Source organism: Klebsiella planticola (genome assembly GCF_000783935.2).
In the GTDB taxonomy this organism is placed as follows: Bacteria; Pseudomonadota; Gammaproteobacteria; order Enterobacterales; family Enterobacteriaceae; genus Klebsiella; species Klebsiella planticola.
Genome location: NZ_CP026049.1, coordinates 57672 through 114151 on the forward strand (window position 1 = coordinate 57672; position 56480 = coordinate 114151).

Consider the following 56480-nt stretch of genomic DNA (forward strand, 5'->3'; position numbering starts at 1 on the left):
TCAAGATTCTCGGAGGTGATGTTTTTAATGGCATTGCTGACATTACGAAGGGGCAGGTGCCCCTGACGGACAGCGATTCGAATGATCAGAACAATCAACAGGCTTATCACGACGGCAATCGCAATCAGGTTCTTTTTCAGCGCATCGAGGTAATGGAGATGGAAATTAATGGATAGGCCAGTCAGCATGACATAGTTCTGCTGTTTGCCCTGAAATATCGCCTGACCAGAGGAGGCGATAATCCTGTATGTTTCCATCTTCATTTCGGACCCGGTATCCATCGGTCCCGCAGGATCCTCCACCGTCCAGAGAAAGACATCCCGTGCGCGGCTGTGCTCGCTAAAATCTGCTGAATTCACTGCCGGGCGTAGTGCCGCCCCCTGAGTTGAGCTAAAGAGCACTTCACCCCTGGGATTGAGGAGCAAAAGGGCAACGTTGCGGTAGCTGGCAATTGATTCCTTTATTTTGCTTATTTTTTTATCATCCGGATCCACCGGGGACTGCAGTATACGGTTCAGTGTGGTGCTGATTTGTTGAAGATCGCTGACATCCTGCTCGGCAAAATGATTTTCAACAGAATGCAGCATAAACCAGGTGAAGGCGATAAAAGCCAGTATCGTGGACAGGCTGATAAAAAAGGTCAGCCGCAGAGCGAGTGAGAAAGGGCGTCTGGAAGGTTTGCTATGCATCCGGGACCTCCAGCATGTAGCCCACGCCCCGGACTGTCTGGATCAGCTTTGTCTCGTAATCGTTGTCTATTTTAGCGCGGAGTCGCTTTACTGCGACATCGATCGCATTAGTGTCGCTGTCAAAATTCATGTCCCAGACCTGAGAGGCAATCAGGGAGCGGGGAAGAACCTCTCCCTGATGGCGAATGAAGAATTCCAGCAGGCTGAACTCTTTACTGGTGAGCACAATGCGGTTTCCGGCGCGACTGACTTTTCTGGATACGAGATCAATCGAGAGGTCAGCCACCTTAAACTGGCTTTCCGTGATCATCGTGTTTCCCCGCCTCAGAAGGGTTCTCACCCGGGCGAGCAGTTCGGCAAACGCAAAGGGTTTAACCAGATAATCGTCCGCACCCAGTTCCAGTCCTTTGACCCTATGTTCGATCGTGCCGAGGGCTGTCAGCAGTAAGACCGGCATACCCTTTCCGGCAGTGCGCAGCATGCGGATGATATCCCAGCCGTTCACATCAGGTAGCATGATATCCAGAATGACTAAATCATACTCGGCTGTCATGGCGAGATGATATCCGGTAAGACCATTATCAGCGTGATCCACTATGAACCCTGCCTCTGTAAGCCCTTTGCTGAGATATTCACCTGTTTTAATTTCGTCTTCGACGATCAATATTTTCATCTTGCTCCCCGGCTGGCTGCTAATGTCATTCTATTGCGCCCACGATCGTTATCAACGGATTACAGCAAAAATGACAACATTGTCATTATCCTGTCACCCGGCAAACAGAGAGCGTTAGGTAAAGTACCCCTATCAATACTCTGGACTTCATTTGAACCATTTACCAGGTCTGCCTGGACGAGAAGCGTTATGTTCAAATTAAAATTACTCAGCATTAGCACGATATTCATCCTGGCAGGCTGCGTGTCGCTTGCGCCTGAATATCAGCGGCCCGCAGCACCGGTACCCCAGCAGTTTTCACTGTCCCATAACAGCCTGACGCCAGCGGTAAATGGCTATCAGGATACGGGCTGGCGTAACTTTTTTGTCGATCCCCAGGTTACCCGGTTGATCGGTGAAGCTCTGACTAATAACCGTGATTTGAGAATGGCTGCCCTGAAGGTTGAAGAGGCCCGAGCCCAGTTCAACGTCACGGATGCAGATCGTTATCCCCAGCTGAATGCCTCATCCGGGATAACATACAGCGGTGGTCTGAAAGGTGACAAGCCGACCACACAGGAGTACGACGCGAGACTGGAGCTCAGCTATGAGCTCGATTTTTTCGGCAAACTTAAGAACATGAGTGATGCTGACCGCCAGAACTACTTTGCCAGCGAAGAAGCCCGTCGGGCCGTACACATCCTGCTGGTCTCCAACGTTTCACAGAGCTATTTCAGCCAGCAACTGGCGTACGAACAACTCCGTATTGCGCGGGAAACGCTGAAAAATTATGAACAGTCCTATGCTTTCGTTGAGCAACAGCTCGTGACCGGGAGTACGAACGTTCTGGCACTTGAACAGGCGAGAGGACAAATCGAAAGTACCCGCGCCGAAATAGCCAAACGAGAAGGCGATCTGGCTCAGGCAAACAATGCCCTGCAACTGGTGCTGGGAACGTACCGCGCACTTCCGTCAGAAAAAGGGATGAAAGGCGGGGAGATCGCACCAGTAAAATTGCCACCAAATCTATCTTCACAAATTTTGCTGCAGCGACCGGATATTATGGAAGCGGAATATCAGCTGAAAGCGGCTGATGCCAATATTGGCGCAGCGCGAGCGGCCTTTTTCCCCTCCATTACCCTGACCAGTGGTCTTTCCGCAAGCAGTACGGAGCTGTCAAGCCTGTTTACGTCAGGAAGTGGAATGTGGAATTTTATCCCTAAAATTGAAATTCCTATTTTTAATGCTGGCAGGAATAAAGCCAATCTGAAGCTGGCTGAAATTCGCCAGCAACAATCGGTGGTTAATTACGAACAAAAAATTCAGTCAGCCTTTAAGGATGTTTCCGACACGCTTGCGCTGCGCGACAGCCTTAGCCAGCAACTTGAGTCACAGCAGCGTTATCTTGATTCACTTCAGATAACTCTCCAGCGTGCCAGAGGATTATATGCAAGTGGTGCTGTCAGTTACATCGAAGTGCTGGATGCAGAACGTTCCCTCTTCGCTACGCAGCAAACCATTCTCGATCTTACCTATTCCCGACAGGTTAACGAAATTAATCTGTTTACCGCGCTGGGTGGCGGTTGGGTAGAGTAAATTTATTTAATTAATCAGGAAATTAAAAATGCGTAATTCACTTAAAGCCGTTTTATTTGGTGCCTTCTCTGTCATGTTTTCTGCCGGTCTTCATGCTGAAACACATCAGCATGGCGATATGAATGCTGCCAGTGATGCTTCGGTACAGCAGGTTATCAAGGGCACCGGTGTCGTTAAAGACATTGATATGAATAGTAAAAAGATTACCATTTCGCACGAAGCAATCCCTGCTGTGGGCTGGCCTGCAATGACCATGCGCTTCACTTTTGTTAATGCAGACGACGCTATCAATGCCCTGAAAACCGGCAACCATGTCGATTTCTCGTTTATTCAGCAGGGCAATATCTCCTTACTCAAAAGCATTAACGTTACGCAATCCTGATTATCAGTCCGGAGCGAATACATCCAGTGCGCCTGAACATTCATTAAGGGATTACTGTGAATGAATGATCGGGCGCATATGCCAGGTGTTTTGATTTTTCAGCGAGAAATTGTATGGCTTCTTTAAAGATAAAATATGCTGCAATAATTATCAGCAGCCTCATAGCAGGAGGGCTGATATCGGTTACTGCCTGGCAGTATGTAAACTCATCACAAAAAACAGTACAAACCGAACAAAAGGCACCGGAGCGAAAGGTACTTTTCTGGTATGACCCGATGAAACCGGATACCAAATTTGATAAACCCGGAAAATCTCCCTTTATGGATATGGACCTGGTGCCAAAATATGCTGATGAAAGCGGCGATAAAAGCAGTGGCGGGATCCGTATCGATCCAACGCAGGTTCAGAATCTGGGATTAAAAACGCAAAAAGTCACGCGAGGAATGCTGAATTATTCTCAGACAATCCCGGCTAATGTCAGTTACAACGAGTATCAGTTTGTCATTGTGCAGGCGCGCTCTGACGGTTTCGTCGAAAAAGTGTATCCCCTGACGATTGGCGATCATGTGAAGAAAGGCACTCCGCTTATCGATATCACCATTCCTGAATGGGTTGAGGCACAAAGTGAGTTCCTGCTGTTATCCGGTACAGGCGGTACGTCAACCCAGATAAAAGGGGTTCTGGAGCGACTTCGTCTGGCTGGTATGCCGGAAGAGGATATTCAAAGGCTGCGTTCAACCCGCACAATCCAGACCCGTTTTACCATTAAAGCACCTATTGATGGTGTCATTACTGCGTTTGACCTGCGCACCGGAATGAATATTTCGAAAGATAAAGTAGTGGCTCAGATTCAGGGGATGGACCCGGTCTGGATCAGCGCTGCAGTGCCAGAATCTATCGCATATCTGCTGAAAGATACGTCGCAGTTTGAAATTTCGGTACCGGCTTATCCGGATAAAACATTCCATGTCGAAAAATGGAACATTCTTCCCAGCGTGGATCAGACAACCCGTACGCTTCAGGTCCGTCTCCAGGTTTCTAATAAGGATGAGTTTCTCAAGCCGGGCATGAATGCCTATCTGAAACTGAATACCAAGAGCCAGGAGATGCTGCTGATACCAAGCCAGGCCGTTATCGATACCGGCAAAGAACAGCGCGTGATTACTGTTGATGATGAAGGCAAGTTTGTGCCGAAACAGATCCACGTTCTGCATGAATCACAGCAACAGTCCGGCATTGGCTCCGGCCTGAATGAAGGCGATACCGTGGTGGTCAGTGGCCTGTTCCTCATTGACTCCGAAGCCAATATTACGGGCGCGCTGGAACGTATGCGCCACCCTGAAAAAACAGAAAACAGTATGCCAGCAATGTCTGAGCAGCCTGTAAATATGCATTCAGGGCACTGAGGAGACGACGATGATTGAATGGATTATCCGGCGCTCTGTCGCCAACCGTTTCCTGGTCATGATGGGCGCACTGTTTCTCAGCATCTGGGGCACATGGACGATAATTAACACGCCGGTCGATGCGCTGCCTGACCTGTCAGATGTGCAGGTCATTATTAAAACCAGCTATCCCGGACAGGCCCCGCAGATTGTAGAAAACCAGGTCACCTATCCGCTTACCACCACCATGCTGTCCGTACCTGGCGCAAAAACCGTGCGTGGCTTTTCACAGTTCGGTGATTCGTATGTGTATGTCATTTTTGAAGACGGCACCGATCTGTACTGGGCCCGTTCGCGCGTGCTGGAATACCTGAATCAGGTTCAGGGCAAACTGCCTGCGGGTGTGAGCTCTGAAATCGGCCCGGACGCCACGGGAGTGGGCTGGATATTTGAATATGCCCTTGTCGATCGCAACGGAAAACACGACCTTTCAGAACTGCGCTCTCTGCAGGACTGGTTCCTGAAATTTGAGCTGAAAACCATCCCGAACGTGGCTGAGGTCGCTTCGGTTGGCGGCGTGGTGAAACAGTACCAGATTCAGGTCAATCCGGTAAAACTGTCCCAGTACGGTATCAGCCTGCCCGAAGTGAAACAGGCACTTGAATCGTCTAACCAGGAGGCCGGTGGCTCATCCGTTGAAATGGCCGAAGCGGAGTATATGGTCCGTGCCAGCGGTTATCTTCAGAGCATTGATGATTTTAATAACATCGTCCTGAAAACAGGTGAGAACGGCGTGCCGGTTTATCTGCGGGATGTTGCCCGCGTGCAGACCGGGCCCGAAATGAGGCGTGGTATTGCCGAGCTGAACGGCCAGGGAGAAGTCGCTGGCGGCGTGGTGATCCTGCGGTCGGGTAAAAATGCGCGCGACGTTATCACGGCAGTGAGGGATAAACTGGAGACGCTGAAGGCCAGCCTGCCGGAAGGCGTTGAAATCGTGACCACCTACGATCGCAGCCAGTTAATCGACCGGGCGATTGATAACCTCAGTTCCAAACTTCTGGAAGAGTTTATCGTGGTGGCCATCGTCTGTGCTCTGTTCCTGTGGCACGTACGTTCTGCCCTGGTGGCGATTATCTCTCTGCCGCTTGGCCTGTGTATCGCCTTTATCGTCATGCACTTCCAGGGACTGAACGCCAATATCATGTCGCTGGGAGGGATAGCGATTGCCGTCGGTGCGATGGTGGATGCCGCCATTGTGATGATTGAAAATGCGCACAAACGGCTTGAGGAGTGGGATCATCAGCATCCGGGTGAGCAGATTGACAACGCCACCCGCTGGAAGGTGATTACCGACGCCTCCGTGGAAGTGGGACCCGCGTTGTTCATTAGCCTGCTGATCATCACCCTGTCCTTTATTCCTATCTTTACCCTGGAAGGGCAGGAAGGTCGTCTGTTTGGCCCGCTGGCATTCACGAAAACGTACTCCATGGCGGGAGCGGCCGCACTGGCCATCATCGTCATTCCTATTCTGATGGGATTCTGGATCCGGGGGAAAATTCCTGCCGAGACAAGTAACCCCCTGAACCGGGTGCTGATCAAAGCGTATCATCCTTTGCTGCTGCGGGTCCTCCACTGGCCAAAAACAACCCTGCTGGTTGCGGCCTTGTCCATTTTCACGGTTATCTGGCCACTGAGTCAGGTGGGCGGTGAATTTCTGCCGAAGATTAACGAGGGCGATCTGCTGTATATGCCGTCGACCTTGCCTGGCGTCTCTCCGGCAGAAGCTGCAGCGCTCCTGCAGACAACAGACAAGTTAATCAAAAGCGTTCCTGAAGTGGCTTCTGTATTTGGCAAGACCGGTAAAGCAGAGACCGCAACGGATTCCGCGCCGCTCGAAATGGTGGAAACCACGATCCAGCTCAAACCTGAGGATCAGTGGCGTCCCGGCATGACAATTGACAAGATTATTGATGAACTCGACAGGACAGTCCGTTTACCGGGTCTGGCAAACCTCTGGGTGCCGCCTATCCGTAACCGTATTGATATGCTCTCAACCGGGATCAAAAGCCCGATAGGTATCAAAGTGTCCGGGACTGTTCTGTCCGATATCGACGCGACGGCGCAGAGTATCGAGGCGGTAGCCAAAACCGTGCCTGGCGTGGTGTCTGTCCTGGCTGAGCGACTTGAGGGCGGGCGCTACATCGATATCGATATCAACCGGGAGAAAGCCTCCCGCTACGGGATGACGGTAGGTGATGTCCAGCTGTTCGTCTCTTCAGCAATCGGAGGAGCTATGGTGGGTGAGACGGTTGAAGGGGTGGCCCGGTACCCTATTAACATTCGCTACCCGCAGGATTACCGGAACAGTCCGCAGGCGCTGAAACAGATGCCGATCCTGACCCCGATGAAGCAGCAGATCACGCTGGGCGATGTCGCGGATATTAACGTCGTTTCTGGACCAACCATGCTGAAAACCGAAAATGCCCGGCCAGCCAGCTGGATTTATGTTGATGCCCGCGGCAGGGACATGGTGTCGGTGGTTAACGACATTAAGACGGCCATCAGCGAGAAAGTGAAACTGAGACCGGGAACCAGTGTGGCATTCTCCGGACAGTTTGAACTGCTTGAGCATGCCAACAAGAAACTGAAGCTGATGGTGCCGATGACGGTGATGATCATTTTCATCCTGTTGTATCTGGCATTCCGCCGGGTTGACGAAGCCCTGCTGATCCTGATGAGCCTGCCGTTCGCCCTGGTTGGCGGAATATGGTTCCTGTACTGGCAGGGCTTCCATATGTCAGTGGCGACCGGAACCGGGTTTATCGCCCTGGCCGGGGTGGCAGCAGAGTTTGGCGTGGTCATGCTGATGTATCTGCGTCATGCCATTGAAGCGCACCCGGAATTGTCCCGTAAAGAGACGTTCACACCGGAAGGTCTTGATGAAGCCCTCTATCATGGTGCCGTACTGCGTGTCCGGCCGAAAGCCATGACCGTGGCGGTGATCATTGCGGGTCTGCTGCCAATACTCTGGGGAACCGGCGCAGGTTCAGAAGTCATGAGCCGTATTGCTGCGCCAATGATTGGTGGGATGATCACGGCTCCGCTGCTGTCCCTGTTCATTATTCCTGCCGCCTACAAATTAATCTGGCTGCGCAGACATAAAAAAAGCGTGTCATAACCCTGAAAGGGCGCCCCCAGTGGGCGTCCTTCTGCACTGATTCACCCTGACGTCAGGGTTTATATCGATAATATACAGAGGTGAGTATGAAAAAAGTGGTTCTAATGGCCCTGGCTCTCGGCCTGTCACTGCCTGCAATGGCGAGTGAAAAAGTCATTGATATGTACAAATCTGAAAACTGTGGCTGTTGTTCCCTGTGGGGCAAAGCGATGGAAAAAGACGGGTTCGAAGTGCGAACTCACGTCATGAATGATCAGGCGCTGTCAGCCCTGAAAGAAAAGCATGCTGTTCCTGCTGGACTACGAAGTTGTCATACCGCGGTTGTAGGTAATTTGATCATTGAAGGCCATGTGCCTGCGGCAACGATACATAAGGCCATGCAGTCTGGTTCGGGTATATACGGTCTCGCCACCCCCGGTATGCCAGCAGGAAGTCCGGGAATGGAGATGGGGGCCCGAAAAGAGGCTTACGATGTTATCGCATTCTCACCGGAGGGCAGTAAAAAAGTCTTCCAGCGAATCGAATAGTCAGCGGAACGGCTGATAACGGGACGCCGGCAGCAGGCACTCTTATGCCGGCGGCATTCGTGGTAATCGCATCCATGACATATCCTGAAGACAGAAAATGCTTCAGATATGCATAAGGAGAGTTACTGTGAAAAATGACAATGCAGTGGAACATAACAACCAGACTGCTTCTGAGCAGACATCATCCCCGGACGAGAGTCACGCATTGCATAAGGTGAGAGATCCCGTGTGCGGGATGGTCATCCTGCCTGACAAGGCGCACAGCAGCATTCGATACCAGGACCATCAGCTTTATTTCTGCTCCGCCAGCTGTGAGAGCAAATTTAAAGCCCATCCCGATCATTATTTTACCGAAGATGCCAGTGAACATCACCATCACCACGACCACCATGAAGTCAGCCCTGATAAGATAAAACAGTCTCACCGCCAGGCGGAGAAAGAGATTTCTGAAGGTGTGTGGACATGTCCGATGCATCCGGAGATACGCCGTAGTGGTCCCGGAAGCTGTCCTGTCTGTGGAATGGCACTGGAGCCGCTCGTAGCTACGGCATCCACGGGGACGAGTGATGAACTTCGCGACATGACAAGACGCTTCTGGCTGGGGTTGTTGCTGGCGTTTCCGGTTCTGATACTCGAAATGGGTTCTCATCTGTTTCCCGCTTTGAGGAATACAGTACCGCCACAGTACAACACATGGCTGCAGTTACTTCTGGCCTCTCCTGTCGTTTTGTGGTGTGGCTGGCCATTCTTCGCCCGGGCCGGAATGTCGTTACGTAACCGCTCCCTGAATATGTTTACCCTTGTTGCAATGGGGACCGGCGTAGCCTGGGTTTACAGCGTCATTGCAACCGTCTTCCCCTCCTGGTTTCCTGCATCGTTCAGAAACATGGATGGCCTGGTGGCCATTTATTTTGAAGCCGCAGCTGTTATTACGGTGCTTGTTCTGCTGGGACAGGTCCTTGAATTGCGGGCAAGGGAACAAACCTCAGGTGCCATTACTGCACTTCTGAACCTTGCCCCCAAAACCGCCAGGCGGCTGGATCATGACGGTCATGAAACGGATATTAATGCGGAAGATGTCCTGCCTGGCGATAAGCTCCGCATCAGACCTGGAGAGAGTATTCCGGTCGACGGTATCGTGGTCGAAGGCAAAACAACCGTGGATGAATCGATGGTGACCGGGGAGTCTATGCCGGTTACCAAAACGGAGGGTGAACCCGTCATTGGGGGGACGATTAATCAGACAGGTAGTCTTATCATCCGTGCAGAGAAAGTCGGTGATGAAACGATGCTCTCACGAATTGTTCAGATGGTCGCTGATGCACAGCGTTCGCGGGCCCCCATCCAGAGAATGGCTGACAGCGTTTCAGGCTGGTTTGTTCCTCTGGTGATACTTATCGCGGTTGTTGCTTTCATGATCTGGTCTGTCTGGGGGCCCGAGCCCAGGATGGCGCACGGTCTCATTGCGGCTGTGTCGGTCCTGATTATTGCCTGTCCCTGCGCGCTGGGGCTGGCCACGCCGATGTCGATAATGGTGGGGGTGGGCAAAGGAGCCCAGGCCGGGGTGTTAATTAAGAATGCCGAAGCCCTTGAGCGTCTTGAAAAAGTGGACACGCTGGTTGTCGACAAAACAGGCACGCTCACGGAAGGTTCGCCGACGGTGACAGGGATTATCAGTCTCAATCCGGGTGGGGAAACATCTCTTTTGCGTGTAACGGCCGCAGTGGAAAAAGGCTCGCAGCATCCGCTGGGTATGGCAGTAGTTAAAGCAGCACAGGAAAAGGGGATCGCAATACCCGCAGTCACTCATTTCAATGCGCCGTCGGGTAAAGGTGTCTCAGGCGATGTCGAAGGTCAACGGGTTGTTATTGGTAATGAACTGGCTATGCAGGAAAACAGTATCGTTATTGATAATCAAAAGGCCGTTGCGGATACGTTGCGGATGGAAGGTGCTACCGTTATCTATGTGGCCACAGACGGGCACCTTGCAGGCCTGATAGCTATCTCGGATCCCGTGAAAGCAACCACGCCGGATGCGCTTAAAGCTTTGCGTCAGGCGGGGATCCGCATCGTTATGCTCACCGGGGATAACCAGCTTACCGCTGAAGCAGTCGCACGGAAACTGGGAATAGATGAGGTTGAAGCCGGGATTCTGCCGGATGGCAAAAAAGCAGTGATAACCCGACTGAAAGCGTCTGGCCATGTGGTTGCGATGGCCGGAGACGGTGTGAATGATGCCCCGGCGCTGGCAGCGGCTGACGTGGGTATAGCCATGGGAACGGGTACAGATGTGGCAATTGAAAGTGCCGGAGTCACCCTTCTCAAAGGCGACTTGATGATACTGAACAGGGCCCGTCATCTGTCAGAAATCACCATGAAAAATATCCGACAGAATCTGTTTTTTGCATTTATCTACAACGCACTTGGCGTGCCTGTGGCTGCAGGTCTGCTTTATCCTGTGTATGGAATACTGCTGTCGCCAGTTATTGCGGCGGCGGCCATGGCTCTTTCCTCCGTCAGCGTCATTGTGAATGCGTTGCGTCTGAAAAGTGTCAGGCTCGGGAAATAACACTGAGTGAAGGGGCTGTTACGAACAGAAGGAGTCCAGTATGAAAAGTACCACCTATGCGCTTATTGCTGTCGCCGCGATCGCGGCATTTGCCCTCCTGCGCGAACACTGGTCACATGTGGCAGGTTACTGGCCATATCTGTTATTGCTGGTCTGCCCGCTCATGCATCTTTTCCACGGCCACGGAGGGCATGGAGATCATCAACATCAAGGAAGTGAAAACGATAAAAAAAATTAATCCGGCAGACGGGGCCGCGTCGCGGCCCCGTTATCAGTCCAGGTATCGTTCGTAGTCTCTGGCATGCGCAAAGGCATGCTGTTCAAGTTTGTTATCAGCGGGTGCCGCTGCCCGGAACGCCAGTGAGTTAACAGGATTGTTATTGATGACCAGCTCGTAATGCAGATGAGGACCGGATGAACGTCCGCTGTTACCGGATAACGCAATAGCGTCTCCCCGGGTAACCCTGGCCCCTTTAGTAACGAGTATTTTATTGAGGTGGAGATAGCGAGTTTTAACACCGGCTTTTCCCGTTACTTCAACAAAATATCCCATGGTACTGTTGTATTCGGCCCGGGTGATTTTTCCGTCGATGACGCTGACTATTTTCGTGTTCATGGGCATGGAATAATCAATGCCATTATGGGGACTCACTTTTCCCGATACCGGGTTAAGTCTTGCAGGATTGAAAGGCGAACTGAGTCTTGCTGTGGCCGGTAACGGATAATCGAGACTGCCTTTCCCGGAAGTATCGGAAAGGTTATAGAACTTTTTATCTGATATACGATACGCCGTGTAATTAAATGAACCGGACGTAAATTTATAGGCCACGACACGTGATTTTCCCGCTTTCTTTTGCAGTACGAGTTTTAATGATTCATTTTTTTTCAAATGCCGCAGATTAAACCGGGAAGGCAAGGAGCGCTGAAGAGTAGCGATCTCGTTCGATTCCAGCCCCGAGCGGGTGGCTGAAAGGTAGGCATTTTCTTTTACGACATCGGTAGAATACATTTACTGGAATTCGCCGTTAGCATGAACACTGCGGCGTATGCTAGGGGTTTTCAGGAGGCGTGTCATCTGTCAGTTAATCGGGAGCACCGTTGATGGTCGTCATTTTTGTAACATATCTTGTTTCCCGTTTGCTCCTGAAGCTCTGGGAACTGTATGACCAGCCCGACGGTGATGATTAACGGGACTGAAACAGGTTACGGCAGAGCAATATGGGGCTCATGTCCTGCTACGTAACCCGTCAGTAAAGCCCTGCTGCGCACCTGACGCTAAGCACTAACCCGCCTGCAGTTACCTGGTCGAATACAGCCCGCGAAGCTTTCTTGCCTGCGTCTGATGTGCTTCCGCACCGGCATTATTGACCTGCTCATGCACGAGAGCGGCTTTTTCTCCGGCATTCAGTTCGTTAAAAGAAGAAGACGAGGTCTTTGAATTTGCATCACTGCCGGACAGCATTTTTTTATGTTCCTCAATCATTTTCTGATGCGCATAGGACGCGCTGTTGTTCATAAATGAATGCGCAACAATGGCCCTTTCATGTTCATTCATTTCAGAGAATGAGGGCGTGTTGTTTTTATTAACCCTGTCCGGTAAGTTTTCATGCGTCGAGGAGTTCACATGACTGACGGCTGAGGCATTATTAACAAATCGATGTGCTTCATGGGCAATATCACTGGACTGAGCAAAAGCTGCCCCACAAAATAAAGCTGTAAACGCAGTGGTCGTGATTAATATATTCATGTGTAATTACCTTCTGAGGTACATAAAAGATGTCCTTATGATCATATATAAAAATAATCAACCTGTGGGGAAGATGACGTAAATGTAATACAGCTATGTACATTACACGATTGTAATTAATTTGTTTCTTAAGGTGTGCTAGATTCATTTCATTGTAAGTGGATGAACCAGTAATTTAATTTAAATCGGTTCTCGAACTCTGTCAGTAACCATACTTTAAATAAGGGAATGCGCATGCTGTTGAAAACGTCTCGACGAACTTTCCTGAAGGGGTTAACCCTCTCTGGCGTAGCCGGAAGTCTTGGCGTATGGAGTTTCAATGCGCGTTCCAGTCTGAGCCTGCCAGTTGCCGCATCCCTGCAGGGTACTCAGTTTGACCTGACCATTGGTGAAACGGCCGTCAATATCACGGGCAGTGAGCGTCAGGCCAAAACAATCAATGGAGGCCTGCCGGGGCCCGTTCTTCGCTGGAAAGAAGGTGACACCATTACCCTGAAGGTCAAAAACCGTCTTAATGAACAGACGTCCATTCACTGGCACGGCATTATTCTTCCGGCCAATATGGATGGTGTTCCGGGGCTGAGTTTTATGGGCATCGAGCCTGATGATACCTACGTTTACACCTTTAAGGTTAAGCAGAACGGGACTTACTGGTACCACAGCCATTCCGGTCTGCAGGAACAGGAGGGGGTATACGGTGCCATTATCATCGATGCCAGGGAGCCAGAACCGTTTGCTTACGATCGTGAGCATGTGGTCATGTTGTCTGACTGGACCGATGAAAATCCTCACAGCCTGCTGAAAAAATTAAAAAAACAGTCGGATTACTACAATTTCAATAAACCAACCGTTGGCTCTTTTTTCCGCGACGTGAATACCAGGGGGCTGTCAGCCACCATTGCCGATCGGAAAATGTGGGCTGAAATGAAAATGAATCCGACTGACCTCGCGGATGTCAGTGGCTACACCTACACCTATCTCATGAACGGGCAGGCCCCGCTGAAAAACTGGACCGGACTGTTCCGTCCCGGTGAAAAGATACGCTTACGGTTTATCAACGGCTCGGCAATGACCTATTTCGATATCCGTATCCCCGGGCTGAAAATGACGGTCGTGGCTGCAGATGGCCAGTATGTAAACCCGGTTACCGTTGACGAATTCAGGATTGCCGTTGCCGAAACCTATGATGTCATTGTGGAGCCTCAGGGTGAGGCCTATACCATCTTCGCACAATCCATGGACAGGACCGGTTACGCTCGAGGGACACTGGCCACGAGAGAGGGGTTAAGTGCTGCCGTTCCCCCCCTCGATCCCCGTCCTCTGTTGACCATGGAAGATATGGGTATGGGGGGAATGGGACATGATATGGCAGGAATGGACCACAGCCAGATGGGAGGCATGGATAACAGCGGAGAGATGATGTCTATGGACGGTGCTGACCTTCCGGATAGCGGGACATCCTCCGCGCCCATGGATCACAGCAGCATGGCCGGTATGGATCATTCCCGGATGGCCGGAATGCCGGGTATGCAAAGTCATCCTGCGTCAGAAACGGATAACCCACTGGTTGATATGCAGGCGATGAGCGTCTCTCCGAAATTAAATGATCCGGGTATTGGTCTTCGAAATAACGGAAGAAAGGTTCTCACGTACGCGGATTTGAAAAGCCGCTTTGAGGATCCTGACGGACGTGAACCTGGCCGTACCATAGAACTGCATTTAACCGGCCACATGGAAAAGTTTGCCTGGTCATTTAACGGAATCAAGTTTTCAGATGCCGCACCGGTGCTGCTGAAATACGGTGAGCGGCTCAGGATCACGCTGATCAACGATACCATGATGACTCACCCCATTCACCTGCATGGTATGTGGAGCGATCTGGAAGATGAAAACGGTAATTTCATGGTTCGTAAACACACAATAGATGTTCCCCCTGGTACAAAACGCAGTTACAGAGTGACAGCAGATGCGCTTGGCCGCTGGGCGTATCACTGCCATTTGCTCTATCACATGGAAATGGGAATGTTTCGTGAAGTCCGGGTGGAGGAATGATGCGAATGAAGAGAAATTTGAAGGCCATACCTGTTCTGGTCGCCGGTTTGTTTACCTCACAGCTTTCTATTGCGGCGGGCTCCGTCTCTGCAGATCCCCACGCCGGGCACGACATGTCTGCCATGCAGATGCCAGCAGATGAGAATTTCACTGAGATGACGTCAATGGAGCCCATTGTAACTGAGAGCAGAACGCCAATTCCGCCTGTTACCGATGCCGACCGGAAGGCTGCATTCGGCAATTTACAGGGGCATGCGATTCACGACAGTGCGATTAATTATCTGGTTCTGCTGGATCAACTGGAATGGCAACGGTCGGATAACACCAACAATTTCAGCTGGAGTGTTAACAGCTGGATTGGAGGCGACACAGATCGGATTTGGCTAAAGAGTGAAGGTGAACGAAGCAATGGGGAAACGGAGGCGGCTGAAGCGCAGTTACTCTGGGGACATGCGGTTGGCCCATGGTGGGATTTGGTTGCGGGTGTCAGGCAGGATTTCAGACCTGCTTCTGCCCGGACCTGGGCTGCTGTCGGTTTTCAGGGGCTGGCACTCTATAATTTTGAGTCTGAAATTACGGGTTTTGTCAGTAATGGCGGAAAAGCAGCCCTTCGTCTGGGAGGAGAATACGACGTTTTACTGACTAACCGGCTCATACTCCAGCCATCCTATGAGGTGAATTTCTACAGTCAGGATGATGAATCGCGGGGTCGCGGCAGGGGACTGACTGACACAGAGCTGGGGCTCCGGCTGCGCTATGAAATACGCCGTGAGTTTGCACCCTATATAGGCGTTTCCTGGAATCAACTTTACGGGAAAACATCCGATATGGCGAAAAGAGAAGGTGAGAAAGACCATCAGGTAGTATTCCTGGCGGGAGCCAGAATCTGGTTTTAACGCACTGATATAAAACACTCAACTAAACAGGTAAATAAAATGTCGATTTTAAATAAAGCCATTCTTACAGGTGGCCTCGTTATGGGCGTTGCTTTCTCTGCTATGGCCCATCCGGAATTAAAAAGCTCTGTGCCACAGGCTGATTCAGCCGTAGCGGCCCCGGAAAAGATTCAGCTTAATTTCTCGGAAAATCTGACCGTGAAATTCTCAGGTGCAAAATTAACGATGACGGGTATGAAAGGCATGTCATCACATTCTCCGATGCCGGTCGCGGCAAAAGTGGCGCCAGGCGCTGACCCTAAATCGATGGTCATTATTCCGCGAGAGCCTTTACCCGCTGGCACTTATCGTGTTGACTGGCGCGCGGTTTCTTCAGATACGCACCCTATTACCGGTAATTACACCTTTACAGTGAAGTAATATTATGAACGACCTGATTATGATTGTTATTCGTTTTCTTCTTTATCTGGATTTGATGGTAATATTTGGATTGCCATTTTTTCAGATATATGGAATAAGCGGTGTCAGACATGAAACCTATAACCTGACTAATTTCAGGTCGTTTATAACCTTTGCTGTTGTTACAGGCATCATTCTTACTGGCATTAATATGCTCCTGGTATCTAATGCCATGAGTGGAGTAACTGACCTCAGAGAATTATCCATCCATGTTATCGAGATGGTGATAGAAGAAACTGATGTGGGTATTAGCTGGATTGTCAGGCTCTGTGCCCTGTTTACCACACTCGGTGCTTTGTTCCTTTACACTAATAAGAGAGTATTGTCCTGCCTGCTGATGACGATGAGTGGGGGCGTGGCGCTGGCTACACTTGCCTGGGGAGGACACGCCGTTATGCATGACGGTCTGCATTACTATCTCCATTTACTGAGCGATCTGACCCATCTCGGCGCTGCAGGTGCCTGGACAGGTGCTCTGGTTGCATTTGCTATCCTGCTGATGCGCAGAAACGAGCATAATGCACAGAGCGTCATTGTGATATCTGACTCCCTGGCAAAATTTGCCACGGCAGGAACGGTGATTGTTGTAGCCCTGATCCTGAGTGCGCTGGTCAACTATCTGTATATTGCTGAGGGTAACTTAACTCCCTTATTCAACAGTTCCTGGGGGAGGATATTGCTTGCCAAGACGGCTCTGTTTGTTCTGATGCTTCTTCTGGCTGCAGCAAACCGGTTTCACCTGGGTCCCCGGCTTGAAGTTATGGTCAGGGAAGGGAATTATGATCGCAGCGTTGCCCTGATGCGAAACAGCATCCTGACAGAATTCGTTGTTGCGATTATCATTCTGGGCGCCGTAGCGTGGCTTGGAATGCTTGCTCCGTCTCAGATCAGCTAGGGGACAGCCAAAGCTCATGCGTGAGATTTTTACTTTCATATCAGCGAGTTGACCATGCAGCGTATTTTAATCGTTGAAGACGAACAAAAAACAGGTCGTTACCTGCAGCAGGGACTGGTTGAGGAAGGCTATCAGGCCGATCTCTTTAATAATGGCCGCGATGGTCTCGGGGCCGCGTCGAAGGGACAGTATGATTTGATAATACTGGACGTGATGCTGCCTTTCCTCGACGGGTGGCAAATCATCAGCGCACTGAGGGAGTCCGGGCACGAAGAACCGGTCCTGTTTTTAACCGCAAAGGACAACGTGCGGGACAAAGTGAAAGGACTGGAGCTTGGCGCAGATGACTACCTGATTAAGCCCTTTGATTTTACGGAGCTGGTTGCACGTGTAAGAACCCTACTGCGCCGGGCACGCTCGCAGGCCGCAACAGTCTGCACCATCGCCGATATGACCGTTGATATGGTGCGCCGGACCGTGATCCGTTCGGGGAAGAAGATCCATCTCACCGGTAAAGAATACGTTCTGCTTGAGTTGCTGCTGCAACGCACCGGAGAAGTGTTACCCAGGAGTCTTATCTCGTCCCTGGTCTGGAACATGAATTTTGACAGTGATACGAATGTGATTGATGTCGCCGTGAGACGTCTGAGAAGTAAAATTGATGATGACTTTGAGCCAAAACTGATCCATACCGTTCGCGGTGCCGGATATGTCCTGGAGATCAGAGAAGAGTGAGGTTCAAAATTTCCCTGACCACACGCCTGAGCCTGATTTTTTCTGCGGTGATGCTTACGGTATGGTGGTTATCAAGTTTTATCCTGATTAGCACCCTGAATGGCTATTTCGATAATCAGGACCGCGATTTTCTGACAGGTAAACTTCAGCTCACCGAAGAGTTTCTTAAAACAGAGACGTTCAGGAACAAAACGGATATTAAGTCATTATCAGAAAAAATAAACGATGCGATGGTGGGGCACAATGGCTTATTCATTTCTATAAAAAACATGGAAAATGAAAAAATTGTTGAACTCTATGCCAAAAATTCTGTTGTTCCAGCGGTCCTGCTTAATAAGTCGGGTGATATTCTCGACTATATGATCCAGACGGAAGAAAATAACACCGTGTACCGCAGTATCTCGCGGCGGGTTGCCGTGACGCCGGAACAGGGTAAAAGCAAACATGTCATCATTACGGTTGCCACGGATACTGGGTATCACACCCTGTTTATGGACAAACTCAGTACCTGGCTGTTCTGGTTCAATATCGGTCTGGTCTTTATTTCTGTTTTTCTGGGCTGGCTGACCACACGTATTGGTCTGAAACCGCTACGGGAAATGACCAGTCTGGCTTCCTCCATGACCGTACACAGCCTGGATCAGCGTCTAAATCCCGATCTGGCTCCGCCGGAAATCTCTGAGACCATGCAGGAGTTCAATAATATGTTTGATCGCCTGGAGGGGGCATTCCGGAAACTGTCAGATTTCTCGTCTGACATCGCGCATGAGCTGCGCACACCAGTCAGTAATCTGATGATGCAGACGCAGTTTGCACTGGCTAAGGAAAGGGATGTTTCGCATTACCGCGAAATTTTATTCGCTAACCTGGAAGAACTGAAAAGGTTGTCACGAATGACCAGTGACATGCTTTTTCTGGCACGTTCAGAGCATGGTCTGCTGCGGCTGGATAAACATGATGTGGATCTGGCAGCCGAACTGAATGAATTACGTGAGTTGTTCGAGCCCCTGGCAGACGAAACAGGAAAGACAATCACGGTTGAAGGAGAGGGCGTTGTTGCCGGAGACAGCGATATGCTCCGACGTGCTTTCAGTAACCTGCTTTCCAATGCAATCAAGTATTCTCCCGATAACACCTGTACAGCGATACACCTTGAGCGTGACAGTGACTGTGTGAACGTGATGATTACGAATACGATGTCCGGCCAGGTTCCCGCTAATCTGGAACGTTTGTTTGACCGGTTCTATCGCGCAGACTCATCAAGGTTCTACAACACGGAAGGCGCGGGGCTGGGATTATCAATTACAAGGTCGATCATTCATGCTCACGGCGGCGAGCTGTCAGCAGAACAGCAGGGGCGGGAAATTGTGTTCAGTGTGCGTCTGTTAATGGATTAATACCGTTATTCAGGAGAAACCCGGAAGGTGACAAAAATGTCATCGTTCAGTCACGCGATAAACAGAGGCGGTTTTTTATAATCAGCCATAAATCAGGACAGCGTGATAATTCAATCGCCCGGTTCCTGGCGTGATGATCAACCAGCCCTGAGATCAAATGCTTTCTCTGTTATAAGCATTGATTGTTCGGGTATGAAAACACCGGAGACCCAACCATGAAAAAGATCCTTGTATCCTTTATTGCCATGATGGCTGTCGCTTCATCTGCCTGGGCTGCAGAGACAATGAACATGCATGACCAGGTAAATAATGCCCAGGCGCCTGCCCATCAGATGCAATCATCCGCTGAAAAAAGTGCAGTTCAGGGGGAGAGCATGAAAATGATGGATATGAGCGGTCACGATCAGGCCGCAATGTCCCATGAAATGATGCAAAACGGCAATTCTGCCGCCCATCAGGACATGGCTGAAATGCATAAAAAAATGATGAAAGCCAAACCTGAGAACACCCAAGAAACTGCTAAGCCATTTTCCGAAATGAGCGAGCATGAGAAAGCCGCTGTTGTGCATGAGAAGGCGAATAATGGCCAGTCTTCCGTTATTCATCAGCAACAGGCGGAAAAGCATCGCAGCCAGATCACCCAGAATTAACCCGCAGCTCCACTTGTCAGACCCTCATTTGACGCCGAAGTCACTGGCTTACGCTCCCGTCCGGGAGCGTTTTTTTTATAAGCGAAATGAATAATAATGAAAGAGTCCATACACAATGTTTTTTTTGGTCATGTCGACCTCACAATTAACTTATATTGTTTGAGAATCCTGTTCCCCGGTCATCTCCAGGGTGCATGTCGCGCCGTATCCTGAGACTGGCTGAGAATACGAATGACCGTAACCATAGAATGTGATGATACAAAATAGATCGTATGCCGGTTCTACCGGCAGTGTGCAGATATCGTCTCCCAGCTCTGCACAATGCGTGCCGATATCATGCATGGCCAGCACATCAAATACTGCAGCTATACGACCGATCTATGCATCCGCCTGAACAACCCCGATCTGTCTGAAGCTGAAGTCCCAGATGGCCTCCAGATCCTCTTCTGCTTTGGGTGTCAGCTCAATCTCTTTCATTTGCCACCCTGGCCCTGACATTCCTCAGGAATGCATTCTTGTTCCATGGTTTCGCCTCGCCGCTGCTGATCCCTTCGGCCAGCAGATCGCGCAGTTCCTGAAGTCTGGATTCAGCCTGCTTTTCATGCAGCTCATCACCCACGTCCACCGTCATCGTACGAGCCATAACCCCTCCATACCTTAATGTAAGATTTATTCTGGCACTGTTGCAAAGTTAGCGATGAGGCAGCCTTTTGTCTTATTCAAAGGCCTTACATTTCAAAAACTCTGCTTACCAGGCGCATTTCGCCCAGGGGATCACCATAATAAAATGCTGAGGCCTGGCCTTTGCGTAGTGCACGCATCACCTCAATACCTTTGATGGTAGCGTAAGCCGTCTTCATGGATTTAAATCCCAGCGTGGCGCCGATTATCCGTTTCAGTTTGCCATGATCGCATTCAATCACGTTGTTCCGGTACTTAATCTGTCGGTGTTCAACGTCAGACGGGCACCGGCCTTCGCGTTTGAGCAGAGCAAGCGCGCGACCATAGGCGGGCGCTTTATCCGTGTTGATGAATCGCGGGATCTGCCACTTCTTCACGTTGTTGAGGATTTTACCCAGAAACCGGTATGCAGCTTTGCTGTTACGACGGGAGGAGAGATAAAAATCGACAGTGCGGCCCCGGCTGTCGACGGCCCGGTACAGATACGCCCAGCGGCCATTGACCTTCACGTAGGTTTCATCCATGTGCCACGGGCAAAGATCGGAAGGGTTACGCCAGTACCAGCGCAGCCGTTTTTCCATTTCAGGCGCATAACGCTGAACCCAGCGGTAAATCGTGGAGTGATCGACATTCACTCCGCGTTCAGCCAGCATCTCCTGCAGCTCACGGTAACTGATGCCGTATTTGCAGTACCAGCGTACGGCCCACAGAATGATGTCACGCTGAAAATGCCGGCCTTTGAATGGGTTCATGTGCAGCTCCATCAGCAAAAGGGGATGATAAGTTTATCACCACCGACTATTTGCAACAGTGCCTTCAAAACAGCCCTGCTGCAGTCTGGAGATCCGACTTAGCCAGAAACCGGATCTGCGCGGCGGGAAACGCGCAAAGGATATGATAATTAAACCAAAAACATAAAATCATACTGAATGTGATATTTAGCATTAAACACATAACAATATCTGATATGATATTTGAATTATTAGTAAGAAATCATACATGATATGATTTTTAACCTAACCGGACATGTTCAGACGGAGCGAGCAGGATGGATGAGAAAGAAGTGAATTTTTCACTCAGCTATGAGCAGCTGACCCGGATAGCGGAAGAGCGTATCCGTGAATGCAATCTGGACAGCCAGGGCGCGATTTACATCAGCGAGTCAGCCAAGGCCGGTGCCGTGCTGAGCTATTGGTATGAACTGGCCATAAATGGCTATGCCTCAGTGAATGCCATAAAGAGACAAGAGCTCATAGACGCCGATCACCTGCGCCTCAGACAACTCATCTGGCCGGAGGCGGACAAGCAATGACTCAGGCGCGCCGACCATCGCCGCTGCAGCGGCGGGTGCTGATTGTGCTGGCCGCCCTCGATGCGAAACGGCCGGGCCCGGTGGCGACGCGGGATATCGAGCGGGTGCTGGAGCAGGGCGGGGACGCCCCGGTGTACGGGCCGAACCTGCGCGCCTCCTGCCGGCGCATGGAAGCCGCGGGCTGGCTGCGCACCCTGCGCGCCCCGAACCTGCAGCTGGCCGTCGAGCTGACGGAGGCCGGTCGCGGCATTGCAGAACCGCTCTTCCAGGCAGAACGCGAGGCTGAAACGGCACGACAACGACTGACAGACGTCCGGCGTCTGCCGTTACGCCAGACGGCTGCCGGTGACGCGGTGGAGCTGCAGCTGGATGACGGCCATTACACCATCAGGGAAGCGGCCTACGTGATCCGTCTGGACGGTACCACCTGTCTGCAGCTGACGGATGCCGGCGGCATACGCCGGATAAAAGAGGGCGATCCCCTGCAGGTGGCCAGCTGGTATCAGACCTGTTTTGATGCAGGCCTGCCGGTCACCGTCCAGGTGAATGAGAGCCGGGACTGATCGCCACCACACAAGGAACATGAGCATAAAATGAAAGTCACTGAACCCGGGCTGAATAAGCTGATCGATAACCTGAACACCCTGATTTGCGAGGACAGCCTGCTCACGCGCCAGGAGCGTGAAACGCTGGTACTGGCCGTCGCCGCTATCGGCGCCATGAAAGCGCGCGTCGGCTTGAAAAAAGGCGATGCGCCGACCGTTGCCAGACGGGAAAAAAGGGAGAAAAAAGACCGCCAGCCTGATCCGCGTTTTCCGCGAGCCGGTCATCCCTGGCAGGAAGACGAAAAAACCTTACTGAGTGATGCGCTCGATTCGGTACCGGACGAAGAGATTGGCAAGCATCTGTTCTGGCTTTCCGAGAAACTGGGCAGAACGCCTTTCAGTGTTGCTTTCCAGATCGCGGCAATCAGGGAGCTGCAGGACGGGTGGGAGGAGCAGTTCAGGGAGATTTCGGATAATATACGCTTGTCCGGTCTGAGCATCAGTGATTATCTTACGCAGAACGGCACGGGCCATAACGCCTGAAAGAAATTTGCGTTATTTGTAAAATTAAATACCATGGAAGCCTCAGGATATAAAAAACTAATGACCAAACAGGAATGGATTTTACGACTACGGCGCTGTACATCGAAGGAAACCCTGGAAAGGGTAATAGAAAAAAATAAATATTCTCTGTCAGATGATGAGCTTGAGCATTTCAATGCTGCGGTTGATCACCGGCTGGCGGAAATGGCAATGGGGAAGTTTTATGACAAAATACCTGCAGGCGTCTGGAAATATGTTAAATAATACAGCCGGCATCAGTCTGTTTGAAGTGGTTTACTGAATTTGGCCACCTGAACAGAGGTGATATGCTCACCTCAGAACAACACAGGTGCCATAATGAAAAAAAGAAATTTCAGCGCAGAGTTTAAACGCGAATCCGCTCAACTGGTCGTTGACCAGAACTACACCGTGACAGATGCAGCCAGCGCTATGGATGTCGGCCTTTCCACAATGACGCGATGGGTGAAACAATTACGTGATGAACGGCAGGGCAAAACACCAAAAGCCTCCCCCATTACCCCGGAACAAATTGAAATCCGTGAGCTCAGGAAAAAGCTACAACGTATTGAAATGGAAAATGAAATATTAAAAAAGGCTACCGCGCTCTTGATGTCAGACTCCCTGAACAGTTCTTGATAATCGGGAAACTCAGGGCGCGTTATCCTGTGGCCACTCTCTGCCATGTGTTCGGGGTTCATCGCAGCAGCTACAAATACTGGAAAAACCGTCCTGAAAAGCCAGACGGCAGACGGGCTGTATTACGCAGTCAGGTACTTGAACTGCATGGCATCAGCCACGGCTCTGCCGGAGCAAGAAGCATCGCCACAATGGCAACCCAGAGAGGTTACCAGATGGGGCGCTGGCTTGCTGGCAGACTCATGAAAGAGCTGGGGCTGGTCAGTTGCCAGCAGCCGACTCACCGGTATAAGCGTGGCGGTCATGAGCACGTTGCTATCCCGAATCATCTTGAGCGACAGTTCGCCGTAACGGAACCAAATCAGGTGTGGTGCGGTGATGTGACCTATATCTGGACGGGTAAGCGCTGGGCGTACCTCGCCGTTGTTCTCGACCTGTTCGCAAGAAAACCAGTGGGCTGGGCCATGTCGTTCTCGCCGGAAAGCAGGCTCACCATGAAAGCACTGGAAATGGCATGGGAAACCCGTGGTAAGCCCGTCGGGGTGACGTTCCACAGCGATCAAGGCAGCCATTATACGAGCAGGCAGTTCCGGCAGTTACTGTGGCGATACCGGATCAGGCAGAGTATGAGTCGGCGTGGAAACTGCTGGGATAACAGCCCAATGGAGCGCTTCTTCAGGAGTCTGAAGAACGAATGGGTGCCGGCGACGGGCTATGTAAGCTTCAGCGATGCAGCTCACGCAATAACGGACTATATCGTTGGATATTACAGCGCACTAAGACCGCACGAATATAATGGTGGGTTACCGCCAAACGAATCAGAAAACCGATACTGGAAAAACTCTAACGCGGTGGCCAGTTTTTGTTGACCACTTCAGTGGGTGGTGGTGTTAAGAGCATGCGGTCTGCGTAAGAGAAAGGGGTGAGCATTTTACGCTGCTGTTGCTGCCGGATGCGGCTCGCGCCTTATCCGGCCTATAAATGAGCGTGAAACGCAGGCCTACAAATGAGTGTGAAATGTAGGCCTGATAAGCGAAGCGCCATCAGGAATAAGTGCCAGGTATTACACGCGGAAGTAGCGTGGTGGAATCAACGCGGAAAAGGCGTCGAACTTCTTCACCATCTTTTTCCAGAACAACATAACAACAATCCTCGATTTGAAACATCGGCGCTATTTTAGTCAGCGCCGACAAATCGTAAAGCCTGTCGCCTTGTTCCGTTTCTGGGGTGGTGTAAACCTTTTTGGTCACTGTGTCGTCAAATACGATTGCCGCGAATTTGACGGGGTTGACAATGGCTTACGCCATAAACCAGTAATAAAAGAGACCGACTTTCAGGCCAAGGATCACAATGTAGGCACAGCAGTATTTCATGGTGCCAGACATGATCTGATTGGCCTGACCGTCCATTTTGGTGGCAGAAACCGCGATGGCGATGCTTTGCGGCGAAATCATTTTGCCCCCCGTAGCGCCAGAGGTATTGGCCGCCGCCAGCCAGTTGGGATCGATATGTAACTTGCTGGCAGCTATGGTTTGCAGCTTGCCAAACAGAATGTTCGAGTTGGTATCGCTGCCGGTAACGAACGTGCCCAGCGCGCCAATCACCGGGGCGAGGAAGACGTACGAGCTGCCGGTCAGATCGACAATCGACTGCGCCAGTGTGGAGATAATCCCGCTGAGATCCATCACCGTGGCCAGCGCGACGATCGCCATAATTGCCACGATAGAGTTTTTAAGCTGGAAAATCGTTTTGATAAATACTTCCAGCATCCCGCGTGCGGACGCTCCCTGAATAAAACCGCCGATAATGGTCGCAAAGATAATCAGCATCCCTGGTGTGGTCACCCATTCAACTTTCAGTGCCATCGTTTTGCCGTCAGCCAACGTGAAATGCAGCACCGAAGCCAGTTGGGACGCCGCGCCTTTTATTGTCGGGAACAGCGGCGAACACAGCAGGATAAACACAAAAATAAACAGATAGATAGAGCCCACGCGGAACAACACTTTTGCCGAGCGCGGCGTGGTTTCGCGGGTATGGCTGACCTCAATGCGCCACTCTGGATCGGTTTTCCCTTTGCGCAGGCGACTGACCATCGCCACGGCAAACAGGCTGACCAGGCTACCGGCAAAAGCGGGTAATTCCGCGCCAAGATGGATGGCGACAAAATATTGCGGAATCAGCGTGGAAATGCCGCAAATCAACGTGATCAGAAATACGCCGCGAATGGCTTTCAGGCCACCGCCAATAATGCAGACAATCACAAACGGCAGCAGGATATTAAACAACGCGAGCTGCAAAATAATGGTTCCGCCTAAGGTATAAACCGGCAGATTAACCTGTTCAGCCAGAATAGAAACCGGGATCCCGACCGCGCCGAATGCGGTAGGAACTGTATTTGCCACGAGAGAGGAAATCGCCGCCTTCAACGGGTTGAATCCCAGCGCAATGAGAATGCCGATCGGAATAGCGACCGCCGTGCCATAGCCCGCTGCGGCTTCAAGAAATCCACCAAAACACCATGAAATCAGCAGCACCTGAATACGCTTATCTTCGCTAATGCTGGCGAGAATATCGCGCAAAATATCCAGCGCTTTGGTCGCCTGCATGACGTTATAACTGAAAATAGCGCCGAGGATCACAATCACGATCGGCCATAGTCCCTTCAGTGCGCCATACCCTATCGCGGCTTTCAGATTTTGTACGGGCATTTCCCAGAATATTGCCGACAGTGCAGCGGTGAATACCAAAGAGATCAGTACGGAATAATGGATGGGCATTTTTAATTTCAGTATTAAAAATACCATCAGCAGCAAAGGAGAGAGTGCCAGAGCAAACATTAAATATTCGTGCATTACAATTCCCGATTTACTTTTTTAGACTGAACTATATTTAGGGGGAAGGAAGCTACCTGAATAATAAAATAAAAAATGCTAACTGAATCGCTTCAGTGAAATAAAGTTATAAAGGTTAATAATTGTATAAATAATGTTATTTTTTTATTAAATATGAATAACCACTAAATATTACAACACCCATTAGAGTTAATCATTAATAGGTGTGGGATGATCTTTGCAATAAATGAAATAAGTGTTTTGGCATCCCCTTAAAGGGCGAGGTATGAGTTATATGGCGGTGGTAATTTCATTAAAAAATGTGAGCGGTACCGAAAGAAATAAAATGGGGTATTGCATGTGGATATTGATTGAGGGAATATTCTGCTTTGTCATACAAATGAACTTATAGCCATTTTCACTGGCCCTGATATAAGGAGCGGAGAGCCGCCCTCCATGAAACATACTGATAATAAGACCTTTTTGACGACTCTTACCCAATTGGTTGGCCCTGCTCATATCCTCACCGAACCGTCAAAAACTGCGCGTTACCGTAAGGGATTCCGCTCGGGTCAGGGTGATGCTCTGGCGGTGGTTATCCCCGGCTCTTTGCTTGAACTCTGGAAAGTCCTCAGCGCCTGCGTTGAGGCTGATAAAATAATCCTGATGCAGGCGTCGAACACAGGCCTGACCGAGGGTTCGACGCCAAATGGTAATGACTACGACCGCGAGATCGTCATTATCAGCACGCTGCGGCTGGACAGTCTGCATGTGCTGGATGAGGGCAAGCAGGTGCTGGCTTATCCGGGCACCACGCTGTACTCGCTGGAAAGGGCGCTGAAGCCGTTTGGCCGTGAGCCGCATTCGGTGATCGGCTCTTCGTGCATCGGCGCGTCGGTTATCGGCGGTATCTGTAATAACTCGGGCGGTTCTCTGGTCCAGCGAGGCCCGGCTTACACCGAGATGTCGCTGTTTGCCCGCATTGATGAACAGGGACGCTTGCAGCTGGTCAATCACCTTGGCATTGAGCTAGGTCAGACGCCAGAGCAAATCCTTGCCCGGCTGGATAACAATGTGATTGAAGCCGCGCTCGTCAACCATGACGGGCGTCACGCGCACGATCACGACTATGTTAGCCGCGTGCGGGACATCAATGCCGACACGCCAGCACGTTACAACGCTGACCCGGATCGCCTGTTTGAATCCTCTGGCTGCGCGGGCAAGTTAGCGGTGTTTGCCGTACGTCTGGATACCTTTGAAGCCGAGAAGAACCAGCAGGTCTTTTATATCGGTACCAATCAGACTGATGTCCTGACTGAGATTCGCCGCCACATCCTGGCGAATTTTACAAACCTGCCGGTTGCTGGGGAGTATATGCACCGCGATATCTATGATATTGCAGAGAAATACAGCAAAGATACCTTCCTGATGATCGACAAACTTGGCACGGACAAAATGCCGTTCTTCTTCAACCTGAAGGGGCGTACCGAGGCCATACTTGAGAAGGTGAAGATCTTTCGCCCGCACTTTACTGACCGCGCGATGCAGGCTTTTAGCCATCTGTTCCCGAGCCATCTCCCGGCGCGGATGAAGACCTGGCGCGATAACTATGAACACCATCTGATGTTGAAAATGTCCGGCGAGGGTGTGGCCGAAGCCCAGGCATGGTTAACGGACTATTTTAAATCGGCCGAGGGCGCGTTCTTTACCTGTACCGCGGAAGAGGGCAGTAAGGCGTTTCTGCATCGTTTTGCCGCCGCGGGTGCTGCCATTCGTTATCAGGCCGTTCATTCTGACGAGGTTGAGGATATTCTCGCGCTGGATATTGCATTACGCCGCAATGATACCGAATGGTATGAGCATTTACCGGCGGAAATTGACAGTCAGTTGGTGCATAAACTCTATTACGGCCATTTTATGTGCCATGTATTCCATCAGGATTATATCGTTAAAAAAGGCGTAGATGCCCACGCGTTAAAAGAACAGATGCTGGAATTACTGCGCCAACGCGGAGCGCAATATCCGGCGGAACACAATGTCGGCCATCTGTATAAAGCGCCGGAAAATTTGGCACGTTTTTATCAGGAAAATGATCCGACCAACACTATGAACCCAGGTATTGGTAAAACCAGCAAACATAAAAACTGGGCATGAAATACGACTGAACTTTTGCTTGATATCGCGATATCAAGCGCAATAAACAGAAATGAAGCAATGGAGTAGTTATTGTGAATGTAAATTTCTTTGTTACCTGTATTGGTGACGCACTGAAATCACGGATGGCACGAGACTCCGTATTGCTGCTGGAAAAACTGGGTTGTCGCGTTAATTTCCCCGAGAAGCAAGGGTGTTGCGGTCAGCCAGCCATCAACAGCGGTTACATCAAAGAGGCGATCCCCGGGATGAAAAACCTGATCGCCGCGCTGGAAGACAACGACGATCCGATTATCTCCCCGGCGGGCTCCTGTACCTACGCGGTTAAAAGCTACCCGACGTATCTGGCCGATGAACCGGAATGGGCGCTACGTGCTGAGAAAGTTTCCGCGCGTATGCAGGATCTCACCTCCTTTATCGTCAACAAACTGGGCGTGGTGGACGTTGGCGCCAGCCTGCAGGGGCGCGCTGTGTATCATCCTTCCTGTAGCCTGACCCGCAAACTGGGGGTGAAGGAAGAGCCGCTCACGCTGCTGAAAAACGTGCGCGGACTGGAGCTGCTGACGTTTGCCGATCAGGACACCTGCTGCGGCTTTGGCGGAACGTTCTCGGTCAAGATGGCCGAAATATCCGGTGAGATGGTGAAAGAGAAAGTCTTACATCTGATGGATGCAAAGCCGGAATATTTGATTGGCGCAGACGTCAGCTGCCTGCTGAACATTGGCGGCCGACTGCAACGGGAAGGCCAGCCGGTCAAAGTGATGCATATTGCTGAAGTGCTGATGAGCCGCTGAGGGGAAAGAGATGTCGATAAAAACCAGCGATGTAGAATTTAAACTGCGCATTCGTCAGCAGATAGAAGATCCGATCATGCGCAAAGCCGTGGCTAATGCGCAGGAGCGTATCGGCGCAAATCGGCAAAAAATGGTCGATGAGTTAGGCCACTGGGAAGACTGGCGCGATCGTGCCAGCCAGATCCGCGATCACGTTCTGAGCAACCTCGACGCTTACCTGTATCAACTCTCCGAGAAAGTGACGGAAAACGGCGGGCACGTCTATTTCGCCAAAACCAAAGAAGATGCCACTCGCTACATTTTGCAGGTTGCGCAAAGTAAAAATGCGCAGAAGGTGGTGAAGTCCAAGTCGATGGTGACCGAAGAGATCGGCGTCAACCATGTGCTGCAGGATGCCGGAATCCAGGTGATCGAAACCGATCTCGGGGAATATATCCTGCAACTGGATCAGGATCCGCCTTCGCACGTCGTGGTCCCGGCTATTCATAAAGATCGCTATCAGATCCGCCGCGTGCTGAACGAACGTCTGGGGTATGACGGCCCGGAAACCCCGGAAGCCATGACCTTGTTCATTCGTCAGAAGATCCGTGAGGATTTCCTCAGTGCCGAAATCGGTATTACCGGCTGTAACTTTGCCGTGGCGGAAACCGGCTCGGTGTGTCTGGTAACCAACGAAGGCAACGCGCGCATGTGCACCACGCTGCCGAAAACGCACATTGCGGTGATGGGCATGGAGCGTATCGCGCCGACCTTTGCCGAGGTGGATGTGCTGATCACCATGCTGGCGCGCAGCGCCGTGGGTGCACGTCTGACGGGCTACAACACCTGGCTGACCGGCCCGCGCGAGGCGGATAACGTTGACGGACCGGAAGAGTTCCATCTGGTGATTGTCGATAACGGTCGCTCGCAGGTGCTGGGCTCAGAGTTTCGCGATGTGCTGCGCTGCATCCGCTGCGGAGCCTGTATGAACACCTGTCCGGCGTACCGCCACATCGGCGGACACGGCTATGGCTCTATCTATCCTGGACCTATCGGCGCGGTGATTTCTCCGCTGCTCGGCGGCTATAAAGATTTTAAGGATCTGCCGTACGCCTGTTCTTTATGCACGGCCTGTGACAGCGTCTGCCCGGTGCGCATTCCGTTGTCAAAACTGATCCTGCGTCATCGCCGGGTGATGGCCGAGGAGGGCATTACGCCGAAAGCCGAGCGACGGGCGATCAGGATGTTCGCTTATGCCAATAGCCATCCGGGGCTGTGGAAAGTCGGGATGATGGCGGGCGCGCATGCGGCGAGCTGGTTTATCAATGGCGGCAAAACCCCGCTCAAGGTTGGCGCGATTGGTGACTGGATGGAGGCGCGCGATCTGCCTGATGCTGACGGCGAGAGCTTCCGCAGCTGGTTTAAGAAACATCAGGCGCAGGAGAAAAAGAATGGATAACCGTACCGCGTTTTTAAACACCATCGCCCAGGCGCTGGGTCGCCCGCTGCGTTTCGAACCGCAAGCAGATGCCGCGCCGGTTAACAACTATGCCAACGAGCGCCTGACCGAACTTAGCCCGCAGCAGCGCTGCGATGCGTTTATCCAGTTTGCCAGCGAAGTGATGCTGGCCCGCTGCGAACTGACCAGCGAGGACCAGGCCGCAGACGCGGCGCTGCGCCTGTGCGAAGAATTGGGTCAGCAGCCGGTGGTGCTGAGCGGCGACAGCCGGCTGGTGGAGCTGGGTATCACCGAACGCTTGCAGCAGGAATGCAACGCCGTGGTTTGGGACCCAGCGCGAGGTAGCGAAAATATTACCCAGGCAGAACAGGCGAAAGTCGGCGTGGTGTATGCCGAATATGGCCTGACCGAGTCCGGCGGCGTGGTGCTGTTTTCCGCACCGGAGCGCGGGCGTTCCCTGAGCCTGTTGCCAGAGTCCTCGATTTTCGTGCTGCGTAAAAGCACCATCCTGCCGCGCGTGGCGCAACTGGCAGAAAAGCTACATCAGAAAGCACAGGCCGGTGAGCGTATGCCATCATGCATTAATATCATCAGTGGACCCAGCTCGACGGCGGATATTGAGCTTATCAAGGTGGTTGGGGTGCATGGCCCGGTGAAAGCGGTGTATCTGATTATTGAGGATTGTTGAGGCAGGATGGAAAACCGCTCTGGCGCTATAGGCCAGAGCGGTATCGACGTTATGCAATCATGCTGATGATCAACACGATTATCAGGCCAACCACGGAGTTTACCAGCTCCAGCAGACCCCAGGTTTTCAGCGTATCCTTCACCGACAGGTCAAAGTAGCCTTTGAACAGCCAGAACGAAGCATCGTTGATATGGGTCAGGGTGTTGGAGCCGGCCGCTGTTGCCAGCACCAGCAACGCCGGGTCGACGCCCACCAGTTGACCGGTTGCCGGGTCGAGGATCGCTGCGCTAATAATCCCCGCCGCCGTCATGGCTGAGACCACGCCCTGACCCGTTGCCAGACGAATCAGCACGGTTATCAACCACGCCATGATGTAGGGAGAAATATTACCGTGCGACATCAGCATGCCGATGGTATCGCCGATGCCGGTAACCGGTGCGACTGTTACCGGCCTTGTGTCGTCTAACCATTCATCAAAACGGCCCATTCTGTGCCTCACTGACGGGGTTAATTTGCGTATGTGAGCACTGTATGGAGATTGTGAATTGCAGAGGCACTAATTATTTTCAGTTTCCAACTTGTCAACTCTGCGGGAGTGCGATATTATGTTTCCAAGATGGAAACACAAGGAGAGCGAAGGATGCACATTGTATCGAGAGCACCTTTCGATACAGCCACCAGGCAATTCCCCAATCAGGCAGCGGCACTAGACGACGTATACCGGACTTTGAAGAGAGAGAACTACACTTCACCGGACGAAATGAAAAAACGATTTGCCTCGCTGGACAGAATGAAATATCGGGAGAAGTGGTGGGTGATCGATGTTGGCGGTGGGAATTTAAGGGTGATGTTTTTTGCTGATTTTGAACGTGGGAAAATCTTTATAAAGCACATAACCACACACGCCGAATACGACAAGCTGACAGATTTTTACCGGAGAACTAAAGAATGATGTACACCGATGCTATCCAGGCGGCAAACAGCCTGGTTAGCATTGTCCCCCTCCTGGGGGGCAATGCCTCTCGCAAGGACTATGAAGACGCGCTGACGCTGGTTGAATACCTGGTTGAACACGAGCCAGATCATCCGCTGGTGGACATGCTGGTTGCGAAAATTGCCCAGTATGAAGATGAGGCGGAAGAGTTCGCAGAGTTCAACGACCGTATTGCAGCGTTACCAAGTGGCGTGGCCCTGCTGCGTGTCCTGATGGATCAGCACAAACTGACTCAGAGTGATTTTGAGGAAGAGATTGGTAAGAAATCGCTGGTGAGCCGCATCCTTAACGGGACTCGCTCACTAACACTAGATCACATGAAAGCACTTGCGCGGCGCTTCAACATTCCGCCCAGCTCATTCATGGACGCGTAAAACAGCCCCCTGACCGAAAGGTTGGGGGCTTTTGTATTAACCCCTGCCTTTGTTTTTCACGTAGTCCAGGAAGCGTTTCTCGGCATCCTGACGTGATACACCAGTCATTACCATCGCATCAATAAACGCCTGGCGTTCCACCTTGAAACGGTCGGCGAGCTGCTGCAGCAGCACCTTGTTTTTATCCTGCTCGGCTTTAAGCTTTTGCTGACTTTCTTCTGCCTTTGCCCGTTGTTTTTGCGTCATTTTCCGGGCTTTTAACAGTTTGTCGCTGAGGGTGCGTAGCTTTGTACTGTCTCGCGCAATCTGATTACCCAGCGCTTTCTGGCGGCGCTGGTATTTATCCCACTCCTGACGCATCGCCCCCTGGTTAGTCTGTGAGTTACGGTTCTTGTTGAATCTTTTCCGGTCTTCCTCAGTGAAATGCTTAGTAGTACGTCGTTTGTCGTCACCGAACCCTACACGTTTAGCGGCCTGCAGCATGGCCTGACCGATCCGCAATTGCCAGCTTGCCGACTGGAGTCGGGTCATTGCGTGGATCACGTGCTTACAGGCGATCCCTTTGAGATTAGGGTTACGGATTTTGGGGAAGGCATATTCTTTTGGCGGTGCCAGGGCAAAGTTACCGGCGGTCGCGATGTAGCGATACCAGTATTGATGACGACCACAATCACAATCGAAGGATACGCGACCGGCACACAGCTTTTTCGTCACTTTTACCGCGCTAGTCTCATCCCCCAGCTCATCAATCAGTGAATCCCATTCCTCAAAGCGCACTTTTACGCGGTGATGCTGGTCTTCTGAGCGATCTGAAGCCTCCACGCTGACTGTGACGACGTTATGTTTCAATGATGAAGGCACGGCGCGCTTAATGCCGGAACCGTCGTCTACGGCGTTGTTAGCACGTTTAACGTCGATCGCCTCACTTCCGGCTATGAGCTGGGCATAGGTGATCCCGGCTATGCCTGAATTGAACGTCTGTCGAATATCCTTGCGGCGACCTTCAAATGCCTTTAGATCTTCGACGGTGAAGAACGTACCGCCTTTTTTCTTCTTGCCCAGCGAGATGATATCTTCGGCTGTTTTGTTCTTCAGTGAAAACGGCGTCAGAGTGCGGCGAGCGGCGCGGCGCTTGCTTCGCTTATCCTTCTCAATCTGGTTGAATAGGCGTTCGAACTCGCGCGCGCTTAGGCCTTCTGTCTGGTATCGCCCGTTACTGGCGCGGGGAAAATCAGCCACTGATTAACTCCACTGTTCCCGACGCATAGTCTCGCATCCGGTCACGTATCCAGGCCACCGGCGGCACGGTTAACGTTATGCCAACCGGCATGGCTTCAGTTTCAGATTCATGCCCCACCAGCAGGCGGAATACCCAACGTAATTCTTCATTGCCGTAACAGCGAAACGCCGACAAATCAGAACGGTAAACCTCATCTGGCTTGATGGTGTAAGAGATGTTGTCGGCGCTGTAGCTGGTGGCCCGTGCAATGACTTCCTGATGAAACAATGCCAGCAGGATAGGATCGTCAATTGTGCGGTCATCCAGGCGGTTGTAACTCATAGAATGACCTCGTTATCACTGATCCGCTGCCCGGTTAGCGATGGCGGAACTGCGCTTGCGCTGGTCACTTCCTGATGCTTAATGAGGTTCCCGAAAACGCGTAATAGCGGGTGCTGCTCGCGTTCTTCGCTGCCGCCGGTCATGGCTTTGATGTACGCAGCTGAGGTGACAGGATGGTATACCGTGGCAAAACAGCACATGATCGTGAGCAGATGCTCAGGTCGAATATCCTGCCAGTTGATGTGATACACCTCGTCACCGGCGGCGTTGTAATCAATGTCCACGATAGAAGACGGGATCTCATATGCGCCGGGGTTTTTCTCAGGAAGAGAAATGGCTTTCTGGAGGCGCAATTCGTTGTAGCGCTCGATGCCGACGAGAACGGCTGCGCGCGAGTCTGTATGTCGCGTCTTCAGTGAAACATGGTGAGCGCCGCTTTCACTAGCAATGGTCCCACTGGTTTCATCCACCAGCACCTTAAAGTCAGCTTTAAGCAGCTTCTCGATGGCGGGGATCACCTTTACTCGTTGTTGTTTTAATGAGTTGGGGAGTGATTTCGGGATGCTCATTATCAGGTTGTTGTCATCGTCATAGATGGCAGTGACATAGAGCGGGTTTGATGTTGAGAGACTGAAAACAGCTATTTTTTGACTCAATTTTCTATCCTCCAGAAAGCAAAAAGGCCGCGATTGCGGCCCCTTACTGGCTATTGATGTTCCCAACCGCGCTAAAGCAGGAAGTTAAATTGTCAAAAGTACCCTCAAGGGAACACAAAAGCTGCGAGGATTTTATGCGGTTTGTACTTTGTGTTTTTTAGCGTCAAGGAATTATTTACCGCCCTGCAGCCGGTTATGGTTCGTCTTCGTTGTCGGGGTTTGCATTGTTATGCCAGTCCCGCTGTTCCTCCGTATTGAGGCCGCACGGCGGCTCTGTCTTACTCCACTTACCAGCCCACCAATATTGTCCGTTTCGGCGCTCACAGGTTCCGCAAATCTTGCAAATATGGAGTTTGGTCAATCCATCCAGTAAGTATACGTGACCGTGGGGATTTAAGGCCCGTTCCGTTGTTGTGCGAGCCATTAGCGCCCCTCTCTGGTTATTCCAGCCTGTTTGTAGGCCATGAGTAGCAAATCCTCTTCCGAGGCGTTCAGGCGCGTAAATTCGGCCTTTCCGCCAACGTTTCCGCTGGCATGAACCGGCACCAGCCACGGGTATTGCTCGCGATCTGCTTTTGGGGCCGCGTCCTGGTGATGCCACCGGCACAACGGTAAAACATCCATATGCGCGCCAGCTGCAGTGCGCCCATTTACATGATGCAGACTGACAATTAGCTGGTGGTGCTTATGCAGCCAGCAAGCGGTGCAGGGGAGTTTGGCTAACGCATCCATTACGCGCCGTTCGTCTGCAGTTGGGGTTCGGCCTTTCAGTCCTCGCATTGAGGTTTTGCGGGGTTTGGTAACGGTAAGTGTTGTACGTGGTTTCTGTGCCGATTCCTGTCGCTTAATGCGCTGTTTTTCACGCTGCGCTTCCTGATACTCCGGCGAATGGATACGGGCTAATCGTTTTTCGGCGGATCGTTGTGCTGCCGCCTGGCGTTTTTCCTGTTGATGTTGCCGATAAGCTGGGTCAGCCAGCTTGGTCTTCTGACGTTCGCGCTGCCGTTGCGCTGCGATTCGCTGTTTTTCGTAGAGTGCATCCCGATCCTCTGTACTAGGGGTCTGAGGGCCAATGGAACGAAAACGTACGCTAAGGAAATAACCAATTGTTATAATTGATATTATTCATTCTTCTCTATGAACTGAAAGCCCGCACTAAGCAATGTTTTAGCCTCAAATGACTTTTTTACCTACCCAACTAACGTAACGATCGCACATCAGGTCGTTTTTCAACCGCATAGTGACACCTGCACTCACATGCGAGAAAACACATATGATTTTGACTTCTTGTTTTGGTGGAGAGACAATACCCATTCATAGCAGGAGTACATAATGCCAGAAATTGCATCCCTACAACTTTTCAAAATACTATCTGATGAAACCCGCCTGGGTATCGTGCTACTGCTCAGGGAGATGGGGGAGCTGTGCGTATGCGATCTCTGCACAGCGCTGGAACAATCACAACCCAAGACCTCCCGCCATCTGGCGATGCTTCGGGAAAGTGGCCTGTTGCTGGATCGCAAGCAGGGGAAATGGGTTCATTATCGCTTATCCCCGCATATTCCTTCCTGGGCTGCCCTGGTGATTGAGCAGGCCTGGTTAAGTCAACAGGACGACGTACAGGCCATCGCCCGTAAGCTGGCATCGGCCAACTGCTCTGGCAGCGGTAAGGCTGTTTGTATCTAAAAATTTTGCCTGTACATATATGTTTTTACGAATGTGAGGTGTTAAAGATGAAAATGTTAACGGTGTTTGATCCGGCGATGTGCTGCAGTACCGGCGTTTGTGGTTCAGATGTCGATCAGGTTTTGGTCAATTTTTCTGCTGATGTGCAATGGCTGAAAGGGCGTGGGGTTCAGATCGAACGTTATAACCTGGCGCAGCAGCCTATGAGCTTCGTTGAGAACGAAAAAGCGAAAGCATTCCTTGAGGCTTCTGGAGCTGAAGGGCTTCCGCTGCTGTTGCTTGATGGTGAAACGGTGATGGCCGGGCGATACCCAAAACGCGCTGAACTGGCTCGCTGGTTTGGTATACCGCTGGAAAAGGTGGGTTTAGCTTCCACCAGTTGCTGTGGTGGTAAAACTTCCTGTTGTTGAGTATGTCAGGAGGACATATGAAATTCTTAGAGAATATCCCGTCTTACCTGTTTTTCACCGGTAAGGGAGGTGTAGGCAAAACTTCGATTTCCTGCGCAACGGCTATACGTCTGGCTGAACTGGGAAAGCGTGTTCTGCTTGTCAGTACCGACCCGGCTTCCAATGTCGGTCAGGTATTCGATCAGACTATCGGTAACACTATCCAGCCCGTGACTGCTGTGTCTGGTCTTTCGGCTCTGGAGATTGACCCGCAGGACGCCGCCCAGCAATACCGCGCCAGAATCGTTGACCCTATTAAAGGTCTTTTGCCTGATGACGTTGTTAACAGCATCAGTGAACAGCTTTCAGGAGCTTGTACGACAGAGATCGCTGCATTCGACGAGTTTACTGGCTTACTGACTGACGCTTCTCTGCTGACCCGCTTTGATCACATCATTTTTGATACTGCCCCAACTGGCCACACTATTCGCCTTCTTCAGCTTCCCGGAGCCTGGAGCAGCTTCATCGAAAGTAACCCGGATGGTGCTTCCTGTCTTGGTCCAATGGCTGGGCTGGAAAAACAACGCGAGCAATATGCTCATGCGGTTGAGGCATTATCCGATCCTGAACGAACTCGTCTTGTGCTGGTCGCGCGATTGCAAAAATCAACACTGCAGGAAGTCGCTCGTACTCATGACGAATTATCAGCTATTGGCCTTAAAAATCAGTATTTAGTCATTAACGGTGTCCTGCCTGCGAGCGAAGCAGAACGTGATGCACTGGCCGCTGCAATATGGCAACAGGAGCAAGAGGCGCTGGCAAATCTTCCTGCCGGGTTATCTGATTTGCCGACAGACAACTTATACCTGCAGCCGCTGAACATGGTTGGTGTATCCGCATTGAAAGGCCTGCTCAACGAACACGCTGAGATAACATCGCTTCCTGAACAAAGCCCACAGAACAAGCCAGAGAATATGTCGTTGTCTGTCCTGGTTGATGATATCGCCCGCAGTGAACACGGTTTGATTATGCTGATGGGCAAAGGTGGTGTGGGCAAAACCACAATGGCTGCGGCTATCGCCGTCAGTCTGGCGGATAAGGGTTTTGATGTGCATCTCACCACCTCAGATCCTGCTGCACATCTCAGTACAACGCTCAATGGCAGCCTCAAAAATCTGCAGGTCAGCCGAATCAACCCTCACGATGAAACTGAACGCTATCGTCAGCATGTTCTTGAGACGAAAGGCAGGGATCTGGATGAGGCTGGGAAACGGCTGCTCGAAGAGGATTTACGTTCTCCTTGCACAGAAGAGATTGCGGTGTTCCAGGCGTTTTCACGCGTAATTCGTGAAGCTGGCAAACGGTTTGTGGTCATGGATACGGCACCTACCGGGCATACGCTATTACTGCTTGATGCTACCGGGGCTTATCACCGTGAGATTGCCAGGAAGATGGGGGATAAAGGTCATTTTACCACTCCGATGATGCAGCTTCAGGACCAGGAACGTACCAAAGTTTTGCTGGTCACTCTGCCTGAAACCACACCTGTACTGGAAGCGGCAAACCTGCAGTCCGATCTTGAACGTGCGGGGATTCATCCCTGGGGCTGGATTATCAATAACAGCCTTTCGATTGCACAGACGCAATCGCCGCTGCTTTGCCAGCGCGCCCTACAAGAGCGTCCTCAAATCGAGGTTGTGAAAAACCAGCATGCAAGCCGCATAGCGTTAGTACCGGTAATGGCTGCAGAGCCCACTGGCATCGAGAAACTCAGAGAGCTGGTTGTTTAATTTTTTTTGTATATACAGGGCGGCAAAGCCGTCCTGTCTGGAGGATTTATGTTACTGGCAGGCGCTATTTTTGTCCTGACCATCGTTTTGGTTATCTGGCAACCGAAGGGATTAGGGATCGGCTGGAGTGCGACGCTGGGCGCGGTACTGGCGCTGATCTCTGGCGTAGTCCATTTTGGTGATATCCCTGTAGTGTGGAATATTGTCTGGAATGCGACGGCGACCTTTATTGCCGTGATTATTATCAGCCTTCTGCTCGATGAATCGGGCTTTTTCGAATGGGCGGCGCTGCACGTTTCACGTTGGGGTAACGGTCGCGGGCGTTTGCTGTTTACCTATATCGTTTTGCTCGGCGCAGCGGTGGCGGCACTGTTTGCCAACGATGGTGCGGCATTGATTCTGACGCCAATTGTTATCGCCATGCTGCTTGCATTAGGTTTCAGCAAAGGCACTACGCTGGCATTTGTCATGGCCGCCGGGTTTATTGCCGATACGGCCAGTCTGCCGCTTATCGTGTCCAACCTGGTTAACATCGTTTCTGCAGACTTCTTTGGGCTGGGTTTCACTGAGTATGCGTCGGTAATGGTGCCGGTGGATATCGCAGCCATTATCGCCACGCTGGTGATGCTGCATCTGTTCTTCCGCAAAGATATTCCGCCAACTTACGACCTGGCTCTCCTGAAAGCACCGGCAAAAGCGATTAAAGATCTGGCAACCTTCAGAACCGGCTGGATAGTGTTGATCCTTCTTCTGGTTGGCTTTTTCGTCCTTGAGCCGTTGGGTATCCCGGTCAGTGCGATTGCTGCTGTAGGGGCTGTCATTCTGTTTGCGGTGGCGAAGCGAGGCCATGCCATTAACACTGGCAAAGTGCTTCGCGGTGCGCCATGGCAGATCGTCATATTCTCTCTGGGAATGTATCTGGTGGTCTATGGTCTGCGTAATGCCGGACTAACAGAATACCTCTCCGGTGTGTTGAACGTGCTGGCAGATAAAGGACTTTGGGCCGCGACGTTTGGTACTGGCTTCCTGACGGCTTTCCTCTCTTCCATCATGAACAATATGCCTACCGTGCTGGTTGGTGCTCTCTCTATTGATGGCAGCACTGCAACAGGCGTTATCAAAGAGGCGATGATTTTTGCCAACGTGATTGGCTGCGATCTTGGACCGAAAATTACACCTATTGGTAGCCTGGCAACGTTGCTCTGGCTGCATGTCCTTTCACAGAAGAACATGACCATCACATGGGGATACTATTTCCGCACCGGGATCGTCATGACTCTGCCTGTGCTGTTTGTAACGCTGGCCGCGCTGGCGCTACGTCTCTCTTTCACTTTGTAATGAGATACTGATATGAGCAACATCACCATTTATCACAACCCAGCCTGCGGCACGTCGCGTAATACGCTGGAGATGATCCGCAACAGCGGTATCGAGCCGACCGTTATTCTTTACCTTGAGACTCCACCTTCACGCGATGAGCTGCTCAAACTCATTGCGGATATGGGCATTTCCGTCCGGGCTTTGCTGCGTAAGAACGTCGAGCCGTATGAGGAACTGGGTCTTGCAGAAGATAAATTTACTGACGACCAGCTCATCGACTTTATGCTACAGCATCCGATTCTGATCAACCGTCCGATCGTAGTGACGCCACTGGGAACTAAACTTTGCCGTCCTTCAGAGGTTGTTCTCGATATCCTTCCAGATGCCCAGAAAGCGGCTTTCACCAAGGAAGACGGTGAAAAAGTCGTTGATGATTCAGGTAAAAGACTGAAATAAAGACGAAGGGGGCATTTGCCCCCTTCATTATTACTTCGCCATTTCTTCCAGCAGGTCAATACCAACCGGCTCTTCGCTCTGTAGCGCTGTTAATGCAATACGCTTTGCATACTGCTCTTCCACATCAGAGATGAGAGGCAGCTCGCGGTTCGCCCTGATCTTCAGGAAAGGCGAAGACGGTTGAGCAGCTGCCAGGCTGTTATTAACGACCCATGCCCACGGCTCGATGCCAGCTCGGCGTAGATCCTGCTGCAGGTTAGCGGCTTCCAGTACAGGTGTCGTTTCGGCAAGCGTCACGATAATCACCGGCACTGTTGCAAATAGTCGGTGGTGATAAACTTATCATCCCCTTTTGCTGATGGAGCTGCACATGAACCCATTCAAAGGCCGGCATTTTCAGCGTGACATCATTCTGTGGGCCGTACGCTGGTACTGCAAATACGGCATCAGTTACCGTGAGCTGCAGGAGATGCTGGCTGAACGCGGAGTGAATGTCGATCACTCCACGATTTACCGCTGGGTTCAGCGTTATGCGCCTGAAATGGAAAAACGGCTGCGCTGGTACTGGCGTAACCCTTCCGATCTTTGCCCGTGGCACATGGATGAAACCTACGTGAAGGTCAATGGCCGCTGGGCGTATCTGTACCGGGCCGTCGACAGCCGGGGCCGCACTGTCGATTTTTATCTCTCCTCCCGTCGTAACAGCAAAGCTGCATACCGGTTTCTGGGTAAAATCCTCAACAACGTGAAGAAGTGGCAGATCCCGCGATTCATCAACACGGATAAAGCGCCCGCCTATGGTCGCGCGCTTGCTCTGCTCAAACGCGAAGGCCGGTGCCCGTCTGACGTTGAACACCGACAGATTAAGTACCGGAACAACGTGATTGAATGCGATCATGGCAAACTGAAACGGATAATCGGCGCCACGCTGGGATTTAAATCCATGAAGACGGCTTACGCTACCATCAAAGGTATTGAGGTGATGCGTGCACTACGCAAAGGCCAGGCCTCAGCATTTTATTATGGTGATCCCCTGGGCGAAATGCGCCTGGTAAGCAGAGTTTTTGAAATGTAAGGCCTTTGAATAAGACAAAAGGCTGCCTCATCGCTAACTTTGCAACAGTGCCGGCCAGCGCCTGGGCAAGGATTGCCGAGGAAGCGGAATTCCCCGCTGACTACGAGGGGACTGCCACACCACAAGCGCATCGGGCTAGCGAAGCTATTCAGGAGCAGATTCGGGAGCGCATCGTCGCCACCAACGACATGCGGCTGTTCAGCCTGCTGCACCTGCTGGGTCAGGCGTCGCTGCGCATGGAGCAAGCGCTGTGGCCGGAGGATTACGAGCGGATGACGCGCGAGGTTGAGGAAGCCCTGCGGCAAGCCACCGACGCCAACGCCAGATCGTACACCCACGAAGAAGTGATGCAGGCGATGCAGGAACGCATCGACCGGGCGCGAGACAAGCCATGTTGATTGGCTATGCGCGCGTCTCGACGCAGGATCAGAACCTGGAGCTGCAACGCGAAGCCTTGAGCAAGGCCGGATGTAAAAAGGTCTTCGAGGACAAGGTGAGTGGCACGCGGGCAGACCGGCCTGGCTTGGCCAAGACGCTCGAAATGCTGCGCGAAGGCGATACTTTGGTCGTCTGGAAGCTCGACCGGCTGGGCCGGTCGGTCAAGCAACTGGTCGATCTGGTCGGCGATCTGCACAAGCACGGTGTCCAGTTCAGGAGCCTCACCGACTCCATCGACACCGGCACACCATCCGGGCGGTTCTTCTTCCACGTCATGGCGAGCCTTGCCGAAATGGAGCGCGAGCTGACCGTCGAGCGCACCCGCGCCGGGCTGGAAGTCGCCAAGCAGCTCGGCCGCAAAGGCGGCCGCAAGCCGAAGATGACCGACAGCAAGATCGAGTCGGCCAAGAAGCTGCTGGCCAGCGGGGTGCCGCCCAAGGACGTGGCCAAGAACCTCGGCGTGTCCATTCCGACGCTGTACCGCTGGGTGCCAGCCTCCACGCACGCTTAGCGTGCTTTATTTAATGAGATGGTCACTCCCTCCTTCCCAGTACTATGCTGAGGACAGGCTTTCATTCGGAGAACCATCATGGAAAACATTGCGCTTATTGGTATCGATCTGGGTAAGAACTCTTTCCATATTCATTGTCAGGATCATCGTGGGAAGGCCGTTTACCGTAAAAAATTCACCCGACCAAAGCTAATCGAATTTCTGGCGACATGCCCGGCAACAACCATCGCGATGGAAGCCTGTGGCGGTTCTCACTTTATGGCACGCAAGCTGGCAGAGTTAGGGCATTTTCCAAAGCTGATATCACCGCAATTTGTCCGCCCATTCGTTAAAAGCAACAAAAATGACTTCGTTGATGCTGAAGCTATCTGTGAAGCAGCATCACGTCCATCTATGCGTTTCGTGCAGCCCAGAACCGAATCTCAGCAGGCAATGCGAGCTCTGCATCGTGTCCGTGAATCCCTGGTTCAGGATAAGGTGAAAACAACTAATCAGATGCATGCTTTTCTGCTGGAATTTGGTATCAGCGTTCCGCGAGGTGCTGCCGTTATTAGTCGACTGAGTACCCTTCTTGAGGACAGTAGTTTGCCTCTTTATCTCAGCCAGTTACTGCTGAAATTACAACAGCATTATCACTATCTTGTTGAGCAGATTAAAGATCTGGAATCTCAGTTGAAACGAAAGTTGGACGAAGATGAGGTTGGACAGCGCTTGCTGAGTATTCCCTGCGTTGGAACGCTGACTGCCAGTACTATTTCAACTGAGATTGGCGACGGGAAGCAGTACGCCAGCAGCCGTGACTTTGCGGCGGCAACAGGGCTGGTACCCCGACAGTACAGCACGGGAGGTCGGACGACATTGTTAGGGATTAGCAAGCGGGGCAACAAAAAGATCCGAACTTTGTTGGTTCAGTGTGCCAGGGTATTCATACAAAAACTGGAACACCAGTCTGGCAAGTTGGCCGACTGGGTCAGGGAGTTGTTGTGTCGGAAAAGCAACTTTGTCGTCACCTGTGCTCTGGCAAACAAGCTGGCCAGAATAGCCTGGGCACTGACGGCGCGACAGCAAACTTACGAAGCATAAAGGCAGAAATACACCAGTTTAAACAATCATTCATCTGGTTTTGCGAATACTGATATTGATGATACTAACGGCCCACCGGCCTGTTGAGGAACCTGTAAAACGGAAAGGCTCATTGAAGCCGTATATTTTCTGGAGGTTCATCAGGCGCGGAACTCATCGAGGCGCGGGAATAAAATCCCATTCAGACGCCGGATAGATTCAAGCAAGCCAACTTGTCGTCAAAATCGGTGTTGCAAAAACGGGAGTGACCATAGATTCCGTTTTCTGAGACGACCCCTTTCTGGCAGGTGCGATTTTCATCCTGACGCTGGTACTGGTCATCTGGCAGCCGAAGGGGCTGAGCATTGGCTGGAGTGCCGTCATCGGTGCGGCGCTGGCGCTGCTGACCGGCGTGGTGCACATCGGTGATATTCCGGTGGTCTGGCAGATTGTCTGGAACGCCACGGGCACGTTCATTGCGGTCATCATTATCAGCCTGCTGCTCGATGAGTCCGGCTTTTTTGAGTGGGCCGCGCTGCACGTTTCCCGCTGGGGAGGCGGCAGGGGCCGGCTGCTGTTCACGTATATCGTTCTGCTGGGTGCCGCAGTGGCGGCGCTGTTTGCCAATGACGGAGCCGCGCTAATTCTGACGCCGATCGTTATTGCCATGCTGCTGGCGCTGGGATTCACTCCCGGCTCCACGCTGGCGTTTGTGATGGCAGCGGGCTTTATCGCTGACACCTCCAGCCTGCCGCTCATCGTATCGAACCTGGTGAACATCGTAACGGCTGACTTCTTTACGCTGGGCTTCAGCGAGTACGCATCCGTCATGGTGCCGGTGAACATTGCCTCCATTGCGGCCACGCTGGTGATGCTTCATCTCTTTTTCCGCAGGGACATCCCGGTCACCTATGACCTGGCGAAGCTGAAGGCACCGCGGGAAGCCATCCGGGATGCACGAACCTTTAAGGCTGGCTGGGTGGTTTTGGTTCTTCTGCTGGTTGGCTTTTTTGCTCTGGAGCCGCTCGGCGTGCCGGTCAGCCTGGTGGCGGCGGTGGCGGCGTTTATTCTCTGGCTGGTTGCCCGCAAAGGACACGTGATTGACGCCGGCAGGGTGCTGAAAGGCGCGCCCTGGCAGATCGTTATCTTTTCGCTGGGCATGTATCTGGTGGTATACGGACTGCGTAACGCCGGACTGACTGATTACCTTTCCGCCGCCCTGAACCGGTTTGCAGAGCACGGCGTATGGGGCGCAACGCTCGGCACCGGCTTCCTGACGGCGGCACTCTCGTCCGTCATGAACAACATGCCCACCGTGCTGGTTGGCGCGTTGTCGATTGACGGTAGTAGCGCACAGGGCGTGGTGAAGCAGGCGATGATTTACGCCAACGTCATCGGCTGTGACCTCGGCCCGAAAATAACCCCTATCGGCAGCCTCGCAACCCTGCTGTGGCTGCACGTGCTGGCACAGAAAAACATCACCATCAGCTGGGGCTATTACTTCCGCGTGGGCATCGTGATGACCCTGCCGGTGCTTTTTGTCACGCTGGCCGCGCTGGCCCTGCGCCTGTCTGTTTAACTTTAACCCCGGGGCTGCGCCCGTGCAGCCCCTTTACGGAGTACCGCTTATGACTGACATTACCATTTACCACAACCCGGCCTGCGGGACATCCCGCAATACCCTGGCGCTTATCCGTAACAGCGGCGCCGAACCCACGGTTATTCTGTATCTGGAAACGCCGCCGTCACGCGATGAGCTGAAGAAGCTGATTGCGGATATGGGCATCGGCGTGCGCGACCTGCTGCGCAAAAATACCGAACCGTACGAACAGCTCGGCCTGGCAGAAGACCGCTTCAGCAATGACGAACTGCTCGATGCCATGCTGGCTCATCCGATCCTCATTAATCGCCCGGTGGTAGTGACACCGCTCGGCACGAAGCTGTGCCGTCCCTCCGAAGTGGTTCTGGACATACTGCCGGACCCGCAGCAGGGCGCGTTTACCAAAGAGGACGGCGAAGCCGTCATTGATGAGCACGGGAACCGCGTCAGCCACTGATTTTTTACCAGGCTGCGGGCATAACAGTGTGGAAAAAGCCGGCATCTGCCGGCTTTTTTATATGCTGCGCTGGTTGACCCGCTCAGAAAGCTGCGCGGCACTCTCTTTCCTTTCGCTGTAGCGGTCGGTGAGATAATCACTGCGACCGCGCGTCAGCAGGGTGAACTTCATCAGTTCCTCCATGACGTCCACTATGCGGTCATAATACGAAGAAGGCTTCATGCGGCCATCCTCATCAAACTCGGCCCAGGCTTTTGCCACGGATGACTGATTCGGGATGGTGATCATCCGCATCCAGCGTCCAAGAATACGCATCTGATTTACAGCGTTGAACGACTGTGAGCCGCCGCTGACCTGCATGACGGCCAGGGTTTTTCCCTGTGACGGGCGGACCGCGCCTGACGTCAGCGGTATCCAGTCAATCTGGGCCTTCATGATGCCGGTCATGGCCCCGTGACGCTCCGGAGAGCACCAGACCATGCCTTCCGACCAGAGAACCAGCTCCCGCAGCTCAGCCACTTTCGGGTGCGTCTCCGGCGCATCATCGGGCAGTGGCAGGCCGGACGGGTTGAAAATTTTCACCTCCGCGCCCATGGCCGTCAGCAGCCGGGCACCTTCTTCCGTTGTCAGCCGGCTGTAAGAGCGCGCCCGCAGCGAGCCGTAGAGCATCAGGATGCGGGGCGGATGCGTTATCTCTCTGGCCTTCAGCTTATCTTCCGTCAGCGGCGCGTCCAGGAGGGCCGGATCGATATTTTTCAGGGCATCAGTCAGGTTGTTCACAATGGGGTCTCTTCGGGAGTCTTTGCGGGTGACAGACTGCAGCTGCCGCCTGCGCAGCATTCTTCTGTCAGAAAGGCCATCAATTGCTCAAGCTGCGCATAGCAGGGCCTGCAGAACAGGGTACGACTCTGCCGTTCCTGGCTTATGAGTCCAGCGGATATCAGCGCTGAAAGATGATGGCTGAGCGTGGAGGCAGGAATCTCAAGGTGCTTCTGCAGTTCGCCAACCGGCAGGCCTTCATGACCCGCCCTGACCAGCTCCCGGTATATGCTGAGACGTGTCGGGTGGCCCAGTTCTCGAAGTGCGTTTGCAGCAGTGTTTAAATCCATAATACCTCCTTTATCTATATTTCCAGAATAATAGAAATATAGCCTGCGTCAATCGTTTCTGCCGTGAGGGTACCGCTTTCCCAATCATGCTCTGTCCGCCAGGTTATGGGGGGCAGAGCCAGAGCACTACCGAAATCCTTGCGAATACCCGTGCAGGGAATAATTTCCGCCCCCTTTATGGCCGGAAAAAAAACTGATAAACGTCGCCTTTTCAGAAGGTTGCTTTCTTAACGTGGTTTTTCGCATGGTTGGACCTCAGACCCCTGGAAGAACGGGCGCAACGTAGCGTCTTTCTTCACGCGGGATACAGGAGGCTTTGATTGATACTGCTGCGGATTCGCTACAGTAACGTTGGGCCAGAACGTAATGCCATCCAAGCAAGAGAGCGCACACTAGGGAAACTCTGAAAAAGACTTTCTGATTTGGCAAAATACCGCGCCCCCACCCACCGAGTTTCCCGATGAAGCAGATGACCTTCGCCGACGCCGAGTACGCTGGCAAGCGCAAGCAAACCCGCAAGGAGTTGTTCCTGATCGAGATGGATCGGGTGGTGCCGTGGAAGGGCTTGATTGCTTTGATCGAGCCACATTATCCGAAGGGTGAAGGTGGCCGTCCGGCCTACCCGTTGATGGCGATGCTGCGTGTGCATCTGCTGCAGAACTGGTTCGGCTACAGCGATCCAGCGATGGAGGAAGCGCTGTACGAAACCACGATCCTGCGCCAGTTTGCCGGGCTGAACCTGGAGCGCATCCCCGACGAAACCACCATTTGTTGGCGCTGATGGAAAATTGACCCACCCTGCCGATTGAAATTTGACCCAGGGCGGATTGCTGATTTTGTTACCAGCAACTGTGGATAAGTCTACCAGCGCAGCTGCTGTTGCCCCCACTCCTTCGCTAGCCCAGTTCAGTTGTTTAAGACCGGCACTGTTGCAAAGTTAGCGATGAGGCAGCCTTTTGTCTTATTCAAAGGCCTTACATTTCAAAAACTCTGCTTACCAGGCGCATTTCGCCCAGGGGATCACCATAATAAAATGCTGAGGCCTGGCCTTTGCGTAGTGCACGCATCACCTCAATACCTTTGATGGGGCACTGTTGCAAATAGTCGGTGGTGATAAACTTATCATCCCCTTTTGCTGATGGAGCTGCACATGAACCCATTCAAAGGCCGGCATTTTCAGCGTGACATCATTCTGTGGGCCGTACGCTGGTACTGCAAATACGGCATCAGTTACCGTGAGCTGCAGGAGATGCTGGCTGAACGCGGAGTGAATGTCGATCACTCCACGATTTACCGCTGGGTTCAGCGTTATGCGCCTGAAATGGAAAAACGGCTGCGCTGGTACTGGCGTAACCCTTCCGATCTTTGCCCGTGGCACATGGATGAAACCTACGTGAAGGTCAATGGCCGCTGGGCGTATCTGTACCGGGCCGTCGACAGCCGGGGCCGCACTGTCGATTTTTATCTCTCCTCCCGTCGTAACAGCAAAGCTGCATACCGGTTTCTGGGTAAAATCCTCAACAACGTGAAGAAGTGGCAGATCCCGCGATTCATCAACACGGATAAAGCGCCCGCCTATGGTCGCGCGCTTGCTCTGCTCAAACGCGAAGGCCGGTGCCCGTCTGACGTTGAACACCGACAGATTAAGTACCGGAACAACGTGATTGAATGCGATCATGGCAAACTGAAACGGATAATCGGCGCCACGCTGGGATTTAAATCCATGAAGACGGCTTACGCTACCATCAAAGGTATTGAGGTGATGCGTGCACTACGCAAAGGCCAGGCCTCAGCATTTTATTATGGTGATCCCCTGGGCGAAATGCGCCTGGTAAGCAGAGTTTTTGAAATGTAAGGCCTTTGAATAAGACAAAAGGCTGCCTCATCGCTAACTTTGCAACAGTGCCTTAAAAACGGTTCCGGTCTTCAGGACGCCATAACATCAGTGCACCAGTTTCCGCATCAGCGCGCCAATGGCCACCATTTTAGGTTTACCCCGCAGGCACATCTCATCGTAAATATTACGCATTCGCTTATTGTAGATTTTTCCGCACAGGGCGGACATGTAAAGCTTCGCTCTCAACTGAGGGGGGCCGATTTTCGACATCCGCGGCCGGCGCCGGACCGATGTGCCTGAGCGTTTCTCGATCGGCACCACGCCCAGAAAGGCGGCAGCCTGCTCAGCCGATACAAAGTTATGGCTGCGAAGCACGATCAGCATATGCATCCCCAGCTGGGGACCAACCGATTTAATTGAGGCCAGCAGTGTATAATCACGCCTCAGTGCAGGGCTGGCTTTGATATGTGCTTTTATCTGCCGCTCGATATTACTTATCTCCTCGCGCAGAAGCTGCGCCATACGCCTGCAGGAACTGATAATATCTGCAGGTGTGTCTGTCGACAGGTATTTTTCCAGTCTGTTCTCCTCACGCAGGGCATCACCCAGCAGAACATCCCGCCGTCGCAGGAGTGCACCGAGATATCTGATTTCGGGTGCCGGCGGCTCCCAGCGGTGTGGCTTCTTAAGGAATGCGTAACAGGCCAGCATATACGCATCCACCTTATCCGTTTTTGTCATGATTCCCATGCCACGCGCAAACTCCCGACTACGGTGAGGGTTGGCCAGAGAAACCCGGAAACCGGCATCATGTAATTCAGTGGCCAGCTGTTCGTGATAAACACCGGTAGCTTCCATTACCACATGAACATCTTCCGGACTGCAATGTTGAAGCCTGAGCCAGCGAAGAATATTTTCAACTGAATGTCTGTTATTCTGGATGTTACGGGTTTTTATGCGTCCTTTGATACCGTCATAAAGCATGCAAAGATCCAGGGTGTTTTTACTTACGTCAATGCCGACTGGAAACATGGTCAAACTCCTCTCACATAAACCGTCACGCCTGTTCGCCTTGTACATACGGAGTCGAGCTCCCGGTAACCGTTCAACCTGATGTGCTGGCGTGAAAGGTGAAGCGGAGGGCCATGTGCTGCAAATCAAGGTTCAGCGGTGCCGACTTTTCTGACCTTAAGGGAAGGGGGCGGCTCACTCTGCTTCAGTGGTGGTAGCTAATCACCACAAACTGTTAGATACAAGGGAGGGGGTCGGTGAGGCAGAACCTGTCAACACAGTAGCCGGCTGCGCCGGGCAACGGCGCCACTCACTATCAGAGTTGTACTCAACTGCTGCTGGCGCCTCCATGCCGCAAAGCGGCATTCAGAGAACTTGCTCGTCAGTCCAGGCTGTGTATTCAATTCAGGGTGAACGGTTCCGAATCCTTTCTGCTTCCGGTTAAGATACATTCAGGTTCTCGAAAAATAAGGGAAAACGTTCGTAGTGAATCTGAAGGAAAAATCGGCCCATCTGGCGTGGTGCGAGCTGGTTGCGCTGGCATTAGGTAGGAAGAACGGCGATATAGTGTCGCCAGTACAGTAAAATCTCTTTCTCACCAGGTGGCTGGCGACGGCGCTGAAGCAACGTCGCTTTTCGTGTGATATTACCCCCGACATCGAGTGGCTTCTGAAACTGCTGTGTCTCATTGAACGTGAGCCTGCACTGATTAATACATTGCGCGGTATTCTCGCTTGAACAAAACCAGCCCCTTCGCGCTGACGGGCCTGGTTTTGTTCTTCGGTGTACAGTACACCGTCTGACGACGGATTGCCTCCCTTTACCTCGGTGCATAGCCCTCTTCCGCCAGTGTTTTCATATGAATGGACTAGGAAATAAATTATGCTGACTCATTATTTCTGGCCATAAAGGTTCTGGCAGTGCCATCTTTCGGGTCAACAAAGGTAATATCTTCAGGATCACGACGAGGGCTGGCCAATGACAGAAATATTACGGGTTCTTCAAGAAGGGTTGGTAATGCATGGACAACATTACGCTCGAAAAAAAGCACGTGGCCGGGGGCAAATTCGGCTTCGTCACGAGGATCTTCCATCCAGAGCGTCCCCATGAATCCCTGAATAACCTGACGCCGGAGGATCACCTGCTGATGGCTGAAAAACCGGAACTCTCAAAAAGTGCGTGGAACTAAAACAGGTGTGCATTACTCCACCTCATGTTGAAGAGACCAGACTGCATCAGAAAATTGCACCATAACTGAGCAAGCCGCATCCCATTGGTGCAAAAGTGTCTCCAAAAATAAATAATCCATTGATTTAACTGTGCTTTAAAAATGGCATGAATTTTTCATGTCGGGTATATGCAAGCAGGGGCAACCCTTAAGCCTTGAATCCATTAAATATCGACAGGTAATGAAGCCTGATTGTCCTAATAAGGACAATCAGGCTTTTTTATTAATGCAGAGAGCAAACATACGTGCAAACTATTGATATTGGAATTTTGCTTTCCACAGAAGGTACCTACAGCCACCTGGCGAACAGCACACTGCTTGGTGCGCGCCATGCCTTAGAGGAAATCAATGCCGATCCTGCTTATCCTTTTCAGCTGCGGGCCCGACATATCAACCCTGCGGGTGAACTCGCAGCCTACAGTGAAGCGGTGAGCACCTTTATCGCTCACGGCATCCGCCATATCTTCGGAACCATTACCTCTGCCAGTCGGAAGGAGATTATCCCGGACCTGGAGCAGCATAACCTGCTGCTGTGGTATGGCTGTCCTTACGAGGGGTTCGAGAGCTGCGAGCAGGTCGTATATCTGGGCGGTTGTCCGAACCAGACTCTGCTGCCACTCCTGCGGCTGGCGCTGGATATGTTCGGAAATCGCTCCTGGCTGATCGGCTCTAACTACGTCTGGGGCTGGGAAAGCAATCGTATCGCCCGTGAGGTAGTGGAAGGTTCCGGCGGTACGGTGGTGGGCGAAAAATATCTGCACCTGAGAAACAGCAACGTGACCGAGTTGATTGAGGCGATTCTCAGCACAGAGGTAGATTTTGTGCTCAATAACCTGGTAGGCGAAACCTCTTATGCGTTTCTGCGCGCACTGGACGAGGCCTGTCTTCGCGATCGGCGGACGTTAGCGGTGCTCAGCTGTAATTTTACCGAAGCCGAAGTCGCCGAAGTCGCGCCACTAAGGGCGGTACGTTTGCTTTCCTGCGGACCGTTTTTTGAGAGCGTCGATCTCGATTTTTGCGCGCGGCAGCACCTGCAACATGGCGCACAGCGCATCTCCCACTACTATATCGGCGGCTGGCGGGCAGTAAGGCTGTTTGCCAATAGCCTGCGCGAGGCCGGAAACAGCGAGCCGGGTGCGGTGCTGGCGGCACTGCATCGTCAGCACGACGTTGATTCTCCGGGCGCTCGCTCAGTAATGGCTCGAAACAACCACGCCTGTTTGCCCTGCTACATCGCTGAGTTGCAACAAACTTGCTTTCAGATACTGCATCGCGAACCGCTGCCGGTTATGCCCGATCCCTATCTCTCCGCGACCGAGCTACGTGAAAGCCGAACGGTTGCAGCCAGACCTGCTCTGAGGATTGTTAAATGAAAACGCTGCTGTCCCCGGATTTAGATGCTCAGCCGCTCCTGCTGGTAGACTGTGAAGCAAGGAGTCGCGAAGCGCTGGAAAAAAACCTGACGCGGATGGGTATCCGCTGGCATCACCTGACCGGAGATGAGGCTTTACCTCCTCTCACCCCCTGTGCAGTACTGGTGGAACTGGAGGCATTCGCCAGCCCGCTAACCCTGAGCCAGATCAATCTGGCGGGAATACCGGTGATCGCGCTGACCTCACATGAGGGACTTTACCAGGTACAGCGCGCGCTGGAGTTAGGGGCAACAGCGCTCCTTACCAAGCCTATTACACAGCGAGCCATCTATACCACCCTGATGATGGCAGTGGGGCTGCGTCAGCAGTTGCATGACATTCAACAGCAACAGATGCTACTGCGCCAGCGTCTGGCAGCAATGCCGCAGATTACCCAAGCTCTGGCGGCCCAGATGCAAGCGGAAAGTATTGATGAACAACAGGCATGGGTTCGCCTGCGCTCGGAATCAATGTGTACGAACCAGTCGGTGGCACAGGTGGCGCAGAAGTGGCTGCTACGAATGTCGTCCGGCAAGCGGGGAGCACAATGAATAGAGTCGGATATTTTCTGCGCCGGCCAGCCCTGCTGCTCTCGCTGCTGTTTATTCTCCTGGTGGTGATGAGCGCGCTGTTTGCCCCCTGGCTCACCCCCTTCGATCCCGATGAACAGTTTGTCGAGGGACTGAGCCTGGAAGGCGCACCGCTTTCTCCCAACAGCACTTACTGGCTGGGAACCGATCTGCTGGGACGCGATCTCTTCTCGCGTTTAATTTACGGAGCTCGTACTTCGTTACTCATCGGTGTTGTCGCCAACGGCACTGCAGTACTGATCGGCGTCCTGGTAGGGCTTAGCGCAGGTTATCTGCAGGGGCGTATCGGAGGGCTGCTGATGCGCTTTACCGATCTGATGATGGCGTTTCCCGCACTGCTGCTGGCGATTGCCCTGGCGGCGATTTTCCAGCCAAGTGTCTGGATCGTCTCCCTGGTGATCGCCATGGTGAACTGGGTGCAGATCGCCAGGGTTATCTACGCCGAAACTAGCGCGCTTAGCGCCCGCGACTTTATCGCCGTGGAACGCACCCTGGGGGCCGGAACGTTGCGTATTCTCGGCGTGCATTTAATTCCACATCTGGCGCCAACGGTGCTGGTCTGGGCCACACTAGGCATCTCCACCACAGTCCTGCTGGAAGCTACTCTATCGTTCCTCGGGGTGGGGGTACAGCCGCCAACGCCGAGTTGGGGCAACATCATCTTTGAAAGCCAGAGCTATTTTACTTCGGCTCCCTGGCTGGTGTTCTTTCCCGGCGCGGCGATTGTGCTGCTGTCGCTCTCTTTCAATATCGCTGGTGACGCCCTGCGCGACGCCCTCGATCCCGGCTTAAAAGGACGAAACTAATGCTATTTCTGGGAAAACGTCTGTTGCATGCCGGGCTGATCCTGCTTGGCGTTACGTTGATCTGCTATTTGCTGCTGTTTATGTTGCCCGCCGATCCAGCGCGCCAAATCGCCGGGCGCAGTGCCACGCCGGAAGTAGTCGAAAACATCCGCCATCAGTTGGGGTTGGATCTGCCGTTTTATCAGCAATATTGGCGTTATCTGCAGGGGCTGCTGCACGGCGATCTGGGACGCTCGTTTATTCAGCGCAGCGAAGTGAGTGAACTGGTTTCCGCCCGTATCGGGCCGTCACTGCAGCTGATGGCGGCGGGTATTCTCTGCGAGTTGGTACTGGGGATCGCCCTCGGCACCCTGGCGGCGTTAAAACGCGGCGGGCTGGCGGACCGGCTTCTGATGGCGCTCTCCTTTATCGGTGTTTCGGCGCCGCAGTTCATCGCCGCGATGCTTTTTCTCTATCTTTTCGCCGTGGTACTCAACTGGTTCCCGATGGGAGGCTATGGCGGCTTCAGCCATCTGGCGCTACCGGCGCTAACCCTCGGCCTGCTCGGCAGCGGCTGGTATTCACGCATGTTGCGCTCGTCGATGATTGAGGTGCTGCATCAGGATTTTATCCGTACCGCGCGGGCCAAAGGGCTGGGCCGAACCCGCGTACTGCTGCGTCACGTGCTGCCGAATGCCGTGCTGCCGCTAATTCCGATGATAGGCATTGATATCGGCATTTTTATGGGCGGACTGGTGGTAGTCGAATCGGTCTTTGGCTGGCCGGGTATCGGTCAGCTGGCCTGGCAGGCGATTCAACAGGTGGATATCCCGGTGATTGTCGGGGTAACCACCGTGTCAGCGGTTGCCATTGTTAGCGGCAACCTTATTGCGGATCTGGTGCTGCCGTGGGTCGATCCGCGCATTGATGTCAAAAAGTAGCAGGGGAAGATGATGAAAAATGCGTTATTGACAATGGCGGTGGCCGCGGCCTGTTTCTCTTATGGCGCGCAGGCTGACGAGAAGACCGGCGGCGATATCGTGGTGACCTACCAGAACGACGTGGCGACCCTCGATCCGGCCATTGGCTATGACTGGCAAAACTGGTCGATGATCAAAAGCCTGTTCGACGGCCTGATGGACTATCGTCCCGGCACCACCGAGTTGGTGAACGACCTGGCGGAGAGCTACGCCATTTCCGAGGACGGCAAGGTCTACACCTTTGTGCTACGCAAAGGGGTGAAATTCCACAACGGCCGCGAGGTCACGGCGGCGGACGTGAAATATTCTCTGGAACGCACAGTCAACCCGAAAACCCAAAGTCCGGGCGCCGGGTTCTTCAGTCCCATCGCGGGCTATGACGAGGAGGCCAGCGGTAAAAGCACGACCCTGAGCGGTATCGAGGTCGTCGACGATCATACGGTAAAAATCACTCTGAAAGAGCCCAACGCCACCTTCCTGCATGTGCTGGCGCTGAACTTTGCCTCGGTGGTTCCCCGTGAGGAGGTGGAGAAATGGGGCGCCGACTTCGGCAAGCATCCGGTCGGCAGCGGCGCGTTTGAGCTCCAGGAGTGGAAGCTGGGCCAGGAGCTGATCTTCCGCAAAAACCCGAACTACTTTAAAGCCGGCGTGCCGCGGCTGGATCACATAAAGTTCGAAATGGGACAGGATCCCTCGGTCGCTCTGCTGCGGCTGGAAAAAGGCGAAGTGGATATTGCCGGCGACGGCGTACCGCCCGCACAGTTTCTGTCGTTTAAAAACAACCCGGCCTATAAGGGCCTGATGGTCACCGGCGACCAGTTGCAGACCGGCTACGTGACGATGAAAACCACGCTGCCGCCTTTCGATAATCTCAAAGTCCGCCAGGCGGTGAACATGGCGGTCAACAAAGATCGCATCATGCGCATCATTAATGGACGCGCGGCGCCGGCCAACCAGCCACTGCCACCCGCCATGCCCGGTTATGACAAGGCATATCAGGGTTTCAGCTACGACCCGGCAAAAGCGAAGCAACTGCTCAGCGAAGCGGGTTTCCCCAACGGTTTTGCTACCGAACTGTACGTGATGAATACCGATCCGCAGCCGCGTATCGCCCAGTCTATCCAGCAGGATCTGGCCAAAGTGGGCATCCACGCCAGCATCAAATCCCTGGCGCAGGCGAATGTGATTGCGGCGGGCGGCTCCGCCAGCCAAGCGCCGATGGTCTGGTCCGGCGGCATGGCGTGGATCGCCGATTTCCCGGATCCCTCCAACTTCTATGGCCCGATCCTCGGCTGCGCCGGGGCGGTAGAGGGCGGCTGGAACTGGGCGCGCTACTGCAACAAAGCGCTGGACGCGCAGGCGGCCGCGGCGGACAGCATGGTGAAACCCGACCAGCAGGACGCGCGCATTGAAGCCTGGCGCAAAATCTTCATCACTGCAATGGATGACGCGCCCTGGGTGCCGGTATTCAACGAGAAGCGCTACACCGTACATTCCGCACGCATGGGGGGCGAGGACGCGCTGTATGTCGATCCAGTGCATGTACCAGTCAACTACGACTATATCGGACTGAAATAATTTGATGGCGCCGGGACGGCGCCGCTGCTTAAAGGAGAGTCAGGATGTGCCAAAATTGTCTGGTGAAGACCATTCATCATGCTCAACATCATTTCGGCTGGGATAACAGCCTGAGCCCGGTCCTGCACG

Annotated in this window: 59 protein-coding genes and 7 pseudogenes (2 of these 66 cut by a window edge); 46 read left to right on the forward strand and 20 right to left on the reverse strand. The window is 52.5% G+C overall.

Going from position 1 to position 56480, the window contains the following annotated elements; translation table 11 throughout:
* Window positions 1-689, reverse strand: the start of a protein-coding gene (silS, locus tag MC50_RS27660) for a copper/silver sensor histidine kinase SilS (RefSeq protein ID WP_040118426.1). It extends 787 nt beyond the left edge of the window; 689 of the gene's 1476 nt are visible here — the first part of the coding sequence; it begins with the start codon at window positions 687-689; the stop codon falls past the left edge of the window.
* Window positions 682-1362, reverse strand: coding sequence for a copper/silver response regulator transcription factor SilR (gene silR / locus MC50_RS27665; RefSeq protein WP_004118655.1), 681 nt, complete (start codon window positions 1360-1362; stop codon window positions 682-684). The genes silS and silR overlap by 8 nt, the downstream gene beginning before the upstream one ends.
* Before the next feature lie 189 nt (window positions 1363-1551).
* On the opposite strand from silR, the gene silC reads away from it, so the two are divergent.
* From silC to MC50_RS27700, 7 genes are all read left to right on the forward strand, one after another.
* Complete coding sequence (gene silC, locus MC50_RS27670) at window positions 1552-2937, forward strand: Cu(+)/Ag(+) efflux RND transporter outer membrane channel SilC (protein ID WP_000475503.1); 1386 nt, start codon at window positions 1552-1554, stop codon at window positions 2935-2937.
* A gap of 28 nt (window positions 2938-2965) precedes the next feature.
* Entirely contained in the window at window positions 2966-3319 is a 354-nt protein-coding gene (gene cusF, locus MC50_RS27675) for a cation efflux system protein CusF (RefSeq protein ID WP_001246153.1), read from the forward strand.
* 113 nt (window positions 3320-3432) lie between these two features.
* Window positions 3433-4725, forward strand: coding sequence for a Cu(+)/Ag(+) efflux RND transporter periplasmic adaptor subunit SilB (silB, locus tag MC50_RS27680; RefSeq protein ID WP_001485328.1), 1293 nt, complete (start codon window positions 3433-3435; stop codon window positions 4723-4725).
* 10 nt (window positions 4726-4735) lie between these two features.
* Window positions 4736-7882 (forward strand): Cu(+)/Ag(+) efflux RND transporter permease subunit SilA, encoded by a 3147-nt coding sequence (silA, locus tag MC50_RS27685; RefSeq protein ID WP_000574021.1) that lies wholly within the window; start codon window positions 4736-4738, stop codon window positions 7880-7882.
* Between the two features lie 86 nt (window positions 7883-7968).
* A complete protein-coding gene (locus MC50_RS27690) occupies window positions 7969-8409 on the forward strand; it encodes a DUF411 domain-containing protein (RefSeq protein WP_002436620.1) in 441 nt (146 codons plus the stop codon).
* Between the two features lie 97 nt (window positions 8410-8506).
* A complete protein-coding gene (gene silP / locus MC50_RS27695; RefSeq protein ID WP_128306664.1) occupies window positions 8507-10978 on the forward strand; it encodes an Ag(+)-translocating P-type ATPase SilP in 2472 nt (823 codons plus the stop codon).
* 40 nt (window positions 10979-11018) lie between these two features.
* Window positions 11019-11216 (forward strand): DUF2933 domain-containing protein, encoded by a 198-nt coding sequence (locus tag MC50_RS27700; protein ID WP_000843497.1) that lies wholly within the window; start codon window positions 11019-11021, stop codon window positions 11214-11216.
* Window positions 11217-11249: 33 nt separating this feature from the next.
* Here the strand turns inward: MC50_RS27700 and MC50_RS27705 are convergent, their stop codons facing one another.
* Window positions 11250-11987, reverse strand: a complete 738-nt coding sequence (locus tag MC50_RS27705) for a peptidoglycan DD-metalloendopeptidase family protein (protein ID WP_004118669.1) — start codon at window positions 11985-11987, stop codon at window positions 11250-11252.
* Between the two features lie 288 nt (window positions 11988-12275).
* The gene (locus MC50_RS27710) at window positions 12276-12725 is read right to left on the reverse strand and encodes a copper resistance protein (protein WP_001023257.1); all 450 of its coding nucleotides are present in this window, start codon (window positions 12723-12725) and stop codon (window positions 12276-12278) included.
* 234 nt (window positions 12726-12959) lie between these two features.
* On the opposite strand from MC50_RS27710, the gene pcoA reads away from it, so the two are divergent.
* The 7 genes from pcoA to MC50_RS27745 all read left to right on the forward strand — a co-directional run bounded on the left by pcoA (window position 12960) and on the right by MC50_RS27745 (window position 19809).
* Window positions 12960-14777, forward strand: a complete 1818-nt coding sequence (pcoA, locus tag MC50_RS27715; RefSeq protein ID WP_000925242.1) for a multicopper oxidase PcoA — start codon at window positions 12960-12962, stop codon at window positions 14775-14777.
* Between the two features lie 5 nt (window positions 14778-14782).
* Entirely contained in the window at window positions 14783-15673 is an 891-nt protein-coding gene (gene pcoB, locus MC50_RS27720; protein WP_001378118.1) for a copper resistance outer membrane transporter PcoB, read from the forward strand.
* 39 nt (window positions 15674-15712) lie between these two features.
* Entirely contained in the window at window positions 15713-16093 is a 381-nt protein-coding gene (gene pcoC, locus MC50_RS27725) for a copper resistance system metallochaperone PcoC (protein ID WP_000025662.1), read from the forward strand.
* Window positions 16094-16148: 55 nt separating this feature from the next.
* A complete protein-coding gene (gene pcoD, locus MC50_RS27730) occupies window positions 16149-17027 on the forward strand; it encodes a copper resistance inner membrane protein PcoD (protein WP_080821469.1) in 879 nt (292 codons plus the stop codon).
* A 54-nt stretch (window positions 17028-17081) separates the two neighbouring features.
* On the forward strand, window positions 17082-17762 hold the full coding sequence (gene pcoR, locus MC50_RS27735) for a copper response regulator transcription factor PcoR (protein WP_001188930.1): 681 nt from the start codon (window positions 17082-17084) through the stop codon (window positions 17760-17762).
* On the forward strand, window positions 17759-19159 hold the full coding sequence (gene pcoS, locus MC50_RS27740; protein ID WP_002436614.1) for a copper resistance membrane spanning protein PcoS: 1401 nt from the start codon (window positions 17759-17761) through the stop codon (window positions 19157-19159). Before pcoR ends, pcoS begins: the two co-directional genes overlap by 4 nt.
* Window positions 19160-19374: 215 nt before the next feature.
* Entirely contained in the window at window positions 19375-19809 is a 435-nt protein-coding gene (locus tag MC50_RS27745; RefSeq protein WP_004118347.1) for a hypothetical protein, read from the forward strand.
* Between the two features lie 179 nt (window positions 19810-19988).
* Here MC50_RS27745 and MC50_RS29025 read toward each other — a convergent pair.
* From MC50_RS29025 to MC50_RS27770, 4 genes and pseudogenes are all read right to left on the reverse strand, one after another.
* Window positions 19989-20151 (reverse strand): annotated as a pseudogene (locus MC50_RS29025) (type II toxin-antitoxin system RelE/ParE family toxin).
* Window positions 20152-20187: 36 nt separating this feature from the next.
* Window positions 20188-20307: a type II toxin-antitoxin system RelE/ParE family toxin gene (locus MC50_RS29170; RefSeq protein WP_009654306.1), complete on the reverse strand. Its 120-nt coding sequence runs from the start codon at window positions 20305-20307 to the stop codon at window positions 20188-20190.
* Window positions 20273-20452, reverse strand: coding sequence for a type II toxin-antitoxin system ParD family antitoxin (locus MC50_RS27760; RefSeq protein WP_004118349.1), 180 nt, complete (start codon window positions 20450-20452; stop codon window positions 20273-20275). The genes MC50_RS29170 and MC50_RS27760 overlap by 35 nt, the downstream gene beginning before the upstream one ends.
* An 85-nt stretch (window positions 20453-20537) precedes the next feature.
* A complete protein-coding gene (locus MC50_RS27770) occupies window positions 20538-21242 on the reverse strand; it encodes an IS6-like element IS26 family transposase (protein ID WP_001067855.1) in 705 nt (234 codons plus the stop codon).
* 296 nt (window positions 21243-21538) lie between these two features.
* Here MC50_RS27770 and MC50_RS27775 point away from each other — a divergent pair, with 296 nt between their 5' ends.
* The 5 genes from MC50_RS27775 to MC50_RS27795 all read left to right on the forward strand — a co-directional run bounded on the left by MC50_RS27775 (window position 21539) and on the right by MC50_RS27795 (window position 24416).
* Window positions 21539-21802: a hypothetical protein gene (locus MC50_RS27775; protein ID WP_009310051.1), complete on the forward strand. Its 264-nt coding sequence runs from the start codon at window positions 21539-21541 to the stop codon at window positions 21800-21802.
* Window positions 21799-22365, forward strand: a complete 567-nt coding sequence (locus MC50_RS27780; RefSeq protein ID WP_009310052.1) for a hypothetical protein — start codon at window positions 21799-21801, stop codon at window positions 22363-22365. The genes MC50_RS27775 and MC50_RS27780 overlap by 4 nt, the downstream gene beginning before the upstream one ends.
* 30 nt (window positions 22366-22395) lie before the next feature.
* Window positions 22396-22890, forward strand: coding sequence for a hypothetical protein (locus MC50_RS27785; protein ID WP_004213594.1), 495 nt, complete (start codon window positions 22396-22398; stop codon window positions 22888-22890).
* Between the two features lie 60 nt (window positions 22891-22950).
* Window positions 22951-23154 carry an HHA domain-containing protein gene (locus tag MC50_RS27790; protein WP_004150739.1) on the forward strand — a complete coding sequence of 68 codons (204 nt, stop codon included), beginning with the start codon at window positions 22951-22953 and terminating at the stop codon, window positions 23152-23154.
* A gap of 93 nt (window positions 23155-23247) precedes the next feature.
* Window positions 23248-24416, forward strand: a protein-coding gene (locus tag MC50_RS27795) for an IS3-like element ISEc52 family transposase (protein WP_102990851.1) whose coding sequence is annotated in 2 segments (ribosomal slippage) — window positions 23248-23497 and window positions 23497-24416 — 1170 coding nt in all. Because the reading frame shifts where the segments join, the coding sequence is not laid out codon by codon here.
* Window positions 24417-24845: 429 nt separating this feature from the next.
* Here MC50_RS27795 and MC50_RS27800 read toward each other — a convergent pair.
* Complete coding sequence (locus MC50_RS27800; RefSeq protein ID WP_032716625.1) at window positions 24846-26399, reverse strand: L-lactate permease; 1554 nt, start codon at window positions 26397-26399, stop codon at window positions 24846-24848.
* A 435-nt stretch (window positions 26400-26834) separates the two neighbouring features.
* On the opposite strand from MC50_RS27800, the gene dld reads away from it, so the two are divergent.
* The 4 genes from dld (at window position 26835) to MC50_RS27820 (ending at window position 31452) form a co-directional block, all read left to right on the forward strand.
* Window positions 26835-28532, forward strand: coding sequence for a D-lactate dehydrogenase (gene dld, locus MC50_RS27805; RefSeq protein WP_003033249.1), 1698 nt, complete (start codon window positions 26835-26837; stop codon window positions 28530-28532).
* Between the two features lie 74 nt (window positions 28533-28606).
* Entirely contained in the window at window positions 28607-29326 is a 720-nt protein-coding gene (locus tag MC50_RS27810) for a (Fe-S)-binding protein (protein WP_001102107.1), read from the forward strand.
* A 10-nt stretch (window positions 29327-29336) separates the two neighbouring features.
* The gene (locus MC50_RS27815; protein WP_000023895.1) at window positions 29337-30764 is read left to right on the forward strand and encodes a LutB/LldF family L-lactate oxidation iron-sulfur protein; all 1428 of its coding nucleotides are present in this window, start codon (window positions 29337-29339) and stop codon (window positions 30762-30764) included.
* Window positions 30757-31452 (forward strand): LutC/YkgG family protein, encoded by a 696-nt coding sequence (locus MC50_RS27820; RefSeq protein WP_004118595.1) that lies wholly within the window; start codon window positions 30757-30759, stop codon window positions 31450-31452. Before MC50_RS27815 ends, MC50_RS27820 begins: the two co-directional genes overlap by 8 nt.
* A 49-nt stretch (window positions 31453-31501) precedes the next feature.
* Here MC50_RS27820 and MC50_RS27825 read toward each other — a convergent pair.
* Window positions 31502-31882 (reverse strand): annotated as a pseudogene (locus MC50_RS27825) (GntT/GntP/DsdX family permease); the annotation flags it as partial.
* Window positions 31883-32092: 210 nt separating this feature from the next.
* Here MC50_RS27825 and MC50_RS27830 point away from each other — a divergent pair.
* Window positions 32093-32404, forward strand: coding sequence for a type II toxin-antitoxin system HigB family toxin (locus tag MC50_RS27830; protein ID WP_004118600.1), 312 nt, complete (start codon window positions 32093-32095; stop codon window positions 32402-32404).
* Window positions 32401-32820 carry a helix-turn-helix domain-containing protein gene (locus tag MC50_RS27835; protein ID WP_000990392.1) on the forward strand — a complete coding sequence of 140 codons (420 nt, stop codon included), beginning with the start codon at window positions 32401-32403 and terminating at the stop codon, window positions 32818-32820. The genes MC50_RS27830 and MC50_RS27835 overlap by 4 nt, the downstream gene beginning before the upstream one ends.
* Before the next feature lie 36 nt (window positions 32821-32856).
* On the opposite strand, the gene MC50_RS27840 is transcribed toward MC50_RS27835, so the two are convergent.
* The 5 genes from MC50_RS27840 to MC50_RS29035 all read right to left on the reverse strand — a co-directional run bounded on the left by MC50_RS27840 (window position 32857) and on the right by MC50_RS29035 (window position 36077).
* Window positions 32857-34059 carry a hypothetical protein gene (locus MC50_RS27840; protein ID WP_003031541.1) on the reverse strand — a complete coding sequence of 401 codons (1203 nt, stop codon included), beginning with the start codon at window positions 34057-34059 and terminating at the stop codon, window positions 32857-32859.
* Complete coding sequence (locus tag MC50_RS27845; RefSeq protein ID WP_004118613.1) at window positions 34052-34381, reverse strand: hypothetical protein; 330 nt, start codon at window positions 34379-34381, stop codon at window positions 34052-34054. The genes MC50_RS27840 and MC50_RS27845 overlap by 8 nt, the downstream gene beginning before the upstream one ends.
* Window positions 34378-35037 carry a hypothetical protein gene (locus tag MC50_RS27850; protein WP_000078540.1) on the reverse strand — a complete coding sequence of 220 codons (660 nt, stop codon included), beginning with the start codon at window positions 35035-35037 and terminating at the stop codon, window positions 34378-34380. Before MC50_RS27850 ends, MC50_RS27845 begins: the two co-directional genes overlap by 4 nt.
* A gap of 423 nt (window positions 35038-35460) precedes the next feature.
* On the reverse strand, window positions 35461-35769 hold the full coding sequence (locus tag MC50_RS29030; protein ID WP_020324596.1) for a Ref family recombination enhancement nuclease: 309 nt from the start codon (window positions 35767-35769) through the stop codon (window positions 35461-35463).
* A gap of 167 nt (window positions 35770-35936) precedes the next feature.
* On the reverse strand, window positions 35937-36077 hold the full coding sequence (locus MC50_RS29035; RefSeq protein ID WP_004118614.1) for a hypothetical protein: 141 nt from the start codon (window positions 36075-36077) through the stop codon (window positions 35937-35939).
* 292 nt (window positions 36078-36369) lie between these two features.
* Here MC50_RS29035 and arsR point away from each other — a divergent pair, with 292 nt between their 5' ends.
* From arsR to arsC (MC50_RS27885), 5 genes are read left to right on the forward strand one after another with little or no spacing between them, the layout of a single operon-like run.
* Window positions 36370-36723: an As(III)-sensing metalloregulatory transcriptional repressor ArsR gene (arsR, locus tag MC50_RS27865; RefSeq protein ID WP_001114073.1), complete on the forward strand. Its 354-nt coding sequence runs from the start codon at window positions 36370-36372 to the stop codon at window positions 36721-36723.
* 47 nt (window positions 36724-36770) lie between these two features.
* Window positions 36771-37133, forward strand: coding sequence for an arsenite efflux transporter metallochaperone ArsD (arsD, locus tag MC50_RS27870; protein ID WP_000783215.1), 363 nt, complete (start codon window positions 36771-36773; stop codon window positions 37131-37133).
* A 17-nt stretch (window positions 37134-37150) separates the two neighbouring features.
* Window positions 37151-38902 (forward strand): arsenite efflux transporter ATPase subunit ArsA, encoded by a 1752-nt coding sequence (gene arsA / locus MC50_RS27875; RefSeq protein WP_040118429.1) that lies wholly within the window; start codon window positions 37151-37153, stop codon window positions 38900-38902.
* 48 nt (window positions 38903-38950) lie between these two features.
* Complete coding sequence (arsB, locus tag MC50_RS27880; RefSeq protein ID WP_000922630.1) at window positions 38951-40240, forward strand: arsenite efflux transporter membrane subunit ArsB; 1290 nt, start codon at window positions 38951-38953, stop codon at window positions 40238-40240.
* A gap of 12 nt (window positions 40241-40252) precedes the next feature.
* Window positions 40253-40678: a glutaredoxin-dependent arsenate reductase gene (arsC, locus tag MC50_RS27885; RefSeq protein WP_000065758.1), complete on the forward strand. Its 426-nt coding sequence runs from the start codon at window positions 40253-40255 to the stop codon at window positions 40676-40678.
* Between the two features lie 30 nt (window positions 40679-40708).
* On the opposite strand, the pseudogene MC50_RS27890 reads toward arsC (MC50_RS27885), so the two are convergent.
* Window positions 40709-40984 (reverse strand): annotated as a pseudogene (locus tag MC50_RS27890) (ArsA-related P-loop ATPase); the annotation flags it as partial.
* A 64-nt stretch (window positions 40985-41048) separates the two neighbouring features.
* Here MC50_RS27890 and MC50_RS27895 point away from each other — a divergent pair.
* The 6 genes from MC50_RS27895 (at window position 41049) to arsC (MC50_RS27930) (ending at window position 45821) form a co-directional block, all read left to right on the forward strand.
* Window positions 41049-41753 carry an IS6-like element IS26 family transposase gene (locus MC50_RS27895; protein ID WP_001067855.1) on the forward strand — a complete coding sequence of 235 codons (705 nt, stop codon included), beginning with the start codon at window positions 41049-41051 and terminating at the stop codon, window positions 41751-41753.
* Window positions 41754-41782: 29 nt separating this feature from the next.
* Complete coding sequence (locus tag MC50_RS27905; RefSeq protein ID WP_040118442.1) at window positions 41783-42151, forward strand: hypothetical protein; 369 nt, start codon at window positions 41783-41785, stop codon at window positions 42149-42151.
* Entirely contained in the window at window positions 42145-42702 is a 558-nt protein-coding gene (locus MC50_RS27910; RefSeq protein WP_003100847.1) for a recombinase family protein, read from the forward strand. The genes MC50_RS27905 and MC50_RS27910 overlap by 7 nt, the downstream gene beginning before the upstream one ends.
* A gap of 78 nt (window positions 42703-42780) precedes the next feature.
* Complete coding sequence (locus tag MC50_RS27915) at window positions 42781-43785, forward strand: IS110-like element IS5075 family transposase (RefSeq protein WP_000427614.1); 1005 nt, start codon at window positions 42781-42783, stop codon at window positions 43783-43785.
* Window positions 43786-44065: 280 nt separating this feature from the next.
* Window positions 44066-45343: an arsenic transporter gene (locus MC50_RS27925; protein WP_064794005.1), complete on the forward strand. Its 1278-nt coding sequence runs from the start codon at window positions 44066-44068 to the stop codon at window positions 45341-45343.
* 49 nt (window positions 45344-45392) lie between these two features.
* Window positions 45393-45821, forward strand: coding sequence for a glutaredoxin-dependent arsenate reductase (gene arsC / locus MC50_RS27930; RefSeq protein ID WP_001549888.1), 429 nt, complete (start codon window positions 45393-45395; stop codon window positions 45819-45821).
* A gap of 57 nt (window positions 45822-45878) precedes the next feature.
* Here arsC (MC50_RS27930) and arsH read toward each other — a convergent pair whose 3' ends face one another.
* Both arsH and MC50_RS27940 read right to left on the reverse strand, forming a co-directional pair.
* The gene (gene arsH, locus MC50_RS27935) at window positions 45879-46592 is read right to left on the reverse strand and encodes an arsenical resistance protein ArsH (RefSeq protein WP_025801347.1); all 714 of its coding nucleotides are present in this window, start codon (window positions 46590-46592) and stop codon (window positions 45879-45881) included.
* Window positions 46593-46597: 5 nt separating this feature from the next.
* Window positions 46598-46930, reverse strand: a complete 333-nt coding sequence (locus MC50_RS27940; protein ID WP_001549890.1) for an ArsR/SmtB family transcription factor — start codon at window positions 46928-46930, stop codon at window positions 46598-46600.
* Between the two features lie 460 nt (window positions 46931-47390).
* Here MC50_RS27940 and MC50_RS27945 point away from each other — a divergent pair.
* A pseudogene (locus tag MC50_RS27945) lies at window positions 47391-47699 on the forward strand (IS5/IS1182 family transposase); the annotation flags it as partial.
* Window positions 47700-47904: 205 nt separating this feature from the next.
* On the opposite strand, the pseudogene MC50_RS28760 reads toward MC50_RS27945, so the two are convergent.
* Window positions 47905-48015: pseudogene (locus tag MC50_RS28760) on the reverse strand (IS6 family transposase); the annotation flags it as partial.
* A 65-nt stretch (window positions 48016-48080) separates the two neighbouring features.
* On the opposite strand from MC50_RS28760, the gene MC50_RS27955 reads away from it, so the two are divergent.
* A complete protein-coding gene (locus MC50_RS27955; RefSeq protein WP_001067855.1) occupies window positions 48081-48785 on the forward strand; it encodes an IS6-like element IS26 family transposase in 705 nt (234 codons plus the stop codon).
* Between the two features lie 87 nt (window positions 48786-48872).
* Here the strand turns inward: MC50_RS27955 and MC50_RS27960 are convergent, their stop codons facing one another.
* Window positions 48873-49799, reverse strand: a complete 927-nt coding sequence (locus MC50_RS27960) for an IS110 family RNA-guided transposase (protein ID WP_004118843.1) — start codon at window positions 49797-49799, stop codon at window positions 48873-48875.
* A gap of 465 nt (window positions 49800-50264) precedes the next feature.
* Between MC50_RS27960 and MC50_RS29040 the strand changes: the two are divergent.
* From MC50_RS29040 to MC50_RS28000, 8 genes and pseudogenes are all read left to right on the forward strand, one after another.
* A pseudogene (locus MC50_RS29040) lies at window positions 50265-50453 on the forward strand (DUF2913 family protein); the annotation flags it as partial.
* 412 nt (window positions 50454-50865) lie between these two features.
* Window positions 50866-50967 (forward strand): annotated as a pseudogene (locus MC50_RS29045) (integrase); the annotation flags it as partial.
* Window positions 50968-51251: 284 nt separating this feature from the next.
* Window positions 51252-52379, forward strand: a complete 1128-nt coding sequence (locus tag MC50_RS27975; RefSeq protein WP_004118840.1) for a transporter substrate-binding protein — start codon at window positions 51252-51254, stop codon at window positions 52377-52379.
* Window positions 52376-52969, forward strand: a complete 594-nt coding sequence (locus MC50_RS27980) for an ANTAR domain-containing response regulator (protein ID WP_004118229.1) — start codon at window positions 52376-52378, stop codon at window positions 52967-52969. Before MC50_RS27975 ends, MC50_RS27980 begins: the two co-directional genes overlap by 4 nt.
* Window positions 52966-53814: an ABC transporter permease gene (locus MC50_RS27985; RefSeq protein ID WP_004118228.1), complete on the forward strand. Its 849-nt coding sequence runs from the start codon at window positions 52966-52968 to the stop codon at window positions 53812-53814. Before MC50_RS27980 ends, MC50_RS27985 begins: the two co-directional genes overlap by 4 nt.
* Entirely contained in the window at window positions 53814-54734 is a 921-nt protein-coding gene (locus MC50_RS27990; RefSeq protein WP_004118837.1) for an ABC transporter permease, read from the forward strand. Before MC50_RS27985 ends, MC50_RS27990 begins: the two co-directional genes overlap by 1 nt.
* Before the next feature lie 12 nt (window positions 54735-54746).
* Window positions 54747-56351 (forward strand): ABC transporter substrate-binding protein, encoded by a 1605-nt coding sequence (locus MC50_RS27995; protein WP_024196104.1) that lies wholly within the window; start codon window positions 54747-54749, stop codon window positions 56349-56351.
* A 44-nt stretch (window positions 56352-56395) separates the two neighbouring features.
* Window positions 56396-56480: the 5' end (the start) of an acetamidase/formamidase family protein gene (locus tag MC50_RS28000; RefSeq protein WP_004118225.1), read on the forward strand. The gene runs 863 nt beyond the window's last position; the window shows 85 of its 948 coding nt (coding positions 1-85); its start codon is at window positions 56396-56398; its stop codon lies off the right edge, out of view.

Excerpts from the sequence above, each read along its gene's own strand:
- MC50_RS27770 (WP_001067855.1), bottom strand. The coding sequence starts at position 21,242 with ATGAACCCATTCAAAGGCCGGCATTTTCAGCGTGACATCATTCTGTGG.
- arsR (WP_001114073.1), top strand. The coding sequence starts at position 36,370 with ATGCCAGAAATTGCATCCCTACAACTTTTCAAAATACTATCTGATGAA.
- pcoC (WP_000025662.1), top strand. The coding sequence starts at position 15,713 with ATGTCGATTTTAAATAAAGCCATTCTTACAGGTGGCCTCGTTATGGGC.
- MC50_RS27845 (WP_004118613.1), bottom strand. The coding sequence starts at position 34,381 with ATGAGTTACAACCGCCTGGATGACCGCACAATTGACGATCCTATCCTG.
- pcoD (WP_080821469.1), top strand. The coding sequence starts at position 16,149 with ATGGTAATATTTGGATTGCCATTTTTTCAGATATATGGAATAAGCGGT.
- silR (WP_004118655.1), bottom strand. The coding sequence starts at position 1,362 with ATGAAAATATTGATCGTCGAAGACGAAATTAAAACAGGTGAATATCTC.
- arsA (WP_040118429.1), top strand. The coding sequence starts at position 37,151 with ATGAAATTCTTAGAGAATATCCCGTCTTACCTGTTTTTCACCGGTAAG.
- MC50_RS27760 (WP_004118349.1), bottom strand. The coding sequence starts at position 20,452 with ATGGCTCGTACGATGACGGTGGACGTGGGTGATGAGCTGCATGAAAAG.
- MC50_RS27800 (WP_032716625.1), bottom strand. The coding sequence starts at position 26,399 with ATGCACGAATATTTAATGTTTGCTCTGGCACTCTCTCCTTTGCTGCTG.
- MC50_RS29170 (WP_009654306.1), bottom strand. The coding sequence starts at position 20,307 with ATGTCAGGGCCAGGGTGGCAAATGAAAGAGATTGAGCTGACACCCAAA.
- MC50_RS27915 (WP_000427614.1), top strand. The coding sequence starts at position 42,781 with ATGGAAAACATTGCGCTTATTGGTATCGATCTGGGTAAGAACTCTTTC.
- MC50_RS27835 (WP_000990392.1), top strand. The coding sequence starts at position 32,401 with ATGATGTACACCGATGCTATCCAGGCGGCAAACAGCCTGGTTAGCATT.
- MC50_RS27775 (WP_009310051.1), top strand. The coding sequence starts at position 21,539 with ATGGATGAGAAAGAAGTGAATTTTTCACTCAGCTATGAGCAGCTGACC.
- arsB (WP_000922630.1), top strand. The coding sequence starts at position 38,951 with ATGTTACTGGCAGGCGCTATTTTTGTCCTGACCATCGTTTTGGTTATC.
- arsC (WP_000065758.1), top strand. The coding sequence starts at position 40,253 with ATGAGCAACATCACCATTTATCACAACCCAGCCTGCGGCACGTCGCGT.
- MC50_RS27700 (WP_000843497.1), top strand. The coding sequence starts at position 11,019 with ATGAAAAGTACCACCTATGCGCTTATTGCTGTCGCCGCGATCGCGGCA.
- MC50_RS27705 (WP_004118669.1), bottom strand. The coding sequence starts at position 11,987 with ATGTATTCTACCGATGTCGTAAAAGAAAATGCCTACCTTTCAGCCACC.
- pcoA (WP_000925242.1), top strand. The coding sequence starts at position 12,960 with ATGCTGTTGAAAACGTCTCGACGAACTTTCCTGAAGGGGTTAACCCTC.
- MC50_RS27745 (WP_004118347.1), top strand. The coding sequence starts at position 19,375 with ATGAAAAAGATCCTTGTATCCTTTATTGCCATGATGGCTGTCGCTTCA.
- MC50_RS27960 (WP_004118843.1), bottom strand. The coding sequence starts at position 49,799 with ATGTTTCCAGTCGGCATTGACGTAAGTAAAAACACCCTGGATCTTTGC.
- cusF (WP_001246153.1), top strand. The coding sequence starts at position 2,966 with ATGCGTAATTCACTTAAAGCCGTTTTATTTGGTGCCTTCTCTGTCATG.
- MC50_RS29035 (WP_004118614.1), bottom strand. The coding sequence starts at position 36,077 with ATGCACTCTACGAAAAACAGCGAATCGCAGCGCAACGGCAGCGCGAAC.
- MC50_RS27710 (WP_001023257.1), bottom strand. The coding sequence starts at position 12,725 with ATGAATATATTAATCACGACCACTGCGTTTACAGCTTTATTTTGTGGG.
- MC50_RS29030 (WP_020324596.1), bottom strand. The coding sequence starts at position 35,769 with ATGGATGCGTTAGCCAAACTCCCCTGCACCGCTTGCTGGCTGCATAAG.
- MC50_RS27790 (WP_004150739.1), top strand. The coding sequence starts at position 22,951 with ATGACCAAACAGGAATGGATTTTACGACTACGGCGCTGTACATCGAAG.
- MC50_RS27785 (WP_004213594.1), top strand. The coding sequence starts at position 22,396 with ATGAAAGTCACTGAACCCGGGCTGAATAAGCTGATCGATAACCTGAAC.
- arsC (WP_001549888.1), top strand. The coding sequence starts at position 45,393 with ATGACTGACATTACCATTTACCACAACCCGGCCTGCGGGACATCCCGC.
- MC50_RS27990 (WP_004118837.1), top strand. The coding sequence starts at position 53,814 with ATGCTATTTCTGGGAAAACGTCTGTTGCATGCCGGGCTGATCCTGCTT.
- MC50_RS27830 (WP_004118600.1), top strand. The coding sequence starts at position 32,093 with ATGCACATTGTATCGAGAGCACCTTTCGATACAGCCACCAGGCAATTC.
- MC50_RS27980 (WP_004118229.1), top strand. The coding sequence starts at position 52,376 with ATGAAAACGCTGCTGTCCCCGGATTTAGATGCTCAGCCGCTCCTGCTG.
- MC50_RS27985 (WP_004118228.1), top strand. The coding sequence starts at position 52,966 with ATGAATAGAGTCGGATATTTTCTGCGCCGGCCAGCCCTGCTGCTCTCG.
- MC50_RS27815 (WP_000023895.1), top strand. The coding sequence starts at position 29,337 with ATGTCGATAAAAACCAGCGATGTAGAATTTAAACTGCGCATTCGTCAG.
- silB (WP_001485328.1), top strand. The coding sequence starts at position 3,433 with ATGGCTTCTTTAAAGATAAAATATGCTGCAATAATTATCAGCAGCCTC.
- silP (WP_128306664.1), top strand. The coding sequence starts at position 8,507 with ATGCTTCAGATATGCATAAGGAGAGTTACTGTGAAAAATGACAATGCA.
- MC50_RS27780 (WP_009310052.1), top strand. The coding sequence starts at position 21,799 with ATGACTCAGGCGCGCCGACCATCGCCGCTGCAGCGGCGGGTGCTGATT.
- MC50_RS27955 (WP_001067855.1), top strand. The coding sequence starts at position 48,081 with ATGAACCCATTCAAAGGCCGGCATTTTCAGCGTGACATCATTCTGTGG.
- MC50_RS27940 (WP_001549890.1), bottom strand. The coding sequence starts at position 46,930 with ATGGATTTAAACACTGCTGCAAACGCACTTCGAGAACTGGGCCACCCG.
- dld (WP_003033249.1), top strand. The coding sequence starts at position 26,835 with ATGAAACATACTGATAATAAGACCTTTTTGACGACTCTTACCCAATTG.
- MC50_RS27995 (WP_024196104.1), top strand. The coding sequence starts at position 54,747 with ATGAAAAATGCGTTATTGACAATGGCGGTGGCCGCGGCCTGTTTCTCT.
- pcoB (WP_001378118.1), top strand. The coding sequence starts at position 14,783 with ATGAAGAGAAATTTGAAGGCCATACCTGTTCTGGTCGCCGGTTTGTTT.
- MC50_RS27910 (WP_003100847.1), top strand. The coding sequence starts at position 42,145 with ATGTTGATTGGCTATGCGCGCGTCTCGACGCAGGATCAGAACCTGGAG.
- pcoR (WP_001188930.1), top strand. The coding sequence starts at position 17,082 with ATGCAGCGTATTTTAATCGTTGAAGACGAACAAAAAACAGGTCGTTAC.
- silA (WP_000574021.1), top strand. The coding sequence starts at position 4,736 with ATGATTGAATGGATTATCCGGCGCTCTGTCGCCAACCGTTTCCTGGTC.
- silC (WP_000475503.1), top strand. The coding sequence starts at position 1,552 with ATGTTCAAATTAAAATTACTCAGCATTAGCACGATATTCATCCTGGCA.
- MC50_RS27820 (WP_004118595.1), top strand. The coding sequence starts at position 30,757 with ATGGATAACCGTACCGCGTTTTTAAACACCATCGCCCAGGCGCTGGGT.
- MC50_RS27690 (WP_002436620.1), top strand. The coding sequence starts at position 7,969 with ATGAAAAAAGTGGTTCTAATGGCCCTGGCTCTCGGCCTGTCACTGCCT.
- MC50_RS27895 (WP_001067855.1), top strand. The coding sequence starts at position 41,049 with ATGAACCCATTCAAAGGCCGGCATTTTCAGCGTGACATCATTCTGTGG.
- arsD (WP_000783215.1), top strand. The coding sequence starts at position 36,771 with ATGAAAATGTTAACGGTGTTTGATCCGGCGATGTGCTGCAGTACCGGC.